We start from the raw sequence: 57,671 nt of genomic DNA, 5'->3' as shown, positions 1-57,671 counted from the left end.
TCGATATATTGCCCAATGCCTTCGTAATCTTTTTTGTTAGCCGTAGCCACACAGGCTCGTAAAGCTGCTTTTGCATCACCATCGTAATTTCCTTTAATAATGGCGTCTGCAACCACACTTACGCTGTGGTAACCGCTCATACACCAGTTGTCATTCGCGTAATGTGACCAGATTGGCAGCATTTTCATAGAAAACTGATCGTAATGTGCTATCATCGATTTCACCATATCGCCGTTTCTTTTCGGCTGAATAATATTAAAAAAGGGATGTAGCGCACGATAGGTATCCCAGAGTGAAAAAGTAGTATAATTGGTGAAATTTTCTGCCCGGTGAATGTTTTGATCCAATCCTTTGTATTCGCCATTTGCGTCCATATACGTGGTCGGATTGATAAACGTGTGATACATTGCTGTATAAAAGTTCGTCTTTTCCGTATCGGAGCCTTTAATGACAATTTTATTAAGTTCGTTATTCCAGATTTCCTGCGTTTGTGCTTTTACCTGATCAAAAGACAATTTTCCGGCTTCTTTTTCCAGATTTTCCAGCGCATTGGCCTGACTTACCGGTGAGATAGCTAATTTAATTTCAATGGCTTCATTTTCCTCGGTATCAAAATCGAAGTACATTTTCAGGTTTTTTCCTGCGATCTCGGGAAAATTTTTCGTCTGATCGAATTTTCTCCAGAATCCATTATAAACCAGCTTTCCATCATAATTCTTCTGCCCGTAAGATTTGAAAGGCTTTGAAAATTTCATTGCAAAATACACGGTTCTTGTTCTAGCCCAGCCATTGGTCTGTCGGTAGCCGGTTACTGTATTTCCGTTTTCCACACGAACATAGGTCCAGATATTTTTGCCGTCGTAATTATAGATTCCGGCCATCAGATCGAAAATAATATGCGCCTGATCCGACTTCGGGAATGTGTAGCGGTGAACACCAACTCTTGTTGTTGAGGTTAATTCCGCCAGAATGTCGTGATCATCCAGCTTTACTTGATAATATCCGGCTTCTGCTTTTTCGTTGGTATGCGAAAAACTGCTTCTGTAGCCGTTTTCAGGATGGTCTGCTGTTCCGGAATTCAGCTGTAATTTTCCAATCGTAGGCATTATAAGGAAATCACCGAGGTCAGAATGCCCCGTTCCGCTAAAATGGGTCGAACTGAAGCCTACAATGGTTTTGTCTTCGTAACGATAACCGGCGCAGTATTTATAAACTTCGCCATTATATTTTCCGTTAAGCTCATAAGCAATGGTGTCGGTTTCCGGACTAAGCTGAACAGCTCCAAAAGGAGCGGTGGCTCCGGGATAAGTATGACCCATTTTTTCTGTACCGATCAGGGGATTAACATATTGATAAAGTTTTTCGGTTTTTTGAGATTTAAAATGTAAACTAAAAAACAAAAGAAATAGAAAAACAATAGTTCCGTACCTTCTCATGAATGAATATTTTTAATGAAAAATAAATTTAGACAAAATCGAAGAATACTTGGTTAAATAAAAGTTTAGACAAAAAAAATTATTTCTCAGAAAAACGGAAGCCGATGCCATGCAGATTTTCTATGACAATATTTTCTTCTGCCGCCAATACTTTTCGTAGTCTCGAAATAAATACATCAAGGCTTCGCCCCATGAAATAATCATCTTCGCCCCAGATGGCTTTCAGGATGTCCTGTCTTTTCAGAACGGTATTTTTATTGCGGATAAAATAGAAAAGCAGATCAGATTCTCTTTGCGTAAGAGTGATGATGTTTTCTGCATTCTGCAGCGTATAATTTTTAGGATCAAAAGTATATTTCCCTACTTTAAATTTGGATGGAACAGTGTTGGTTTTCTTGGATCTTCTTAGGAAAACTTCGATCTTCAGAATCAATTCCTCAATGCTAAAAGGTTTTACGAGATAATCATCAGCCCCGATTTTTAATCCTTTAATCCGGTCTTCTTTCAATGCTTTTGCAGAGATAAAAATAATCGGGATTTCGGTATTTTTTTCACGGATTCGTTCTGCCAGTTCAAAGCCGTTGAGTTCAGGCATCATAATATCAAGAAGGCAAATGTCAAAATTTTCTTTACTAAATGCCTCAAGTGCTGATTTCCCGTCGCGATAACATGAAATATCATAATGGTTTTCCAGGCTGTCCTGAATCAGGAAGGCAATCGTTTCGTCATCTTCGGCATACAAAATTTTAGATTTTTCCATCTCGTTCAAATATTAAAAGGGCAGAGTAAGGGTAATAGTGATTCCTTTGTCGGCGTTATTTTCAACCGAAATTTTCCAGTTATGCTGCTGGACAATTTTCTTTACATAAAATAAACCTAACCCGAAACCATTCACTTCATCACTTTTCTGGGTATTCACTCTGTAAAATTTATCAAAAATATGAGGAATGTTTTTAGCAGGAATTCCTATTCCGTTATCTTTAAACTTTAAATATAATGCTTTTGAGTCTTTTAATGAAGAAATAAAAATGATGGGTTGGGTATCGCAGTATTTTATGGAGTTATCTAAAATGTTATAAACGATATTGCAAAAGTGAAACTCATCAGCGATGATGGATATATTGCTCTCAATATCTATTTCCACGGAAAGATTTTCGTTTTTTTGTTTTATATTATTAACGATTTCCTGAATAATAGGAAGTAAAACAATCTTTTGAGGCTTTAAAGACAGTCCTGATGCGTCATTTTTAGCAATATTCAGTATTTTTTCAATATGTCGGTTCAGTTTATGGCTTTGATCGGTTATAATGGAAGTATAAGTTTGCAATTTTGAGTTATCTTTTACAATATCCTGTTTGGTTAAAGCTTCCGAAGCCAGTAATATGGAAGAGAGCGGTGTTTTGAATTCATGAGTCATATTATTTATAAAATCCCGTTGAAGTTCTGCAAATTTTTTCTGCTGGATAATGGTATAAATTGAGTATACATATACCAGAAGAATAATGATTAATGCAAACGTGAGCACATACCAAAAGCGCAATGAGCTGATAAGGTATGTGGTCTTATCGGGAAAACGGATGGAAAAGTAATAAACGAGATTTTTGTGTTTGGGAAATTTGATAAACTTCTCATTCGGACTTTCCTGGTGCTTCGAGACGAATTTTCCGTAAAGCATCTGATCGCTTTGACAGTTGTACAGCGCATAGACATAATCGGTATTGATCTGGAAATGGTTAAATTCTGTTTTAAGATAATATTCCAGTAATTCTGGATGAAATTCATTATTAATGTTTACCACATAGTAATCATTGGAAATATTTTGTACCGGGCTTTCACTGAAGGAAGTTTTTCCGCCGGATAATTTCTCTACTACTTCCAGCAGGGCAATATTTACGGTCTGATTAAATTTTTTATTTTCGAGATTATAAGCCTGCCGCGTCCACATCAGCTGGGCAATTAAAATCCCGATGATTGCCACAAATCCGAGGGTGATGATAATATTGAGTTTCTTTATTTCCATTTTATCAAACAATATTATCCAAAAATATTTATTTATCTTTTCGTATTAACAACTCATTAACAAATGTTTGAAAACGGTTAACACGCAGAACTTGTTATCACCTTTACATTTGCTATATCAAAAACATAATACATTTCTTGTAACAATAATAAAATTTTATATCATGAAAAAATTAAAAATTACAGCGCTTTTAGCCGTTTTGGCATGCGCTCCGTTTTATGCAGGAATCTTCCCGGCTGAAGGTGTTCCGGTTGTAAAAGTACTTGCAGATGCCATCAAATGGAAATCAGAATCTATTGATGTAGGGAATATCCCTCAGGGAAAACCTAAAATAATCCGTTTTGAATTCACCAACACATCCAAAAAACCTATTGTTATTGAAAATGTGGCGCCGTCTTGCGGATGTACAACAGCAGACTATACCAAAACTCCTATTCTTCCGGGAAAAAAAGGATTTGTAGAAGCGAGTTATAATGCTGCAAGTGCAGGTCCTTTTATGAAAACGGTCAATGTTACCACCAGCGACAGCAAAACTCCGAAAACACTTTCTTTTAAAGGCACAGTTGTTGCATCTTAATTGGTATTAATTTAATCTTGTTCAATATAAAAAAAACAGCCTGATCATTATTGGTCGGGCTGTTTTTATTGGGAGCTTTTTGACTTCGTCGAATTACATTTTTATTTTTAAGGAGCAATTTGATTACATCGAAAGCAACGTTTATTTTTTTATTTGAAGCTTTTTCCGGCTTTCCGCACTCGCTATTTTCTTATTTTCGGTGTGGCGGCGGAGCCGCCACACCGAAAATAAAGAAAATGAGCTCAAACAAAGCTTCTATCCGGGCTAAGATAGAGGTCTTAAAAGCAATACCTTGAACTCAAACATTTTTTTTACTATTCAGAAAATAAACAACAATCTTTGCTCTGACTTTTTGTAACCTTTTGGATTCCTTTCCGCGATCAATTCTTTTGCCTCTTTTGCGGTAAATAACTATTACAGGAATTAATTTATCTATAATTTTCATTCAACAATGGAGAAATCATTCTCTCCATTTTGCAACCTTTTGAATTCCTTTTCATGATCAATTCTTTTGCAGTAACAACAAAATAACTATTTACCGCATTATTTCTTAATTCATTTTAAAGGCCCGCATTTCAATATTTACTATTTTTAAGAAAAATAAACAATATGAACCTATATACACAGCCCATGTTACGGGAAGATGCCTTAAAAGACAAAGTAGCTATCGTTACAGGAGGCGGAAGCGGTCTCGGAAAAGCAATGACAAAATACTTTCTACAGCTAGGTGCAAAAGTCGTGATCACTTCCAGAAACCTGGAAAAGTTACAGGCAACAGCCAAAGAACTCGAAGACGAAACCGGGGGAAAAGTTCTCTCTGTGGCATGCGATGTCAGAAACTGGGATGAGGTGGAAGCAATGAAAGAAGCAGCTGTAAAAGAGTTCGGGAGAATTGATATCTTATTGAATAATGCAGCCGGGAATTTTATTTCTCCTACAGAAAGACTCACACATTCAGCCTTCGATTCCATCCTGGATATTGTTTTAAAAGGCACAAAAAACTGTACCCTTTCTATCGGAAAACACTGGATTGATTCCAAAACACCCGGAACGGTTCTGAATATCGTAACCACCTATTCCTGGACAGGTTCAGCGTATGTTGTTCCTTCTGCCTGCGCGAAAGCAGGGGTGTTGGCGATGACAAGGTCTTTAGCGGTTGAGTGGGCAAAATATGGAATTCGTTTTAACGCAATTGCTCCGGGGCCATTTCCTACAAAAGGGGCATGGGACAGGTTGCTTCCGGGAGACCTGCAGGAAAAATTCGATATGAGAAAAAAAGTTCCGTTAAGAAGAGTAGGAGAGCATCAGGAATTGGCTAACCTTGCGGCGTATCTGGTATCAGACTATTCGGCTTATGTAAACGGTGAAGTCGTAACCATCGATGGTGGAGAATGGCTTCAGGGTGCAGGTGAATTTAATATGCTGGAAGATATTCCGCAGGAAATGTGGGATGCTCTTGAAGCAATGATTAAAGCTAAAAAATCAAATTAACTGTAAATTTTTAATCATTAAGAATCATTGAAGAAATTAAGTGTATTAAGTAGAAATCAAAAACTTTCTTAAAACTACGGTGTTCCTGGTTTGCAGATTCAGATTAAACCTTTAACGACTTTATAGATCAAAAGCCTTAGATAAAAGCAAAAGTAGATTCTCTATCGGGAATCTACTTTTTTTATTTGGGTAATTTTACGGTTGAAGTTTAGTTGAATCACTGATATAGTTCACTAACCGGCGACATACATTTGCAGTAGAAATTTTTACTAAACAAATTCAAAAAAACATGGAAACATTAAAGTCGGTATTGGAAGCAAACCATACCAAAAAATCAAAAAATGAATTAATTGACCTTTTAACAGGACTTGAGAAATCGTTAACGCCTGCAGTGTACGAAAAAGTTTCAGGAATCGAAACTTCTGAACTTACCGCTCTTTCAAACAAAGAATTATTAAGCATCATCGATGATTTCAAGAAAAACTATGATGAAAAATGGGAAAAATCTTTCACTGCAGTTTCTTCAGAAGTGATGAAAATGATTGCTGGAAAAATGGCAGCTGATGATCAAGTGTTCAAAACATCAGGTGCCGAAAGCGCAGATTTTGCTGCAGAACTGGGAAGTATTGATTTTGCAAAAATTATTGGCGGGCCTCTTGATGCATGCGTCAAAGCGCAGTCTAACGCAGCAATCAGCACCGTAAATTTCATCCAGCAGGTTGGTTTTGAAAAAGACGGAGAAGAAAACAAGCTTCGTATGGCAGAATTCAAATACAAAAAGCATGTGCCGAATCCTGAATATAAAAACGAAGAAGAAACCCCGAATGTGGATCCTACTATCGAACAGGATGTGGAAATCTCCGTTCCATTCATTGCTTTACTAAATGTACCAAGCTTTAGAATCGAAACCTGTGATGTGGATTTCAATGTGAAATTAAATTCAACCTACACAAAAGACGTAAGCGATGAATTTGGAATTAAAGCAGGAGCTTCAGGAGGTTTCGGTCCTGTAAAATTCAATGTGGATGTATCATATAAGAGAACGTCCAGCACAGGAATCAAAGTGGAAAAAGAGTATTCTCTGGGGGTAAAAGTAAAGGCTACCAATGATGAAATGCCTGCCGGACTGGAAAAAGTTCTTGGATTGCTTGCTCAATAAAATTTTTACGAGATCATGATTAAATTATCAGATTACCTGGATTATCTCAATAATGAGATAATTCAGGCTCGTAAAAAGGCAGACGAAAATGCAGTGGCCATTGCAAAAGAGTATGCGCAGCACGAGTATTTAAAGTATTTTAAAGTTCCGAGATATTCCCTTCCCAGCGTGAAGATGGATATTCCTATCAAGATCACTGATATTGATGCGGATGCCGACAGGGATTTCCCGGTCAATGAATTAAAATTAATCCGTGATGTCAACGAAAGAATTCTTACCATCAATAAAGAAAGACAGCTGAATATCCAGCCGATTTCCACGAAAAATATTCAGACTGACGATTTCAAAACATTATTAAACTCCATAAGAGGCGGTGGTTTGGATTATGCGAGATCATCAAAAGAAACTGAACCACAGACTGCGGTGAGCAGAACACCTGTTGCAAAATCTATTGCAGCCGTTCCGCAAAAACCAATACTAAGACCTATTGAAGGGACCTCTACAGAAGAAGAATCTATAGTGCTAAAACAAATTTATGCTGAAGTTCTGAACAGGTATAGTTTAATCAATTCAAAATTAAACAACATTTATATTGACCCGAATACCAATTCCGCCGAAGACAAAGACAAACTATTCATCAACCTTCATGTGGAAATGGAAGAAGAAGGCATCAGAATTATGTCTTACAAAGACAAAGACGGTAAAGAAATCGAACAGATAATTTTTGAATAATGCAGGAACTTGTTCATCATACGATACAGAAAATTCAGGAGCTCTTTCAGCGTTTTAATGATGTTCAGGAGTTGTATCTGTCAAAATCTTTCGATTTTGACGGAGCGTTTGATGCTTTTCTTCATGAATTTTTAGAATATTTAAAATCTAAAGGAAACACCACCTGCGAATCTGAAGTGCTGAAGGTTATGAATATGATTTCAACCGTGAAAAGAGGATTCAATCCCGTTCAGATGGAAAAAATTACCGGTGCCAAACGCGAGCTTCAGTGGGGCTTTTCATTTAGTGCGATGGAAAGTATCCACGGATTGCTAACGGAAATGTACAATAAGGAACAAAAAAAGCTGGATGAGGCGGAAGAAATCCTTTCCGGACTGATCGTTTCTTTATATCAAAACGGATTTTTAGACGAAGACAAAGTAAAAGACCTCAATACGGTTCCGAAAATTGAGATATTCTGGAATTCGCTTGTCAATCACAATACCCAGATTTTAGGAATCAACAAAAAACTGAGGCTCAGTATGATTTCGGAAGATATATTCCTGGTTATCGAAAAAGTTCTTTTAAAATTAATATAAACCAAAACACCATGGAAAAAGAAAGATATATTGTTGTACTGGAAGACCAGCAGAAAAAATCCCTGAAGAAAGTAGAAAACGAATTGGAAGTTACCATTACCTCATCAGAGTTTCTTTCATCAGAAAACCGTTCCTATGAAGTGATTGACAATGACAACGGTGTTCTTTATAAAAATTTAGGCATTCTGGTTGTCGAAAATATGGATGAAGAGCAACTGAAAAGTGCTGTAAAAAATAATTCCAATCCTATTGTTTATTTTGAAAAAGAAAGAGAATTTTTCTCCGCCAATGAACTTTCAATCATCAATGAACTTAAAAAACAGTCCGCCGAAATCACCGATAAAATAGCAGAGCTGGAAAAATATATTACGAATAAGCCGTTGCCGCAAAAATCTCTTATGGAAATGGAATGGGGATTAAAAGCGCTCAATATCGAAAATTCCCTCTACACAGGAAAAGGCATCGACATCTGTATTCTTGATACCGGAATAGAATTATCCCACCCGGATTTTTCAGGAAGAGCAATCGAAGGAAAGTCCTTCATCAGCGGAGAAAGCTGGGACCGCGATCCGAATGGCCACGGAACGCACTGTGCAGGAATCGCCGCCGGAAACATCAGACTCGACAACGGAAAACGGTACGGCATTGCCAAAGATGCCAATTTAAAAATCGCCAAAGTACTTTCCGATTCGGGAAAAGGCACCACCAGCAGCGTGATTGATGCCATAGACTGGGCCATTACAAAGAAATTCAGGATCTTATCTTTATCACTGGCTTCGGCTGTAAAATTGAATGATACACCGTCGCCGCTTTTTGAAACCGTAGGAGCAAGAGCATTGGAAAACAACTGTATCATTATTGCCGCTGCCGGAAACGACAGCAGTCGGCCATCAGTCCCGAAGCCGGTTTCTTCTCCTGCCAATACCTCGTCTATCATGGCGGTTGGTGCAATAGACGGACAAATGAAAGTGGCCAGATTCTCTAATGCTGGCTTGAATCCCGCAACAGGTGGCTGTGTCAATATCTGTGCTCCGGGAGTGGACATCATCAGCGCATATCCTAAAAATGCAAAAAACAAAAGCAACAATTACTACGCTATGAGTGGAACAAGTATGGCAACACCGCATGTTTCCGGAATGATGGCATTGTACATGGAACAATTCCCTGAAAAATCGGCAAAAGAAATCTGGGAACTGGCAGAAACGAAAGCAAAGCCAATTGAAGGACTGAAATACCGGGATATCGGCAGCGGACTAATACAGGCATAATTATGAAAACCTATATCGCAGTTCTTAAAAAAGATATCGACTTTAAAAATCTTGAGAAAGAACTAAAAAAGAACAATATAAAACCGGCGGCTCACTACAAATCCATTGAAGTAGTAAAATTAAAAAGTGAAAAGCCGGTTTACCTGAAAGACTTTGAAGCCTATTTCATCTCTTTGGAAGAAGATAAAGATCTGGGGATTTAATCCATACATTCGGTTAAGATATTTCAGAACCAAAAAGAGTTTAATTATTTATTAAAAGTATCCATTAACTATGCTTTCTATAGGATAAATCTTATTTTTGTTTGTAACTAAAATAAATGATTATGAATTACAGATTTTCAATCGTAACGATGCTGATGTTTGCCTTAGGTTTTTCGCAGGATCTTAAAGTAATGAGTTTCAACATCAGGCTGAATGTAGATTCCGACAAAGAAAACGCATGGAACTACAGAAAGCAGGATGTTGCAGATCTTTTGTCTTACTACCATCCGGACTATTTCGGGGTACAGGAAGCATTGCCGGAACAGATGAAAGACCTGAAAAACGGATTGAAAAATTATGATTACGTAGGAGTAGGAAGAGACGACGGAAAAGAAAAAGGCGAATTTTCTGCTATTTTCTATGATACAGAAAGATTACAGATAGTGAAATCAGGGACATTCTGGCTTTCCGAAACGCCTGAGAAACCGTCTAAAGGATGGGATGCCGCACTGAACAGGATCTGTACCTACGCGCTTTTCAGGGATAAAAAGTCGAAAAAAGAATTCATGGCCCTGAATCTTCATTTTGATCATATCGGGAATCTGGCAAGGGTAAAATCTTCCGAGCTCATTTTAAAGAAAATCAAAGAATTGAATCCTAAAAACTTACCGGTAACAGTGAGCGGCGATTTTAATTTAACTGAAGATTCGGAGCCGATCAAAATCATGTCACAAAACATGAAGGACAGTTTTTATCATTCCGAAACAAAGCATTACGGACCAAAAGGAACTTTTACCGGTTTCAATGTCAATGAAATTCCAAAAGACAGGATCGATTATATTTTTGTAAAAGGGTTCACCATTAAATCTCACAGGCATATTAATGACAGAAGAGAAAATCTGCTTTATCCCTCGGATCATTTTCCGGTACTGGCAGATCTGCAGTTTTAAATTATAAATGATTAAGATATTGTGATACGTGTAAGAATGTTAACTTACTCTGTTTCAGGGTTCTTCCCCAATAATCCATACAGAATCTTATCCCTGATTTCATCAGTAATTTCGGAGGTAGATTCTGTATTTCTTTTGAACCAGAAATAAGAATTATTTAAAGTGTGAAGAATAAATCTCGTCGTAAAAGCAGATGATCTTAGCTCCCACTTTTCAGCCTGGTAAATCTCGGAAATCAATTCTTCAACTTCCTGCTGATAATTTTTCCGAAGTGCAATAAATTCCGGAAGGCGCTCTTCCAGATGCTTCCATTCATTGGAGTAAATATGTGTAACATCGCGGTTTTTAAGAACTACCGACAAATGTTTGTCAATAAACAGATTGAGTTTTTCCCTTGGCGGAATATTCGTGTTCTTTACTTCCTGCAGCTCATCAAAAAATTCCTGGGCAATTCCGAAGCAGATCCATTCTAAAATCTCTTCCTTAGAACGGATGTGGGCATACAATGAAGCTGCCTTGATATTGAGCTTTGTCGCCAAATCCCTCACAGAGCTGCCCATATACCCTTTCTCCTTGAAAAGTTCTACGGCAACATCTAATATTTTCTTCTGTTTTTCTTTAAGCTCCATCTCGTAAAAGGCAAAAGTAATTATTTTGATTGTAATATTTTGATTTTGAACGGATGATTTTGACTTTAATAGGAACGGACTTTAATCTATTTAAAATATAAAAATTTCCAATGACTTTAGCCTAAATCTATTATGCTCGTTTTAAACTTGATAAAAGAATTTTAAACTTCATATTTTTTGAATTTCCCAAATCTGACTTTTCTTCCATGATTTTTTACTCTAAAACAACCTAACCGGAATTTTTGTCTGTTACAATCAGGTTTAAAATGAATTTTTCGGAAATTTTGTCTATATTTTTTGAAAAATTAATAATTGAACACTTTTTGCGATATAGCTCTTGAATTAAATGATTAAATAGGATGGAGGGCATCAGAAATTAGAAAATCAGATTTAAAAATTAACATTTATTACACTCTTATGGTCTGAAATCTGATGTCTGAAATCATACCAAGTGAGAACCGAATTAAATCAAAATAAATAGAGATATGAATTTAAACCAATATACTGTAAAATCGCAGGAAGCCATCCAGGCCGCTCAGCAGGTAGCCATGGAGTTCGGCAACCAGAGTATTGAGCCTCAACATCTTCTTGAAGGTATTTTTCAGGTGGATGAAAATATTTCGCCTTTCTTATTAAAAAAATCTGAAGCAGATGCTGCTTTGGTAAGAGAGAGAAACCGTGAAAATTTAGAAAAACTTCCGAAAGTGCAGGGTGGAAATATTTACCTTTCACAGTCGGCCAACAAAGTTTTGCTTGATGCACCCAACATCGCTAAAAAAATGGGTGACGAATATGTAACGATAGAACATCTTTGGCTTTCGCTGTTAGAAACGAATTCAGAAGTTTCAAAAATGCTGAAAGATATGGGCGTTACGAAAAGCCTTTTGGAAGGAGGAATTAAAGAATTAAGAAAAGGGAGCAAGGCTACTTCTGCAAGCTCGGAAGAAACCTATCAATCCTTAAACAAATATGCCAAAAACTTCAACGAATTAGCAGCGGAAGGCAAACTGGATCCTGTAATCGGGCGTGATGAAGAAATCAGAAGGGTCTTACAGATTCTTTCAAGAAGAACAAAAAACAATCCTATTCTGATCGGGGAGCCGGGAGTTGGTAAAACGGCCATTGCTGAAGGAATCGCGCATAGGATTATCAGTGGCGACGTACCTGAAAATCTGATGGATAAGACTTTGTATTCATTAGATATGGGTGCTCTGATCGCTGGTGCAAAATATAAAGGTGAGTTTGAAGAACGTTTAAAATCCGTTGTAAATGAAGTCATCAAATCAGATGGACAGATCATTTTGTTCATCGATGAAATTCATACGCTGGTTGGAGCCGGAGGCGGTGAAGGCGCAATGGATGCTGCTAATATCCTGAAACCGGCACTGGCAAGAGGCGAATTAAGAGCCATTGGTGCAACCACTCTTAATGAATATCAAAAATATTTTGAAAAAGATAAAGCCTTAGAAAGACGTTTCCAGAAAGTAATGGTAGAAGAACCGGATACGGAATCTGCTATTTCCATTCTTAGAGGAATTAAAGATAAATACGAAGCGCATCACAAAGTAAGAATCAAAGATGAAGCGATTATCGCAGCAGTAGAAATGTCCCAGCGGTATATTTCAGACCGTTTTTTACCGGATAAGGCCATTGACCTTATTGATGAAGCTTCCGCGAAATTGAGAATGGAAATCAATTCTAAACCTGAAGAGCTTGATGTTTTAGACAGAAAGCTAATGCAGCTGGAGATTGAATTGGCAGCGATCTCAAGAGAAGGAAACCAAACGAAAATTGACCATTTAAAAGAGGATATTGCTAAAATTTCCGAACAGAGAAATGAAATCAATGCCAAATGGCTGAAAGAAAAACAAAAATCTGAAGATTTAACCCAGATTAAAAAAGATATTGAAGCTCTCAAATTAGAGGCTGAAAGAGCTTCAAGAGCAGGAGATTATGCCAAAGTAGCGGAAATCCAGTATGGAAAGCTTCGTGAAAAAGAGGAAGAGCTTTCCAAGCTTGAGCTGGAAATGCAAAATCATCAGAATGAATTGATTAAGGAGGAGGTGACTGCTGAAAATATTTCTGAAGTCATTGCCAAATGGACCGGAATTCCGGTGACCAAGCTCCTTCAGTCTGAAAGGGAAAAATTATTAAATCTTGAAACCGAACTCCATCACAGGGTGGTAGGCCAGGATGAAGCCATCACAGCAGTTGCGGACGCCATCAGAAGAAACCGGGCGGGATTAAGCGATGATAAAAAACCAATCGGTTCATTCTTGTTCTTAGGAACCACCGGTGTCGGGAAAACCGAGCTGGCAAAAGCCCTGGCTGAGTTTTTATTCGATGATGAAAATAATATGACCAGAATTGATATGAGTGAATATCAGGAGCGTCATTCTGTATCGAGATTGGTAGGTGCTCCTCCGGGATATGTGGGATATGATGAAGGCGGACAATTAACAGAAGCAGTTCGCAGAAGACCTTATTCCGTGGTGCTTTTGGATGAAATTGAAAAAGCGCATCCTGATGTTTTCAATACCTTGCTGCAGGTTTTGGATGATGGCCGTTTAACGGATAACAAAGGAAGAGTGGTGAATTTTAAAAATTCAATCATCATCATGACTTCGAATTTAGGTTCACACTTAATTCAGGAACGCTTTGACTCCGCTCAGCGCGACAAAGATGATAATATCAGTCCTGAAACTTTAGAGGAAGCAAAAGATGAAGTTTTTGATTTACTGAAACAGACACTTCGTCCGGAATTCCTGAACAGAATTGATGAAGTAGTATTATTCCAGCCATTAAGGAAAAAAGAAATCGGGAAAATTGTTCAGTATCAGCTGAGAGGATTTAATGATATGCTTTCAAAACGAAATATTATTATGACGGCCACTCAGGATGCGGTAGATTATCTGATGAACAAAGGATATGATCCTGCATTTGGTGCAAGACCTCTGAAAAGAGTAATTCAACAGGAAGTGCTTAATAAATTGTCAATGGAAATTCTTGCCGGAAATGTAAATGATGGCGACAGAATCACTTTGGATTATTTCGAGGAAACAGGTTTGGTATTCAGGCCAACAGAGCTATAAGTAGTTTTTTTTCATATATATTATTTTTGTAAGTAAGTGCTGTAGATTATTTCTGCGGCACTTATTTTATTACAGGTCTTTTCATAAAATTTAAGCATAAATATACAATCCGTAAAATCCCTGAAAATAAACAGGAAAAAAACCATGTCGCAGCAATGTTATTTTTGCGAAATTTGCATAATTAACTAAACATTAAAATGCAAACTTATGAAAACAAAAACTACCTCCGAAACTGGAACCATGGATCTTAACCTGCCTCCTAATACAATGACGCAGAATTTTATCCAGACTCTGGTCAATAATTACAGAAATAATCAACTGAAATCTGTAAAAGACAAAATGGGGATAGACGATGCGCATTCTATCCACTTCGATCTTGTAACACTGAAAAAATTTATTGCTGATATTGAACTTTTAGCCGCCGCAAATAATCCCGAAGATCTGGGGATCCGTTTTTATTATGCTGCTTATCCGGATCTTGAAAATTGGGATGTTATGAACGGTACTCCAATAGGAAGAGAATATGCGGGAAAACATACATTGGTAATGATTCCTACCATAAAAAGGCAGGACGAAAACGGTGAAATGCTGAGCTATGATTTTAACCCGTTAACATTGAGCGGAGACGGAAATGTGCTTGCTATGGCCTCCGCAAAAAATGCAAATTCCGAAAGTGAAATAGTTTGCCAGAACCATGGAGCTTTAATACCACCAGACAGTACAAAAACTGAATTATTTTAATGTTCTTGTCAAAAAGAAAGAAATTTTTTAACAGTAAGCACGATGAGTGATTTCCAAAGAACAGCATTCGAATTTATGTATTGGGCAGAAGGGATTTCGGCTGCTGTCTCTCTCATATTTTACAGCAGAATAAAAGATAAATACTGGAAATACTTTGTGTTTTATCTAGTTTTTATTTTCTTAAGTGAAAGTATCGGAAGATGGGGCGGACTTTTTTTTGAGTATAATAAACAGGCTTTTTACAACTATTTTGTAATTCCTGTACAGTTTATTTTTTTCTATTGGCTGTATGCTGCAAGATCTTTCAGGAAGGTGAATCTTTTTTTTATTCTTTCTTCCGTTTATCTGATTTCATTCATCCCGAGCGAATTTTTGTATTCCGAAAATAAAGTCATGTTTTCTCTAAACTATACATTGGGATGCCTGATTTTAATGATCCTCGTAGTCATGGAATATTATAAACAGATTAACGATTCTGATATTTTAAATTTTGATAAAAACAGAATGTTTTATATCAATCTTGGGGTAACCTTATTTTATATCGGAACATTACCGTTCTGGACTTTCCTGGAACTTATTAAGCAGTACCGTGAAATATTCAACATTTATTTTGCGTATTTTCTCATTTCAGGAATTATGATGTACATGTTATTCTCAATTTCATTCATATGGGGAAAACAGAGCTCCTGATCACGATTATTTTATTCAACATGTTTTTTGTGTTGTTTGTTGCAGCGGTAATGATGTACATCCGCAAATACAGGCAGCGTAAAAAAGAATACCTCCATGAAATTGAAGTGAAAAATGAGATTCACAAGCGTGAGCTTCTGGCGACACAACTGGAAATCCAGCAGGCAACCATGCAGCAGATCGGGCGTGAGCTGCATGATAATATAGGGCAAAAGCTTACGCTTGTAAGTCTTTACACCCAACAGCTTCTGTATGAAAATAAAGTTCCTGAAGTCAGTGAAAGAATTGATCAGGTTTCGCAGATTATCAACCAGTCTCTGCAGGATCTCAGAAGCCTTTCAAAAACACTCACTGATGATAAAATCAATCAAAAGGAAATTGTAACTTTAATACAGGAAGAAGTAGATAATACCAATGCTTTTAAAAAATGTAAGGTATCATTCAAATGCAATTTCAGGCAGCTGGATTTAGGATTTGTTCATAAAAATGTGTTGCTGAGAATTACACAGGAATTCATTCAGAACAGTATAAAACACTCCAATTGCAAAAATATACAGATTACCCTGAACACTTCTGATGAGGTACTTTGGGAACTGAATATTCAGGATGACGGTATCGGTTTTGACCAGTCAAAAATCAAATCAAACGGTATCGGGCTCACCAATATGAAGAACAGAGCCGAAATAATCGGAGCTGATTTTTGTCTGGAAAGCCGCGAAAATTTTGGGACCGCACTCAATATTATTTTAAAGAAACAGCCATGAAAAAGACAATAGTGATCGTTGATGATCACATACTCATCGCAAAAGCATTAGAAGGAATCATCGGTAATTTTGCTGAATTTGAAGTGGTTTATGTGGCGGAGAACGGAAAAGATCTTATTCAGAAATTTGAAAACAACAGCAAAATTCCGGATATTATTTTATTGGATATCAGCATGCCGATCATGGACGGATTTGAAACAGTATTGTGGCTTAGGGAAAATCATCCGGCTATTAAGGTAATGGCATTAAGCATGCAGGGCGACGACAAAAGCGTTATTAAAATGATAAAAAACGGGGCAAAAGGCTATTTGCTGAAAAATACACATCCAAAAGAGCTTGAAAATGCACTCGTGAGACTCAGCACCGATGGATTCTTCTATCCCGACTGGGCTTCAAAAATTATTTTCTCCAATATGAATAACGACGATCCGGCAAATCACATTAAGATTTCCGAACGCGAAAAAGAGTTTCTCAAATACACTGTTACTGAGCTTAGCTATAAAGAAATTGCAGATAAAATGTGCTGCAGCCCGAGAACGGTTGAAAGTTACAGGGATCAGCTTTGTGATAAACTTGATCTCAAAACCCGCGTAGGACTGGCTGTTTTTGCTATTAAAAACGGGTTTGCAGGTTAAAATAAAGATGTAATAAAATTTGAATTAATGTAATTTTTAAACAATGAAAAATTGTTTAGATTGATATTTTTTCATATAAATATTAAAATTGTTATTGATTGAATAATAAAATTAAGTAACATTTTGGTGAAATACTTGTGTAGTAATTCTGAATTTTTTAATTTCATTTTCTGTAACAGAAAATATATGTATATGAAAAAACTACTATTCGGAGTTCTTATGCTGAGCTTCTTGTCGTGTAACAGTGACAACATTAACAATCAGACTGAAGAGTCATCAAACAACACAGAAAGTTTAGGGGGATCAGCCTTTAAAAGGGGATGTCCGTCTGAAGACATTAGAAAAACGGCTCTTCAGAACAGTGCCGAACTCAGACAAAAATATTCTGAGCTTGAAGCCAATACAGAAAAATTTACCAATGATCTTAAATTAGGGAAAGTACTTTCAGACGGTACCGTTGAAATTCCCGTGGTGGTAAATGTTTTATACAGAACCTCAACAGAAAATATTTCCGCTGCCCGCATTGCAGAGCAGATTGCTGTTCTGAATGCAGATTACGGAGGGACAAACACGGATGTCTCCAAAATTCCGACTGCTTTTCAGGGTGTGAAAGCCGGAGATGTTAAAGTAAGATTCAGGCTGGCAAACACGGTAAGAAAATCTACTACCAAAACAAGCTGGAGCACCAATGACGCCATGAAAAGATCTTCCAGCGGCGGAATTGACGCTACAAGTCCTGCTAATTATCTTAATATCTGGGTGGTAGGAAATATGGGACAAATCCTCGGATATGCAACATTTCCAGAATCTTCCGGTTTATGGAATGACGGAGTGGTAATTGCTGCTTCTTATTTTGGAAAAACGGGTGCATCAGCGCCATTCAATCAAGGAAGAACTGCTACGCATGAGGTGGGACATTATCTTAACCTGAGACACATCTGGGGAGATGCCAACTGTGGAAATGATCTTGTTACTGATACTCCTACGCAAACAGGTCCAAACTATGGAAAACCAAGCTATCCGTTATATAATACCTGCGGAGGTGTACAAAGATCTGTCATGTTCATGAATTATATGGACTATGTGGATGATGCGGCCATGTTTATGTTCTCAGCAGGACAAAAAACAAGAATGCAGTCTGTGGTAGCATCATCAGGAGCAAGATCGGGATTAAGACTGTACTAATTAATAACCCTTTTCATAAATACGAGAGTCCGGCTGTTTCAAAATGAAACAGCCGGACTTGTTTTATAACTTTTTATAAAGTTTTCTTATTGTCATCCGGCGTATAATCCATGAAAATTCCGCCGTTCAGATTTATCGATTTTACCTTTTTGGTAATCGGGATAGTAAGCATTGCCTTTCTTTGATCTTTTTCCCAGACTGAAGGCGAGAAGTGAAGTTTTTCCGCTGTTCCGTCTTCATAGCTGATTTCGGCTTCAAAAGGAATGACAAAACCGCCCACATTATCTATGTTTACCGTTAAAAGATCATTCATCTGGCTGGCTCCGGCAACCTTAAGATCAATATAATTATTCGTGTAAAACCAATTATTGAAGAACCAGTTGAGGTTTTTCCCGGAACCGGTATTCATAGAATAGAAATAATCCCATGGAATAGGATGTTTCCCGTTCCAGTTATTCATATAATGATGAAGTGCTTTTTTAAAAAGGTCATCTCCAAGATAATCCTTTAAGGCAAGATAAGATAATGAAGCCTTTACATAGGAATTGTTTCCGTATCCTGCACCGCTTACTTGTGTACTCATCGTAATTATGGGTTGATCCTGTTCCGCAGAAGGATCATTAATCCATCTTTTCACCCTGAAATTTTTATAAAATTCTTTGGCTTTAGCCTCCCCGTTTTCGTCAATCCCGATAAGATATTCCAGTGTGGTGGCCCAGCCTTCATCCATGAAAGCATATCTTGTTTCATTGATTCCCATATAAAAAGGAAAATAGGTATGTGCAATTTCATGGTCAGCTGTTAACCGTGCATCCTGAAAGTCATCAGGAATGCTGGTATCATTAATCATCATCGGATATTCCATATCGGCATATCCTTGCACCGCAGTCATTACATTGTAAGGGTATTCTACGCCGGGCCAGTTTTTGGAAAACCACTCCAGATTATAACGCATCCATTCCACATAATGTTCAAAATCTTTGGCTTCGGGTCCATAAGATGCCTGTACGCTGGCCCTCTTCGTTTTCAGCTGTACGCTTGAAGCGTCCCATGCATAATGATTGCTTAATGCAAAACAGAAATCTGTGATATTGCTGGCTTTAAATTTCCACACATTCCATTTGTTCTGCTTTGTAACCTTGCCGGATTTCATTTCATGCCCGGTAGCTACATGAATCACCTTATCACTTTTCAAAGAAGTTTTGTATCTTTTTAAATATTCGGACTGAAGAACAGCTTCCGGATTCAGGAAATCCCCGGTTGCCCAGACTACATAATTTTTTGGGGCGGTGATGGCAAAACTGTAATCATTAAAGTCATTGTAAAACTCCTGCCTGTCAGAATGCGGAAGCATATCCCAACCGTTATAATCATCATACACGGATATTCTTGGGAAAGAGTAGGCTACATAGAATGTTTCAGGATCAATTTGTCCTTCTCTTCCGCTCTGTACCGATAACGGATATTCCCATTCAATTTTTATTTCAGCCTTGGCTTTAGATTTTAGAACAGAATTAAGCTTTACTTTTTCAACAGTTCCCCAATTCTCACTGTTGATCGCATACTTTTCACCATTTACAATAAATGATTTAATATGCAGTCCCGATGTTAAAAAATCTTTGGAAACCATTCCCGATCTCGGAGCCTGTGGTTTATGCAGATTATTTACAAATCGTATCGCAAGTTCAGAAAGATTGTCGGGGCTGTTGTTGCTGTAAAGGATTGTTTCTTTTCCGGAAACCATTTTAGAATTGGCATCCACTTTTACCTCTACATTATAAATCCCTTTATTTTGCCAGTAGTTTTTTCCCGGTGCACCCGATAAATCACGCGTACCATTTTCGTATGCTTTCTTAATATTTCTCGGCATATACAATTCCTGCGCGGAAAATTGCCATGAAGCAAAAAGAAATAATCCTAAAACTAATCTTTTCATACAATATTTTATAATCAGTTTAATTTACTATTAAAACCGTTCTTGATATACAAAATATACAAATCGGTATAAGATGCAAAGATACGGTAATTTACCGGTGATAAATAACGTGATAGGTTCTGGTAGGCAAATTTTACCCTAAATATCAGATCAATTTTTAGATCAAATAATACCCGTATGATGAAAATCATAAAAATTTGGCAGAAACAAAAAATCTTTTTACATTTACACCTAACAAGTGTTAGTTAGTTAATATGGATTTTTCAGTTGAATATTTAAAGCTCGACCAGTTGAGACAGCTTCAATCTGAGCGGTTGATAAAGCTGGTAGACTATCTTGGAGAGAGGTCGGAATTTTACAGAAGAAGGTTTAATGAAAAAGGAATCGCTCCAAAAGATATAAGGTCGATTGAAGATATCACGAAACTTCCGATTACTTACAAACAGGATTTGAGAGATCACTATCCGTTTGGATTGTTTACTGTTCCTAAAAATGAACTGCAGAGAATACACTGTTCAAGCGGAACAACAGGAAAGCCAACGGTGGTTGGATATACCAAAGAAGATATTGATGTATTCAGCGAAGTCGTAGCGAGATCTTTGAACGCGGCGGGAGCAAAACCCGGAATGCAGTTGCACAATGCTTACGGTTACGGAATTTTTACAGGAGGGCTTGGCCTTCATTACGGTGCTGAAAAACTGGGCATGAGTGTTCTTCCGATTTCCGGAGGGATGACGGCAAGACAGGTAGATTTGATTGTCGATTTCCAACCTGAAGTTCTTTGCTGTTCACCATCTTACGCTTTAACATTAGCTGATGAATTTGCAAAAAGAGGAATTTCTGCAGATGAAATAAGTTTAAAATATGCCGTTTTAGGTTCAGAACCGTGGACGGAACTCATAAGACATCATATTGAAGAAAGATTAGGCGTTCACGCTACCAATATTTACGGATTAAGTGAAATTATCGGACCGGGAGTTTCGATGGAAGATTTTGAAGAAAAAGGGGGTTCCTATATTTGGGAAGATCATTTTTATCCCGAAATTTTAGATCCGGTTACTAAACAGCCGGTTCCGTTTGGAGAAGAAGGCGTTTTGGTGATTACCACTTTAACAAAGAAAGCAATGCCGCTTCTTCGCTATTGGACGAATGATATTACCAGTCTTTATTATGATGAAAGCGGTAAAAGAACCATGGTGAAAATGAGGCCTATTCTCGGAAGGGCTGATGATATGTTGATTGTAAGAGGAGTAAATGTCTATCCCAGCCAGATTGAAGAAGCATTCTCCCACGTAAAAGGAGTGGTTCCGAATTATTATTTAACCCCGGTAGAAAAAGAACAGATGTGTATCGCACTGGATATCGATGTGGAAATTGATGATGAACTTGTAGCAACGGAAAACTTAATTCAAAATACCGATGATTATGCTATTTTTGTCGGAAACTTTGCAAAAAATATAGAAAACGAAATAAAAAAAAGGGTAGGAATTACCACAAAAGTGAAAATTCATGCCCAGGACAGTTTACCTAAATGTGAAGGTGGAAAAATTAATAGAATATTAAAAACAAAATGAATTCATTTTATAAATTAAAAACGGTAAAGGTTCAGAAAGATACGAACGATGCGGTAAACGTAGCCGTTGAAATTCCCGAAGAGCTGAAGGATAAATTCAGGTTCAAGCAGGGACAGTATCTTAATTTCCGGATGATGATTAACGGAAACGAAGAAAGACGTTCTTATTCTATCTGTAACGCACCAAGCGAAAAAAGCAATACGCTTGAAGTGTTGGTTAAACTTTTAGAAGGAGGAAAAGTTTCCGGCTATTTCAACGAGCATCTTCACATGGATGAGGTATTGGAAGTAATGCCTCCGATGGGCGGTTTCAATACAACTTATCATCCTACCAATGTAAAAACTTACGTCGGACTGGCTGCAGGAAGCGGCATTTCTCCGGTATTGTCCAATATTAAAGAGAGTCTTTACCAGGAACCTCTTTCCAAGGCTTATCTGTTTTACAGCAACAGAAGTATGAATCATGTGATGAAAAAAGCTGAGATCGATAAGCTGGTTGAACAGTTCAGCGGAAGACTGAAAGTAATTTATATGGTTAGCCGTGAAAAACATGAAGACCAATTGTTTGAAGGTAGAATTTGTCCGGACAAACTTGAACAGCTTTTTGAAAGACACCCGGAAATCGATGTCAAAGAATCAACCTATTTTATCTGCGGTCCAGCCGAAATGATAAAAAGCGTCGCCGATTATTTAAAGAAAGATAAAAAAGTACCGGCAATTCAGGTTTTATTTGAATATTTCACCGCTCCGGATGAAGAAAATACGGAAGAGATGAGTGATGAATTCAAAGCCATTGCCAATATCGAAAGTATGGTAACGGTAATCATCGATGATGATGAATACTCATTCCATCTGAACTCAAAAAAAGAGAGTATCTTAGATAAAGCATTGAAAGACAATCTTCCTGTACCCTTTGCATGTAAAGGTGGAGTTTGTTGTACGTGTAAAGCCGAAGTTTTGGAAGGGGAAGTTTTTATGGAAAAAAACTACGCGCTTACCGAAGAAGAAGTAGCCAGAGGTTATGTTCTTACCTGCCAGTGTCATCCTACAACGAATGTGGTGATGCTTAATTATGATGTTTAAAATTAATGTAACAATCTAACAATTTACCAGTGTAACAATCACTGTCATGCTGAGCTTGTCGAAGCATCTCTTATTGGTACATTGCTAAACTGATACATTGCTAAATTGAAAGTTATGGATTTAGAAAAATTTGTACAATACGTACACGACGAAAATAAAGTGGAACCCAAAGATGTAATGCCTGATGATTACAGGAAATTACTGGTTCGTCAGATCTCCCAGCACGCCCATTCCGAAATCGTTGGAATGCTGCCGGAAGCCAACTGGATTTCCAGAGCGCCTTCGTTGAGAAGGAAAATGGCACTTTTGGCTAAAGTTCAGGATGAGGCAGGTCATGGTTTATACCTGTATTCCGCTACCGAAACATTAGGTGACGGAACGGTAAGAGCCGACAGAGATGCTACTTATGACGATATGCTTTCAGGGAAAGCAAAATATTCAAGTATCTTCAATTATCCTACGCTGAGCTGGGCAGATATCGGCGCCATCGGTTGGCTGGTTGATGGTGCTGCCATTATGAACCAGGTAATGTTGATGGGGAATTCATACGGTCCTTACTCAAGAGCGATGGTAAAAATCTGTAAAGAAGAATCGTTCCACCAAAGACAGGGCTACGAAATTTTAATGGCGCTTTGCCGTGGTACAAAACAGCAGAAAGAAATGGCTCAGGCTTCACTAAACCGCTTCTGGTGGCCGGCTTTAATGATGTTCGGCCCGAATGATGACAGCTCACCAAACTCAAAAATCTCTATGAATTACAGGGTGAAAAGAGAAAGCAATGACAGCCTTCGTCAGAGATTTGTTGACGTTACTGTTGCTCAGGCTGAATTTTTAGGATTAACCATTCCGGATAAAGATTTAAAATGGAATGAAGAAAGACAGCACTATGATTTCGGGGAGCTTCCGTGGGATGAATTCATGGAAATTCTAAAAGGAAACGGGCCTTGTAACAAGAAGCGTATCGAAACCAAGAGAAAAGCGCAAAGAGAAAATGCCTGGGTAAAAGAAGCAGCAGTGGCTTTTGCGGAAAAACAGGAAAAAATTTCAATATAACAATATACCAATGTAAAAATGTAACAATCCTATTGTCATTCTGAGTAAAGCGAAGAATCTCATTATTGTTAAACTGTTACATTGATACATTGTTAAATTAATTTTAATTATGGCAAATTTAGATATGTGGGAAGTGTTTATTCAGACTAAACCGGGATTATCCCACAAACACGTAGGAGTAGTACAGGCACCAACAGCAGAAATGGCTTTGCAGAACGCAAGAGACGTTTATACCAGAAGAAAAGAAGGAACTTCGGTTTGGGTAGTTCCAAGTAAATATATTGTGACTTCGGAAGGAGTGGATAAAGAAGCATTCTTCGATCCGGCAGATGACAAATTATACCGTCATCCAACCTTCTACGAAATCCCGAATGATGTAAAAAATATGTAAAACAGCGATTGGCTGTTAGCTGCTTGCAATTTGAATTTGCCAAAAGCTAGACGCCAAAAGCCCAAAGCTAAAATAATGAACCCATTATACAATTATTTATTAAAACTCGCAGACGATAGCTTCATTATGGGGCAGCGCTTGTCTGCATGGTGCGGTGAAGGCCCTTATTTAGAGGAAGATATTGCATTAACGAACATCGCATTGGATGAACTTGGACAAGCCAATAACTTTTATGTGTACGCTTCAAGAGTGATCGACAACGGGAAAAGTGAAGATGATCTGGCATTTTTAAGATATGAACACGAATATGTAAACGCCCACTGGACAGAACTTCCGAACGAAGATTATGCGCAGACAATCTTAAAAGTATATGTTTTCGCAGTGTATCAGAAATTAATGTATGAAGCATTGTCAAACTCTGCCAATGAAGAACTTTCGGCAATTGCCCAAAAATCTTTGAAAGAAGTAAAATACCATTATACCCATGCGGCTTCATGGATGAAAATTTTCGCTCAGGGAACTGAGGAAAGCAGAGCACGTCTGGTAAAAGCCATCGAAAATATCTGGGAATATACAAAAGGCTTATTCGCAAAAACAGAAGGTGAAGATGATTTGGTGGCTTTAAATATTGCTCCGAATGCTGAGGTCCTTTACGAAGAATTCTTAGTGATTACAAAAAAAGATTTTGAAGAGTTTGGTTTGGAGTATCCTACGGATCCTTTTATGCAGCCAAAATCAAGAACGGGTTATCACACGGAATATTTTGGATATATTCTTTGTGAATTGCAGTATATGCAGAGAGCGTATCCGGGTTGTACATGGTAGGTTAATAAATTAGCATTACTACTAAATAAAACTTTTAATACACATCTAACATGAAATTCTTTTATTATCTAATACTGAATTTTCCAGTATTACTTAGTGCACAAATTCAACCGATAACACAAACACCCTATAACCAAAATATTGTTGCGGATAATGCGGCAATACAAAATGTCATTACACTTAATAAGACATTTATGGGTCAATCGAAATTGACGGGGATATTTGCTGCAAATAATTATCAACCGATATTTAGTAATACGGAAAAATGGCAAGAAGGTTCTTGGTTTAGAGGGTATTTTACGGGAAATGAAGGAAATTATGGTGCATTTTATAATGCTAATCCAGATGTTGCAAATACGGGTCGTTGGAGTTGTCATCCCCAACCTAGGCATACCAGCAAACAGATTAGGGCAATGATTCATTTTGATAATTACTACTCAAATTCTGCTAATTCTCCTGAAATTATCAAAGGGTTGGAATATTTAATTTCGCAACAAGTGAATTCCCCAGGAAACAACTTAACAGATGGAGGATATATTTATTGGTTAGGAAGAGAAGGACAGGATATCTTTGAGCAAAATGACATTCCAGGTAACTTATCTCAAAATAAGGTACATGTTTACGAGACAAGCAGTGCATTGGCGGGGCTTTGTGAAGGGTATTTGTATTTAAAAAAGAATAATATTCAGCTGCCTAATAATCTTTATGAATCAATAGTTAAGGCTGCAAATAACTTATATGCTGTGGATTTAACAGGATATAATTCTGATAATTATGTGGCTTTTGGCTTATGGGGTCTTTCAAAAGCTTATAAAATTACACAAGACTGTAGATATTTGAGTAAGATTATAGACTTGGGCGAATGGCTTATAGGGAGGCAATCAAACGCAACAGGTATATGCAACGGAACATGGCCTCATGGTGATGAAATTTTTATGAACGAGCCAGTATATCATGAAGCGAGAATTAATTATCATGTTATTATTTTAAGAGGTTTAACAGAATCTTTTGACTGTATTCCAAAATCAAATATTCTTTTTAGGCAGGAATTATTAGATGCTATTAAAAAAGCCACAAATCATCTTATAAAATATAGAGTAAATTATGAAGATCCTTATCTGCCGGGAAGCTTTTTTGGAACAGTAAGTACTTATTACAGTAATAGGGATTGTGAAAAATTAGACAATTTATCTTTCTCTTTTATTTATGAAGATGATATTGTAGAAACTTTAGCAATTTTAGCATATTATGCAAACTTCAATACAAATAATTTTAACCAGGCGGAGATTGCAACTTTACGTAAACTTTTAAATATTGTAAGTGTACATGCACAAACTAGAATAGATCCGGCTAGTAATGTCGGGGTTTCTCCTAATCAAGACCCTTTTGGTGAAAATCAGAGAGCTAAAGAAAGACGTGCAGTACAACAAATGTCTTCCTTAGCATATTATTTAGACTATACAAAAGCAATAGATAATAATACCAAAGTTTTTGTTGTTGACAATACAAATTTCTTTGATTCAAACAGAACATCCAATGTAGTGTCATTAGATGTTAATAATGATGGAATTAAAAATGATATTGCCTATTTTGAAACGAATGGAGACAAAACTTTTTTGTACGTAGCTAATGTTGCAAATACTAATATAATATCTTCTGTGAAAAAAACATGGGAATCTACCGGATATCCATTAGATTTATTTTCTGATAGAGTTGTAGCAGGCGATTTTGATAATGATGGCAAGTATGATGATATAGCTGCTGTTTTTGATTATGGAAATAATGTAACCAAAATTCACGTATTTCGAGGCACGGGCTCTGGCTTTGAATATTTGGGCGCCGGTGGTTTTTGGTCGGCTTCAGGATATGATGCGAAATTGCTAGGCGATAGAGTCATTTCAGGAGATTTTGATAATGATGGGAAAATAGATGACATTGCAGCTTTTTATGATTATGGGAATAATGAGACAAGAATACATGTATTTCGTGGAACAGGTACAAGCTTTGAATACCTGGGCGCAGACGGCTTTTGGAAAAATATAAATTACCCTTCTAATAGAATAATTAGTAAAGTTATTTCTGGAGATTTTGATAATGATGGTAAAAATGATGATATCGCTACATTTTATGATCATCCTAGTAGCAATGAAGTCAGTATAGACGTATTTGTAGGTTCAGGTACAAATTTTCAATTTCAAGAACGATGGCGGTCAACAGGATATCCTTTTAGCCAATTTAATAATAGAATAGTCTCTGGAAATTTTGATAATGATGGATTTAATGATATTATCACATTTTATGATTTTGGTAATAATGAAACAAGGATGCATTTATTCAAAGGAACAGCATCGGGGAATTTTAGCTATCAAGGGCCAAATGCATATTGGAGTTCTGTAAATTTTGATTCAAATAAAATAAAAGGAAAATTGGCCGCTTTTGATTCTAATGGAGATGGGAAATCAGAAATATTTGCGATGTATAATATGCCAAATATAGATTCAAAGTTACAGACATTTAAAAACTTTTCCTCAGGTTTTGAATTGAATGAGCTTAGCGACTGGTGGAATAATCTATGTAATGGTTATTTAAATACACAAGCAGGTAACTTAACAACAAGATTATTTTCGAATAAACTTTTAATAAAAGAACATACTAAAAATAGCGATGAAACTAAAATTTATAAAAATGAAGATTTTTTCGAGGTTTCATCAAAATCAAAAATCAAAAATATTCAGTTATTTGATTTTTCCGGAAAAATGGTAAAAGAATTTGACAATATACTTTCTGAGAAATTCAGATTTAACATTCCGAATAATGGAAGCTACATTGTGAAAATAACTGATGTAAATAATAAAAATTCAGTTAATAAAATAATTAATTGAACCACAATAATTAATAATTAAGTGGAAGGAAATATTCTAAAAATATTATCTCACGTCCCCGATCCGGAAATTCCGGTCATCAATATCGTGGAATTAGGCATTGTAAGAGAAGCGAAAGTTATTGGAGAAAACTCCTGTGAAGTAACCATTACGCCTACTTATTCTGCCTGTCCCGCTATGTTTACGATAGAGGAGGACATCATCAAGATCATGAAAGAAAACGGTTGGGAAGCAAAGGTAGTGACCAAAATGTTTCCGATATGGACAACAGACTGGCTCACGGATGAAGCAAGAGAAAAACTCCGTGCTTACGGAATCACTCCCCCCGAAAAAGGAGCAGACGAACACCACATCGGAAAACCGAAAAAATGCCCTCGGTGTGGTTCGATGAATTCAAAACAGATCAGCAGATTCGGTTCTACTTTGTGTAAGGCTTCGTATCAGTGTTTAGACTGTCTGGAACCTTTTGATTATTTTAAATGCCATTAATCAATTTGAAAATGTGTAAATTTGAGAATGAGTTAATTAACAAAAATTGCTTAAAAACATCTTCAAATTATATAATTTTCAAATTAAAAAATTAATACTATGTATACGCAACTCAATATTGAGACCCATTTTGAAGGAAAGTTAAAAATTGCTTACCTGAATCAACCTGACACCATGAACGCGCTTACAAAGCCATCTTTATCAGATTTGAAAGATTTTATAAATGAATGCAGCAACGATCCTGCGGTAAGATGTGTTGCTATTTCAGGAAGAGGAAGAGCTTTTTGTTCGGGCCAGAATTTAGATGACGCCTTTGTACAAGGAAACGATCATCATGATAATGATATCATCAGAAAAATTGTAACAGATTATTACAATCCTTTGGTGATGGAAATTACACACTGCAAAAAACCGGTTGTAGCTTTGGTAAATGGTCCTGCAGTTGGAGCAGGAGCGATGCTGGCACTGATTTGCGATTTTGTTCTGGCAAATGAAAAAGCCTATTTTGCACAGGCATTTTCCAATATCGGTTTGATTCCTGATACAGGCGGAACCTACTTTTTACCAAAATTATTGGGAAGACAATTAGCCAATTATTTAGCATTTACCGGAAAAAAATTATCGGCTGAAGAATCAAAATCATACGGTTTGGTTGCTGAAGTTTTCACTGAGGAAGAATTTGTTTCAAAATCACTGGAAATTTTAGAAAGAGTATCCAATATGCCGACAGTTGGTTTAAAATTAACCAAAAAGGCATTCGCACATTCTTACGACAATACGCTGAAGCAGCAGTTGGAACTAGAAGGCGATCTCCAACAGAAAGCCGCAGAAACAGAAGATTTTAAAGAAGGAGTAACTGCCTTTTTACAGAAAAGAAAACCTGAATATAAAGGGAAATAGAAATGATGTAACAATGTAGTAATATAACAATGTAACAATAACCAAAAGTTTTTACATTGGTAAACTGCTACATTGTTAAATTGTTACATTATTAATTATGAAAAATGTAGGAATTATCGGTGCCGGAACAATGGGAATCGGCATTGCACAGGTAGCCGCAACGAACGGATGCAAAGTCTGGATTTACGACGCCAACGCCAAACAAGTAGAAACGGCAACCGTAGGATTGGAAAAAACATTGACCAAGCTGGTTGGCAAACAAAAGATTTCAGCAGAGAAAATGACTGAGATCTTAAACAATATTTCCATCGCTACTGAACTGAAAGACTTCAAAGATTGCGAATTGATCATTGAAGCCATCATCGAAAACAAAGAAATCAAAACCAAAGTTTTCACAGAATTGGAGCAACACGTTTCAGAAAACTGTGTGATCGGTTCCAATACATCATCCATTTCCATCACCTCTCTCGGTGCCGAATTACAAAAGCCGGAGCGTTTTATTGGAATCCACTTCTTTAACCCGGCTCCTTTGATGCCTTTGGTAGAGGTCATTCCATCTCTTCTTACGGATACATCTTTACCCGGGAAAATCTATAACTTAATGAAAGAATGGGGCAAAACACCTGTCATTACCAAAGATATTCCTGGGTTCATCGTAAACAGAATTGCACGCCCTTATTATGGAGAAGCATTACGAATAGTGGAAGAGAATATCGCAACGGTAGAGCAGGTGGATGATGCCATGAAAACATTAGGAAACTTTAAAATGGGACCTTTTGAATTAATGGATCTTATTGGTGTTGACGTTAATTTTTCCGTCACAAAAACTGTGTACAAAGAATATTTTTACGATCCTAAATACAAGCCATCTCTTCTCCAGCAAAGAATGTCTGAAGCCAAACTTCATGGCAGAAAAACCGGAAAAGGTTTCTATGATTATGCTGAGGGTGCACAAAATCCTGTTCCTCAAAAGGATGAAGTATTGTACGATGATATTTTTCACAGAATTCTTTCCATGCTTATCAATGAAGCTGTTGAAGCAAAAAGATTGGGAATTGCCACTGATGAAGATCTTGAATTAGCCATGCAGAAAGGTGTAAATTATCCAAAAGGTCTTTTGCAATGGGGAAAAGAAATTGGATACGATCTGGTAAGTGAAGTCCTTGAAAATCTTTATGATGAGTATCAGGAGGATAGATACAGACAAAGTCCGTTACTTCGTAAATTATAAAGTGTATCAATGTACCAGCCGTACTGTTATGCTGAGCTTGTTAAAGCATCTCAATTGATAAACTAAACTGTTACATTGTTAAATTTTTACTTTAAACTATGAATATAGATGGATTCAGAGCCGAATTGGAAACAAGACTGAACATTGAAAAACAATATATTGTTCAAGAGCTTTCTTCGATAAATGATTACCAGGAAAAACTTGAATTATTAGGAAAATTCAATGAAAAATACCGTGAAATAATTAAAAGGTTATCCAATGAGTTTGGAATTGATTTAAATGAATCTTTTCAAACAGAAAATCCATCAAAATCGGAAAGTCTTACTTATGAACAGATCATTTTAGGTAGAACTATGAGTATTTATGACAAATTGGTTGATGAATTATATGAAGAAATAACAAATACAAATTAAGATGAATCCGAGACAGGTTGCAGAATATATGTTCGATCAGGATTATTTTTCCCAATGGATGAATATCAAACTGATCGAAGTCAAAGAAAATTATTGTTTAATAGAAATGCCTATTAAAAAGGAAATGATTAATGGGCTAAAAACGGTTCACGGAGGTGTTACGTTCGCTTTTGCAGATTCTGCATTGGCATTTTCATCCAACAACTCCGGAGATGCTGCCGTAGCGCTGAACTGCATTATCAACTTTACCAAAGCAGGAAAAGAGGGCGATATTTTCAGGGCAGAAAGCATTTTGGTTAACGAAACCAGAAAAACCGCTGTTTACGACATTAAAATTACCAATCAGCACGAAGAATTGGTTGCAAAATTTGTCGGAACAGTATATAAAATTGGAAAAAAAGTAACAGAATTATAAAATTTGGAAATTTGAGAATGAAGCAATTTTAAAATTATTTTTACTGCTTTTTTTCATTTTCAAATTAACACATTTTCAAATTAAATCATGAACAACGTATACATCATAGATTACATAAGAACTCCCATTTCAAAATTGAGCGGAGGTCTTTCAGAAGTAAGAGCCGATGATTTGGCAGCTATTGTTATTAAAGAAATCGTAGCAAGAAATCCTGAAGTTCCGGTGGAAGAAATTGAGGACGTTATTTTCGGATGTGCCAATCAGGCAGGTGAAGATAACAGAAACGTAGCCAGGATGGGACTTTTACTGGCAGGACTTCCATATAAAATTGGAGGTGAAACGGTAAACAGGCTGTGCGCTTCAGGAATGTCTGCGGTGGCCAATGCATTTCGTTCGATCGCTGCTGGAGAAGGTGAAATTTATATCGCAGGTGGAGTAGAGCATATGACACGTTCGCCTTATGTAATGTCAAAACCAAGCACAGCCTTCGGAAGAGACAGCCAGATGTTTGATACCACCTTCGGATGGAGATTCATCAACCCGAAAATGAAAGAAATGTACGGGGTAGACGGAATGGGCGAAACCGCAGAGAATTTAGCGGATATTCACAGTATCAGCCGTGAAGATCAGGATAAATTTGCCCTTTGGTCACAACAAAAAGCAACAAAAGCTCAGGAAAACGGTAGGCTTGCTGAAGAAATTGTAAAAGTTGAGATTCCACAGAAAAAAGGCGAGCCGAAGATCTTCGATAAAGATGAATTCATCAAGCCGACTTCATCCATGGAAGGCTTAGGAAAACTACGTCCGGCTTTCAGAAAAGAAGGAACAGTAACCGCAGGAAATGCTTCCGGGATGAATGACGGTGCAGCAGCATTGATCTTAGCCAGTGAAGAAGCCGTACAAAAATACGGACTTCAGCCAATCGCTAAAATTTTAGGTTCAGCAGTGGCGGGTGTTGAACCAAGAATTATGGGAATAGGACCTGTTGAAGCCACTCAGAAAGTACTAAAAAGACTCAGTCTGTCATTAGAAGATATGGATGTCATCGAACTGAATGAAGCATTTGCAGCGCAGGCTCTGGCAGTAACCAGAACATTGGGCTTACAAGATGACGATTCAAGAGTGAATCCAAACGGAGGCGCAATAGCAATCGGTCATCCACTTGGTGTTTCCGGAGCTAGAATCGTAGGTTCTGCGGCAATGGAACTTCAAAAACAAAATAAAAAATATGCATTGTGTACCCTTTGTATCGGTGTCGGACAAGGATATGCGATGGTGATTGAAAAAGTATAACTTTTTTAATAATGTAATGATATACCAATTAACAATGTATCAATGTAACAGTTTAACAATGTAATATTCTTGAAATTAGTTATTACTGAATTATAGAATTAATTTCAATTGTAAATTGGTAAACTGATTCATTGTTACATTAAATTTTTTAACAAAAAATTTATGAATATCTACTCATATCACGGAATTCGTCCCATTATTAAACCGTCCGCTTACGTGCATCCACAGGCGGTAATCATTGGAAATGTGGAAATCGGTGAAGAAGTTTACGTCGGTCCTAATGCAGTGATCCGTGGGGACTGGGGTAAAATTATTGTCAAAGACGGAGCTAATGTTCAGGAAAATTGTACCCTTCACGTTTTTCCCGGGATTGAAACCATTTTAGAAGAATCTGCACACATCGGTCACGGTGCGATTATTCATTCCGGACATATCGGAAAGAATTGTCTCGTTGGGATGAATGCTGTTGTGATGGATAAAGCCATTATTGGAGATGAATGCATTATCGGAGCTTTGGCTTTTGTGCCTGCTAATTTTATATGTGAACCGAGAAAACTGATCGTGGGAAGTCCGGCAAAAATTATCCGTGATGTTTCCGATGAAATGATCAAATGGAAAACGGAAGGCACAAAGCTGTATCAGGAATTGGCAAGAGAAGGAAAAGATGCTATTTTACCTTGTGAACCTTTCACACAATATGTTCAGCAGATTCCTACGAAAGTGGTGGATTACGGAATCTGGGATGATGTGAAATAGTTGTCTTTTGTTAAGCCTAATTAAACCTCATAGGTTTTTAAAACCTATGAGGTTTAGAATAAATAAAAAACACAAATACTGAAAAAAAGTTGAATACAGAAAACTTTGAATGTGAATATATTTATCATGTCTACACCCATGCAAATGGAAAAGATTTGATTTTCAGAGAACAGGAAAATTATAGGTATTTTTTAGATAAGCTTACCAAATATATTGTTCCGATAGCGGAAATATATGCGTATTGTTTAATGCCCAATCACTTTCATTTATTATTAAGATTTAAGGAGCTAAGTGAGATTTTGAATGTAAATGAGCATAAATATTTAATGAAGCAGTTCAGTAATTTACTGAATGGTTATGCAAAAGCATATAATAAAAGATATCATAGAAAAGGTTCTCTCTTTCTTGATTATTTAAAAAGGAAAAAGGTAAATGATGAAAAATATTTGATTAAATTAATTCATTATATTCATAATAATCCTGTTAATCATGGATTTATTGAAAATATTGATGATTGGAAATATTCATCATATCAATCTTATATTAATTTGGGCAAAGAGACTAAGATTGTAAGAGCAGAAATTATGCAATATTTTGATACAGTAGATAATTTTATAGAATATCATCAATCAAATGTTGAGTATGATTTTATGATCATTGATTAAATTTAAGTAAAATTAAACCTCATAGGTTTTAAAAACCTATGAGGTTTTTGAAGAAATAGAAATTAACTATATGGAAAAATTAAAAAACTATATCTACGGTGAATGGATCGAAGGTTCCGGAAACGGAATTCCTTTGTACAATGCTGTCAATGGAGAGCAGGTAGCCATTTCCGATACGGAAGGTCTGAATTTTGAACAAGCTCTAGACTACGGAAAAACAGTAGGCTACAAAAACCTTTCATCCATGACATTCTACGATCGTGGGGAAATGTTGAAAAAAGTGGCGCTTTATCTTTTGGAAAGAAAGAAAAAATATTATGAATTATCATACAAAACAGGAGCCACGCACGTAGATTCCTGGGTGGATATTGAAGGAGGTTTTGGGACTTTTTTCACCTATTCCGGACTGGCTAAAAGAATGCTTCCGAATACCCCGTTTTGGGTGGATGGTGATACGCAGAGAATTTCGGCAAACGGAACTTTTTTAGGAACGCATATTTTAACGCCTAGTGAAGGCGTTTCCATTCAGATTAATGCGTATAACTTTCCGGTTTGGGGAATGTTGGAGAAACTTTCGACATCATTATTGGCAGGTGTTCCGTCAATTGTAAAACCGTCTCCGTTTGGTTCTTATTTAACCAATGCCGTTTTTCAGGATATGATTGAAAGCGGATTGCTTCCGGAAGGTGCGGTTCAGTTAGTTTGCGGTGAGCCGGGAAATATTCTGGATTATGTTCAGGATGGAGATTCTGTGTTGTTTACGGGCTCTGCGACGACAGGAAGGAAATTAAAATCTTTACCTTCAGTTGCAGGAAATGCGGTTCGTTTTAATATGGAAGCAGATTCTCTGAACTGTTCGATCCTGGGTTTGGATGCAAAGCCGGGAACTCCGGAATTTGATCTGTTCATCAAAGAAGTTCGTAACGAAATGACCACAAAAGCCGGGCAAAAATGTACGGCGATCCGAAGAATTGTCGTGCCTGAGAATTTGATAGGCGACGTTCAGCATGCCTTGTCTAAAGCTTTAGACCAAACAAAAATCGGGAATCCGTTAAGCAGGGAAACAAGAATGGGATCTTTGGTTGGAAAGCAGCAGTATGACGAGGTGGTTAGAAAAATCAATTTGCTGAAAGCAGAAACTGAGCTAATTTACGACGGTAAACATGATTTGGTAGATGCCGATTACGAAAACGGAGCTTTCATGAGCCCGAAACTCTTCCTGAATGACAAACCATTTGAAAAAAATATCTCTCACGATGTGGAAGCTTTCGGTCCGGTGTCTACGTTAATGCCCTACAAAGATGCCGAAGAAGCTGCGGCGTTGGCAAAAAGAGGAAAAGGAAGTCTGGTGGGTTCCATCGTTTCTTACGATAATAATTTCGTTGCTGAAACTTCATGGAAAATGGCTTCTCAGCACGGAAGAATTTTTGTGTTGAACAGAGATAGTGCGAAAGAAAGTACAGGTCACGGTTCGCCGCTTCCTACTTTAATGCACGGAGGTCCCGGAAGAGCAGGAGGTGGCGAAGAAATGGGCGGACTAAACGGTCTTCATTTCTTTCTTCAGAAAACGGCAATTCAGGGTTCCCCGGATATTTTAACGGCAATTACAAAAGTTTATCAGCAGGGCGCTGAGAAAAAATATTCAGACAAACATCCTTTCCAGAAATATTTTGAAGAAGTTGAGGTAGGAGATTCTTTGGAAACAGCAGGAAGAACGGTAACCGATGCGGACATTGTAAATTTCTCCAATGTATCGTGGGATCATTTTTATGCGCACACCGATGCAACAAGCTTAACGGGAACTATTTTTGATAAAACCGTTGCGCACGGATATTTTATCCTTTCTGCAGCGGCAGGATTGTTTGTTTCCGGGAAAAAAGGTCCGGTTATTGCCAATTATGGATTAGAAAATTGTTCGTTCTTCAAGCCGGTTTATGCGGGAGACACGATTACGGTCTATTTAACGGCAAAAGAAAAAATCAACCGAGGTGTAAAAGGAAGAAATATTCCTTCGGGAGTGGTGAAATGGCTGGTTGAGGTTGTTAATCAAAGAGATGAGATCGTTTGTGTAGCAACAATTTTAACGTTGGTGGCCAAACAGTCTCCTTTTATTGATTTAAATCTGAAAAATATTCAGAAAACTTTAAATGGTTTAACGGAATCCACTCAGCCTGGTTGGGGTAAAATGTCTCCTCAGCAGATGATCGAACATTTGGAACACGGTGTTTTGGTAAGTCTTGGCGAACCGGAAGCGGATAAATGTTTCACGCCCGAAGAGCAATTGGAAAAATGGCAGGATTCTCTGTACAACCACAGAAAGATGCCGAAAGATTTCCCGGCGCCGTTTTTAGCGGAAGATGAAAAGCTTTTGGAATTAAAGCATAAAAACCTGGAAGCAGCCAAACAGTCTTTCATGGATAACCTGAAAAGATTTATCATTTATTATAAAGAAAATCCGCAGGCTGAACATATGAATTTCGTGTTCGGGAAACTCAATAAAGAAATGTGGGAATTGATGCACCGAAAACATTTCACGCATCATTTTGAGCAGTTTGGATTGATTTAATTGAATAAATTAATAAATTTATAATCCCTTTCAGTCAATGTTCTGGAAGGGATTTTTACTATGAATTATATAAAGATTTTTTTTGCGGCTTTATTTATTACAATCATTTTTAATTCTTGCCGAAAAAATGAAAATGATGATTCATATATTTTAGATGAAAAATTTGTTGATAGTGTACATATCGGCAGACAATCAAAATCAAAAGTTGAAGTTAAAAAATTTACCAATCTAAAAACAAAAGATACATTTGTATTAGTAGTCTTTTATAATTTGAAAAAAATCTGGGTTGAATCAAAAGATGGTTATTTTCATCATTGGGAACAAACCCATTGTTACTACTTTGATAAAGATGGAATTACAGGAATTAATGCTGAAATTTCAGATTTCAATAGCGATGGTTTTAAAGATTTTACCTATCAAAGCGGAATAGCAGGAAGAGGTGGAAATACGATCCGAAAACTATTTATTTATGATCCTAAAAGCAAAGAATTCATTTATATTAGAAATTCAGATTATTATCCGAATCTTAGCTATAATTCAGACCTAAAATGTATAAATTCTTTAATTCTTACAGGGTCTACTACTACAAGTTTTCTTAGAATTAAAGGAGATTCTTTAGATGAGTTTGCGAGAGTTGATGTATCAGATACAATTGTAGTAGAAGAAAAAGATTCTTTAGGAAAATTCAGAATGATTGAAAAAAGGAAATTTACCGGAGACGATTATGATTTTTACAAAATTTTCAGAAGATATAAACCTTTAGAGTATTAAAAATAATGAAAACCTTCGCCGAACAAGTTGTTAATTTTAATCTGAAACTGAAATATAACGGAAATCTTCCCGATGACTTTAAGGTGTTGAATCCCTATCTCAATAATCCTGAAACACTTCAGGTAATGGAGAAATTTTATCAAAAATATTACAATGACAATCATCAAAGGAAATTTTTAGTTGGAATCAACCCCAGCCGTCACGGAGCCGGAGTTACCGGTGTGCCTTTCACGGATACCAAGCGTCTGGAAGGTGTTTGCGGCATAAAAATGATTTCGGCTTACACACATGAAGTTTCATCCGTATTTGTTTATGATATGATTTCAGAATATGGCGGAGCGGAAGAATTTTACAGGAATATTTACATTAATTCACCTTTTCCGCTGGCGATTGTAAGGAAATCAAAAGGAAGCTGGATTAATGCCAATTACTACGATGATAAAGCTTTGTTTAATGATGTGAAAGATTTTATGATTCATTCTTTGAAAAAACATATCAGCCTCAATCTTGATACTTCTGAAGTTTTTATCATGGGTAAGAAAAATGCCGGTTTCATTTCAAAGCTCAATCAGGAGGCTCATCTTTTTGAGAAAATGACTGTGCTGGAGCATCCACGGTATATTCAGCAATACAAATCAAAAGAAAAACAGCTGTATATTGATAAGTATATTTTAGCTTTAAAAAATACCCTATGAATTCATTTCCCAGCGGGATACAATTTAAATATAAGTGGAGAGAGTATCAGCAAAATATATTAGATCATCTTGATGAACATCTTTCCGGCAAGCATCTTCATATCGTTGCTCCGCCAGGTTCCGGTAAAACAGTTTTAGGATTGGAAATAATGTTGAGACTGAATGAGCCTGCTCTAATTATTACACCTACTTTGGCCATAAGAAGTCAATGGATACAAAGGTTTTGTGAATTATTTGTTGATGAAGGTATTATACCGGAATGGGTTTCAACGGATATCAAAAATCCCGGACTCATAACTGTAACAACATATCAGGCTATTCATACGGCATGTCATAGTAAAGTGGAAGATCTTGATAAGAAATACACATATTCAGAACCTGACATCTCGTTAATTATTGAAAAATTAAAAAAGAAAAATGTTACAACTTTTATTTTAGATGAAGCTCATCACCTGAAAAGTGCCTGGTGGAAAAGTATTACAGCTATTAAAGAAAAAATTTCACCAACTATTGTGGCATTAACGGCAACACCGCCTTTTGATGTTTCCGGACTGGAATGGGAACGATATATTCAGCTAAATGGTCCGGTGGATATTGAGATATCGGTTCCTGAGCTCATGCTGGAAGGAGATCTGTGCCCGCATCAGGATCTGGTGTATTTTGCAACTCCTGCTAAGAAAGAGAAACATACTATTGAAAGCTATTATGATGCTGCAAGAAATCTTTTTGAGGAATTAAAAACGGATAAGATTTTACTGTATGCTCTTGAAAATCATCCGGTATATGAGAATCCCGAAATGCATCTTGAATGGATTTATGATAATATTTCATCCTACACTTCAGGTTTGGTCTATCTTAGTTTCAGAGGAAAAGAAATTGCAGATATTCATTTTGAAATAGTGGGTGCCCCACGAAAAATTGTTCCGGCTTTTAATTTTTTCTGGTTGGAAAAATTATTGTGTTTTTACCTTTTTACTTTTGATGATTATTTTAACAGTTTTAAGGAGCACCGTACCCATCTTGAAAGCAGGTTGAAAAGAAACGGATTTCTTGAAAATAAAACCATAAGTTTTTTCAATAATAAAAATCTGAACAAGCTTTTTAATTTGAGTACGGGAAAGCTTCAGGGAATAAAAAATATTGTCGATTTTGAATATTCTGTACTGAAAGATGATCTGAAAATGGTTATCCTTACCGACTTTATCAAAAAAGAATTTTTAACAGATGAAAACCAAAATAACTTTGAACCCGATAAAATAGGAGCAGTTCCTATTTTTGAAATGCTCCGAAGAGAAAAATCAGATCATAGAAAAGTAGGAGTTCTTACCGGAAGTATTGTTATTATCCCTAAAAGCTCAGAAGAAATATTCAAAACTTTATGTCTTAAAAAAAACCTGACATCTGTTTCAGCTACAGAACTTTCTTATGATCATGAATATCTTTTAATCACAATTTCAGAGGCAGTTAGACATGCTGTTGTTGAAATTGTAACAGAAATATTCCAGTCCGGAGAAATCCATGTACTTATAGGTACAAAATCGCTTTTGGGAGAAGGATGGGATGCTCCGAAAATGAATACTCTTATTCTCGCAAGTTTTGTAAGTTCATTTGTGCTTTCCAACCAGATGAGAGGCAGAGTGATCAGAACGGATAAAGATACACCTCATAAAACAGGAAACATCTGGCATTTGGTCTGTTTTGATGATAAAAGCGAAAATGGCGGATATGATTTTGATATTCTGAAAAAGAGATTTAAAACGTTTACCGGAATTTCCAACATTCAGGATCCTACAATTGAGAACAATTTTGAGCGGTTAAACATAAAAATTCATGAACAAAAAAGAGATTTTGATATAATGAATCTCCAGACTTTTATAACTGCCAAAGACCGTGAAAGGCTTTCCAAACAATGGAGTATTGCTTTAGACAAAGGAAGTTTTCTTATAGAGGAAATAAAAATTCCTGAAAACAAAGTGCGGAAAAGCAAAGAGATGAAACTGGGGTATCTGAAAAAGATGATTGGCTATTTTTCTGGGATTATGTTTTCTGTTTTTTTTACCTTTCTTTATGAAGTGGTTTCGGAAGTCGTAAAATCATATGATGATATCCATTCTTTGCAGGGGCTTTTCAAAGCTTTCCTTGTTGCCGGTATTTTGGGGATTTTTACTTTTGGAAGTAAATTCATAAAAGCAGCAAGACAGTATTTTAAATATAAGAATATTGCAAAACATCTGGAATTAATTGGAAACGTAGTTTTAAAAGCCCTTATCCATGAAAATATTATTAAAACTCCTGCCGGGAAACTAAAAATTGTAAGTTCAGCTGATATTTATAAAAATCCTGGTTGCTATTTACAGGGGGGAAGCGCACATGAAAAATCAATATTTATATCGGTATTGCAGGAACTCATTTCGCAGAATGATAATCCCAGATATTTATTAAAACAGGAAAACAGTTTTTTATTCATCAAACAGGATCTGTATTTTGCTGTTCCGGAAGTTTTTGGAAAGAATAAAAAGAGCGCAGAATTTTTTCGGAAAATATGGAATGAAACTTTTGATAAAACGGATCTTATCTTTACCAGAACAACAGCAGGAAGAAAAATATTACTAAGGCTCAGGTTTCAAAATTTAATAGATGGCAATGCCAGAATAGAGCATGTTTATAAATGGACAAAGTAAGATTTATTGTAAACCTTAAAAAGAAATCCCCCGAATTTTCGGGGGATTAATCACACTTATGCATTAGAACCGTCACACAAACAATAAGTTATTTACCAGTAGTTATGGTTATTAGTTTGATGATAAATATCTTATTGTTTAATAATTTTGTAAGCTTCTGAAGCAGATTTTACCATATAAACTCCTCTTGGAAGTTCTGTAATATCTGTCTGGTTTACTCCTTTTTTAGCTTCAATCGTTTTAACCAGCTGTCCTGCTTCGCTGTAGATGTCAAATTTTGTATTCTCCGCAGCTTTTATTGTAAGAGGCCCGTTTGTTGGATTTGGATAGATGTTTGTTTCTTTTTTAGAAGATTTTACTTCATTAGCTGCCAATACAATTCCGCTGTCTTTCACCCATGTAAAAGCATCAAATTTAAGATACTGGAAGTTCCCTCCGGCAGTAATCTGCAGCTGATCGATTACCAGGTTGCTGTAATTCTGGCCGTTCAGGTTGGTCATGTCTATTAAAGTGAAACCATTAGTAACAGCGGTCGTTGAATTAAACCCTACGGTTTTGGTTTGTGTAAATTTCGTTACTCCGGACAGTTTTCCTGTGATGGTAATCGTACCCGCAACGCCCAATGTACCATTAGCAGCAGCCGCAGTTATCCAGAATCTGTTTACCTTAAACAGGTTCGAAGTTGTTTTAATGCTGAATGATGTTCCCGCAGATTGGTTTCCTGTCCCGGAATTATCAATAAACCTGTTGTCGATAGAAGTTCCGTTCCATCCCGCAGTAGGATTAGCTCCTGATACTTTATAAGTATTTACGACAGACAGAATATTGAAGATTACTCCATTATCCGTGAAGCTTGAACTCCCGTTGGATTCTGTTTCAAATTGTTCTGTACTGGTTTGCCCGAATGTAAGCATTGAAACAAATAGACCGCAAAGGGTAGAAAGTAAAGTACTTTTCATAATTTTAAATTTAAGGTTGATATGTATTTTAGTTGGTAAATATTATTTATTATTGGAGCTGACCATAAAGGTATATTGTGTATATATCACATTGTCGGGAAGTTGAATTCGTGTGGTTTTGAAATTCCCATGAATTTTTGTTTATGGTTATTATTTTTTCAATTTAATTTCCTACTCTCTCCAGGCTTTTCGGTTTCCGCCTTTTATTTCAATAAATACTCTGTTGAGAGTTCAAATTAACAACAATAGGGTGTTTTTCTATAGAGTAAAAAATACCAAATTGTACATTACGTATTTCTACGGTTAATGTAGAAGTGTTCAATTTTCGGCAAAAATAAATAATTTATTGATTACTTTTTATAATGTGGTACCTGTATAATCTCATCTTTATTTTATCAATTATATATTAATTAATAGTATAGGATAACAATTAGCTATAATCAATTCACTTAGAAAATATGCTTAGATTTTATAAAGTTATTTTCCCCAAACACTTTGTATTTAGTATTTTTGCTTTTATCCAATACATTTAAAAAATGAGCGAATTTGTAGTATCTGAACTTAAAAACAATATTGCCGAAATTACCTTCGGAACCCCGAAAAGCAATTCTCTTCCCGGAGCAATCCTTGAAAAACTGGCACAGACCATTCTTGAAGAAGGAGCAAAAGATGAAGTAAAAGCCATTCTTATTAAAAGTGAAGGCAGTAAAGCGTTCTGTGCAGGAGCAAGCTTTGACGAATTGCTTGAAATTGAAGAACTGGAAAAATCCACAAAGTTTTTTGGAGGTTTTGCCAAAGTTCTCAATGCGATGCGGAACTGCGGAAAAATTGTAGTGGTAAGAGTGCAGGGAAAAACAACCGGTGGCGGAGTAGGTATTGCCTGCGGAGCAGATTATTGTTTTGCGGTAAAAGATGCTGCCTTAGCTTTAACGGAAATCAATTTAGGAATCGGACCTTTTGTAATCGGACCTTATGTAGAAAGAAAAATAGGGAAGTCACAATTTTCAGCGATGGCTATTGATGCAGATTTCAGATCGGCAGAATGGGCAGAACAGCATAATATTTACCATTCCGTTTCGGAAAGTATCGAAGAAATGGATGCAAAGCTGGAGAAATTCCTTCAGACATTAGCGTCAAGAAGCAGCGATGCTTTGGCATTGATCAAAAAAGTTTCGTGGGAAGGAACCGATCATTTTAATGAGCTGATGCCGGCAAGAATTCATATGAGTGCCAGTCTGATCCTGGAAGATTCTGCAAAGAAAAATATTGAAGCTATTAAAGAAAGACTGAGAGCGAAATAGCTGTATTTTATAAAAAAGAATATGCCGCCGGACAGTCCGGCGGTTTTTTTACGCCTGAATTTCTGATGACAAATAATTGTAAAAAAGTTTTGCAGAATAAAAATAAATTTTAACTTTGTAATTCAAAGTTCTTTTTATGGAATCAAAAAACTATCACGAAGACTTATCTCACATTCGCTCTATGATGGAGCGTTCTTCACGGTTTATTTCTTTAAGCGGTTTATCCGGAGTTGTGGCAGGATTGGCTGCCCTTGCCGGTGCGGTATATGTTTACTTTGTATTTCAGAGAGAAGGAATTGATTATTTTGATGGAAAAAGAAATGTTTTCGGGCCTGCTCTGGTGAAAGAACTGGTGACAATTGGCATTGTAATTCTGGTAGTTGCGCTTCTCAGCGGATATATTTTTACCGCGAATAAAAGCAAAAGAAAAGGATTAAAGATCTGGGATGCCACTACAAAAAGACTTTTAATTACCTTTGCAATTCCTTTGGTAACGGGAGGCTTCTTTTGTCTTGCATTACTTTATCATCATCTTTTTGTATTCATTGCTCCGGCAACATTGCTTTTCTACGGACTGGCTCTGGTAAGTGCGGAAAGATATACGTTAACGGATATAAAATATTTAGGATATTGCCACATTATTTTGGGATTGATTTCTTTGTTCTTTTTAGGATGGGGACTGCTGTTCTGGGCGATTGGATTTGGTGCTCTGCATATTGTGTATGGATTGATTATGCATAAGAAGTATAAATAATGGGTATAGGTGTTTCTATAATTTTATTCATTATAGCAATTGGTGTTTTAAGCTTTATTCTTGGGATTATAGGAAGTTTAATTACATGCTTTTTAGTAAAAAAGAAAAGAAGGAGGAAAATATTGTTTGCATTCATTGTCCCATTTTTAGGACTTTATACTATATATTTTTGTGGAATTATCGGATCAGTAATTGTTTCGGAAATTAAAAAGGTAGATGCCGGAATAGGCGATGCATGGTATGTACCTTTAAAAAATAGTCGCCAGCTATTGTTTATTGATTTTCCAAAAGAAGGATATATAAGCAATGAAGAAACCGGACAATTATTAGTTTCAGATATTATTGAAATTGAGGAAAAAGGTGATGCCATTTTTGGAAAGATTTCTGATAACGAATATTTTTACTACAACATCCAAACAGATGAGATTAAAAAGTTTGATAATGAAAGTGAACTTATTGAAATAAATTTTGGCGAAAAATTGAGATTAACTAATGCATACGAATTTTATTTAACAAAGTATAAAGATATCGCGGGAAACTGGTTTGTAATGGTTGGATTTATCTCCCTTACTATTAGTCTACTCGTACTGTATACAACAAAAAAAATAATGGGTATTTAAACTCCGGAAATTAATATATGATAAATATAAATCAACTCAATAAGGAATTTGAAAGCCGGGTAAGATTGGGCATCATGTCTGTTCTTATGGTCAACGACTGGGTTGATTTCTCTGAAATGAAAAGCCTGCTTGAAATAACCGACGGAAACCTGGCAAGCCACAGCAACGCCTTAGAAAAATCCGGTTATATTGAAGTGAAAAAAGAATTCGTCGGAAAGAAACCGAAAACATCATACCGCGTAACACAGAGTGGAAGGGAAGCTTTTACCGAACATATTAATGCGTTGGAAAAATTATTAGGGAAATAAGAATAAATTTTTTTGAATTTTAACTTTGAAATACAAAGTACTTTTAATAATTAAAAATAAAAATTATGACTTTAGAAAAACAAAAAACAGCCATCATCTTCGCAGTGCCTGCTTTACTGATGATCACAGCTTTTCTCGGAAATCTTTTTGTAGAAGGCTGGAACTGGTCGCCTTTCGATTTTGCGATTGCTGCAGTTTTACTGTTCGGGACTGCTTTCTTTATTAATCTGGTTATCCGGTCAAAAAAGCCATTGCTTACGAAGCTGATGATCTGCTTCATTATTTTATTGCTTCTGGCTTTGGTGTGGATCGAGCTGGCTGTGGGAATTTTCGGAACTCCGTTCGCGGGAAGTTAATTTTTCAAACCTGAAATACAGATGAACCGGAAAACATTTTTGAAAAAACTTTTTCAGCTCTCCATCGCCGGAACTGTGCCTTTTCTTTATTCATGGCAGATTGAACCATTTTGGCTGGAATTTGTAGAACGTAAACTTCCGATTAAAAATTTACCACAACATCTTGAAGGAAAAATTCTGATGCAGATTTCCGATCTTCATGTTGGAACCCGCTTCGACTGGAATTTCATTATTGATTCTTTTCAGAAAGCTAAAAAATACAATCCGGATTTTGTAGTCTACACGGGAGATTTTGTCAATCACGGAGGAAGTGCAGAAACGGAAGACCTTAAAAAAGTAATGAAGCATGCTGTGTTGGGAAATCTGGCAACATTCGGGATTCTGGGAAATCATGATTATGGAAAAGACTGGCAGGATCTTCGGTCGTCCGACAATATCTGCAATATTCTGGAAGGTTCCGGAATCACAATGCTGAATAATGCGCAACAGGAAAGCAACGGCTTGAATTTTATCGGTTTCGAAGATTTATGGTCGCCCAATTTTGCACCGCAGAAAGTGATGAAAGATTATGATCCTTCTAAGGCGAATATTATTCTCTGTCATAATCCCGATGCCTGTGATAAAGACATCTGGAATGGTTATCAGGGTTGGATTCTTAGCGGGCATACTCATGGAGGACAATGCAGAATTCCCGGAGTCATTACGCCTCTGCTTCCTGTGAAAAACAGAAAATATATTTGCGGAGAAATTGATCTTGAAGATGGAAGAATGCTTTACATCAACCGCGCTTTAGGACATTCTTTTCAGGTTCGTTTTATGGTGCGCCCGGAAATTACGGTTTTTACTTTAATACAAGCTTAAATTTAATGATGAAAAATAAAGATATTATTACAGTGGGGAAGATTACCTTTTGGCTCTTCTTTATATTGGGGAACATTTGTCTTTTAGGATATATGATTACTAAAATTGAAGCTTTTGCTTCCTATGGATTTATTCTCTTATTGTTTGCGACTCCGGTTAATTTAGTAGTAATTACGATCCTAATTATTTATGGATTTATTTACAAGTTATATCTAAAAGAATGTATGAAGGCATCATTAATCATTTGCATCAACATTCCCGTTGCTATTCTGTATTTCTATGTAGGAATTTTCCTAATGGATTTTAATTCTTAAAAATTACAATATGAGTTCATCAAACCTTACAAAATCTCAAATCAGAGAATGGTGGAGTGATAAGAGATATCTTTATAATCTAGGATTAATCTTATGCGGAATTATTGCATTTATTTTTTACGTTATTGTGGGCGTAAATTTTATAATGCCTTATGATGAAGAGTTTGAAATTACATTATTTACTATTGCTTTTCAAGGAATAGGATATTTAATAATGATTGTTATTGCAAATTTATTTTATTCTTTAGGTGTTACGGAAGATCTTAATAACAATAAAGAAAACACCGATAACTTTCGAAAAAATCTATTTAATCTTGGCTTTTGGTTTTCCGTTTCATTGCCATTTCTATCCCCACTTTGGCTTCTTATATCCTACTTTTTAGAATTTTATTAAATACATCTACTATGAAAAAAATACGCGTCAAATTTCTTCTATTCGTCTATAATAAAACCCAGAAACTCTACAGGAAATATTTTAAGAAAAAGAAAAGGCAATGGCAGTTTACTGAAAAGCAGCTGCTGGAATTTCAGGAAGATTCTTTAGGTAGGAAACTGGGAGAATTTTATAAAAAACACGGATTTACAATGATTCCTAAAATGGAAAATCACGATGTTCATCATCTCATTACAGGCTGCGGAACCAATTTCGAGGATGAAATTGCCATGCAGTTCCTGTTGTTGGGAAACGGAAAACTAAATGCCCATCTTTTGGCAGCTATTGTTTTGGGAAGCATCATCTTACCGGAATATTATAAAATCTATATAAAAGCGTATAAAAAAGGACAAAACATGCGGCCGTTTCACCAATGGGATTTCGAAGCCCTTCTTTGGCAGAATTTTGAACATCTGAAAGATTTTATTCAGCAAAAAAACATAACCGTTCTATACTAACTAACTATGAAAACACATCACTATATATTTCTTACGACACTGCTTTTTGTCATTGTATTTTATGACCAGAATGTAGGTCTTAACCTCGGAATTATCGGAATTATTTATGCCGTGCTTACACTTTTCAGAACACCCGAAAAGAACAAAACCAAAACGTTTATTTTTCTTTTCATAACAAGTGTTCTTTCAAGTATTGCCTTCGCCTGGTACGGAGATTTTCCTTCATTTTTAGCCGTGGCGACTTCGCTTTTATTATTAGGCTATCGCTCAAGAAACCGGAGAATGAAGATTGTTATGTTAGTCCCCGTGTTCGTGACCAATTGCTTTACGGCAATTTTCAGGATCCTGAATTTCGATACATGGCTCCCGAAAAGGGATGTCTCCGGATTGTGGCAGAAGACACTGGCATTTGTAATAATTCCTTTAATTCTGATCTCTGTCTTCTTCGGAATTTACTCCGCAGGAAGCGATCATTTTGCCAATTTATTTACGAATATTGAGCTTGATCTCAATTTCTGGCAGCTTTTGGCGATGGTTGTTTTAGGATTTTTCATTGCATTCAATTACTGGAATTTTGCGGTTGAACGGTTTATCTATAAAAGCAACCGATTGTTGGATAACAATTTTGGAGAAAAAGATAGAATCCATAAAGCGACGTATTCCTTTCTTGATCTGGATGCCGAAAGAATGAGCGGTGTTATTTCTTTATTTGCACTAAATATTTTATTGGTATTCTTTATCATTACCTACAATTATGAACAGTTTTACGAATCGGTGAAAAATCCGGTGAAACTTTCCGAAGAAACACATGAAAGAGTGAATGCCGTAATCATGTCGATTATTATGTCGATTGTGGTGATTATGTTTTACTTTAAATCAAGCTTCAATTTTGATCCGAAAGCCGGTCCATTGAAAATGTTAGCCAAAATCTGGATTGTCCTGAATGCCATTCTTATTATTTCTACAATGATTAAGAACTCGGAATACATTATCAATTATGGGTTTACCTACAAAAGGCTGGGTGTGTATGCATTTTTAATTTTAGCGTTGATCGGGTTATTGACCACATTTATCAAAATTCAGAAACAAAAAAGAAACATTTTTCTTTTCAACACGATGGCCTGGTATATTTACGGAGTAATTCTGGTTTGCAGTTACATCAACTGGGGCGGAATCATTACTTCCGAAAATATGAAGCGTAAAGATTTTGCTCTAAACTACCATAAAACTCAAATTAATTTCAGCGAAAAACAATTATTAAAATTTGCGGAAGAGAGAAATGATAATGCGTTGAAATCTGAAATTTTAAATTTAGAACGGGTGAAATTTCAGCAGAATGAAACATTTCTTTCTAAAGTTCTCTATTACCAAAGTTTAAAATAAGGCAATCTACGGCTAAACCTCACAGGTTGTCGAAAACCTGTGAGGTTTGCATTTAAAGAAATAGAAAATAAAATGCAATGGAACAATTTTCGCTTCCCAATAAACTTTAAAAAAGGCCGCAGGCTTTTACAATTCAAAAATAGATATTATGAAAAAATTATTTTTGCTGATTCCTCTTGTTATATTTTCATGCAAAAAAGAGTCATCTGTCACCGAAACACAAAATACAGATTCATTGCCTTCCGTTCAGCAGCCGGCTACAACTGTAAAAACTGATTCTGCCGAATTAAAAATGAAAGATTCTGTCATCAATAATGCTCCGAAAACGAAGGAAGTTTTGCGTACCGGCGTTATGAGGGATGTGAAGGACGGACAGATTATCAGAACTGTTGATGCTGAACAGTTTCCGCTCACTCTGGGAGAGGAATTTACAAAAGACGGGCAGGAATTTATTCTTAAAATTATCAATTTCGATCAGCCGAAAATCAATGCAAAGATTTCTACGAAAGAAAAGGATTTTAATATCAGATTTAACCAGATAAAATTGCCGAATGGCGATTACGATGGCCCTTTCGGGCGTGACCTTACATACGATATTAAAGAGAAAGGTGAAGTCTGGCTCATTATCGGAAAAAGCAATATGGCTTCAGGAAATACAAAAGGTAGTTTCACGGTGAGCTTAGAGTGATTTAATAATTTGGTATAGTTTCTGCTTCCAACACTTTAAAATTTATCATTATGAAAAATATCATTTTGACAGCGGCAGTAGCCTCAATAGCTTTGGTAAGCTGCGGCACCGTGCAGTCGTTGGTTCAGAATACATTTCCTTATACAGCTAATGTTTTGATTTCAACCGGCGTTCCTGCAAATAAAGAAGTTTCTTCTACTGCCACGGCATCTAATGTTCAGACCTGGTTCGGGGGGAATAACAATGCCAAAATAAAAGATGTAAGAATTTCCGATGCGAAGGTTTCTGTTGTAACACCTTCAGGAGGAAACTTGAGTGCATTTAAATCAATTAAAGTCTATATCTCATCCAGCGGAACGGGTGAAAGACTGGTTGCTTCAAGAACAAATATTTCCACAGATGCATCAAGTCTTACGCTGGATCTGGAAAACTCAGGCTTTTTGGATGAAGTTGTAAAGAGCACCGGGGTTACCGTAAGAACCGTATATGAGCTGAAAAATCAGACAAGTTCAGATATGAACCTAAGGATAGCACTTAATTTCAGCAGTATTCCTGCGAATTAATTTTATAAAAGTTTATTTAGAAAAAACGTCTTTCAGCGTTGAAAGACGTTTTTATATGGTAAAAGATTTATTTAAAATCCACCAGATCAACATCAAAAATAAGTGTTGCTCCCGGAGGGATCACACCACCAGCTCCGTTATCTCCATAAGCAAGATCAGATGGAATATAAAACCTGTATTTTGCTCCCTTCGACATCAGCTGAATTCCTTCTGTCCATCCTTTGATCACTCCGGAAAGGTTCAGCTCAATGGGTTGTCCGCCGTTTTTATCCGTAGAATCGAATACGGTTCCATCCATCAATTTGCCGGTGTAGGTTACGGTCGCTGTACTGGTTGCTGTTGGTTTTGTTTTTCCGTCACCTTCTTTCAGAACTTCGTATTGCAGGCCACTTGCCGTGGTTTTAATATTCTTGTTCAGCTTGTTTTTAGCTAAAAAATCAGCGCCTTTCTTCTTGTTCTCTTCCGCTTTTAATTTAGCTTCAGCCTGTTTTTTTTCATTTTGCTTCTGCATAAAATTTTGCATGAAAGTCGCCATTTCTTCTTTAGGAAATAAGCTTGCCTTGTCTCCGAAAGCATCTTTGAATCCCTGCGCCAATAACTCAGGATCTGCCGGAAAGCCCTGTTTTTTCATATTTTCGGCAATGTCTCTTCCAATGTAATAAGAAGCTTTTTGCTCATCAGTATACGATTTCTGAGCAAGTGCAAGATGTGTTCCTGCTAAAAGAACTAACGTAAATAATGTTTTTTTCATTGATTTTAAAAATATTTTCTGCGAATTTAAGCTTTTGTAACGGAATCCATAACAATTGTTACAGGTCCGTCATTAATTAATGAAACTTTCATGTCGGCACCGAAGATTCCACTTTCGGTTTTCAGTCCGGATTTTGAGATTTCCTGTTTAAAATAATCGAAAAGCGGAATCGCTTTATCCGGCTTCGCCGCTTTAATGAAAGATGGACGGTTTCCTTTCTTGTAATCGGCAATCAGGGTAAACTGACTGATACACAGTATTTCACCGCTAACGTCCTGTACGGAAAGATTGAGTTTTCCATCTTCATCCCCGAAAATCCTTAAATTGAGTATTTTCTGAACGAGCCAGTCTGCATCGGTTTCCGTATCGTTTTCATCAATGCCTACTAAAAGCATTAACCCATTTCCGATTTCACCTACAATTTTTCCGTCTACTTTTACATGAGATTCTGATACTCTTTGAATAACTGCTTTCATTAGTAAGTAATACTTAAAATTTTCCCCGAAGGATCATAATTATAAAGATAGGTTTTAGGCTGTACATTGGAGACGGCAGTAGGCTGGCCTGTTAATAAAATCCATTGCGCATTGTCTTTCGGGCAGACGATTCTGATATTATCCTGAACTTCCAGAGTGGTATTGCTGTCGGGGCAGATGTGCGGAGCATTACGGTCATATACTTTAAAGGTGGTATCAGAAGCTCTTACAATGATCAGTCCTCTTGTTCCGGATTGCTGCTCATTGATGTAAACCCATCCGCCAACCTGGTTCAGCGGGTAATAGGCAGGAAGATTAAGATTAAGCGTTACATTAATCGGGTTATTCGGAAAGCAACTTACAGTGTCTTCCGTGCTGCCACAGGATTTTATTGCTAAATTACTGAAAATCAATAATGTGATTAAAGATAATATTGAAAAAGTTTTTTTCATTTCAATTTAAATTTTTATATATTTGTAGAAATTAAACGATTACAACTCGAAAACATTGTCCGGCAAATGTCGGATTATTTTTTTATACTAAAACTAAATTTTGAAAATTATGGCAAGCTATGTTACAAAGGAGGGATTAGACAAAATGAAAGCTGAGCTGGAACAGTTGGAAACTGTGGAAAGGCCTAAAATCACCCAACAGATTGCAGAAGCAAGAGACAAGGGAGATCTGTCTGAAAATGCAGAGTATGATGCCGCGAAAGAAGCCCAGGGAATGCTTGAAATGAGAATTTCTAAGCTGAAAGATGTTATTGCTACTTCCAAGATCATAGACGAAAGTCAGCTGGACACTTCAAAAGTTTCTATTCTTACCACAGTAAGATTGATGAATAATGCCACTAAAAAAGAGCAGGTATTTACTTTGGTTCCTGATAATGAAAGTGATCTTAAAGCCGGAAAAATTTCTGTAAATACCCCAATTGCAAAAGGACTTTTAGGGAAAGCTGTTGGAGAAACTGCGGACATTACGCTTCCTAACGGAAACAAACTTTCTTTTGAGGTATTAGAAATTACCCTTTAATCAGTACAGAAAAAAAACAATCTCAAACACTAAGAAATGAGTACAATATTCACAAAGATCATCAATGGCGAAATTCCCTCTTACAAAATTGCCGAAAATGAAAACTATATTGCTTTTCTGGATGCAATGCCTTTGGTAAAAGGACATACTTTAGTAGTTCCCAAAAAAGAAGTGGACCTTATCTTTGATCTGGAAAGTGAAGAATATAAAAACCTTTGGGGTTTTGCTCAGGAAGTTGCCAAAAAAATTAAAACGGCAATACCTTGTGTACGGGTAGGAGTGGCAGTGGTGGGACTTGAAGTTCCGCATGCCCATATTCATCTTATTCCTCTGAATAAGGTGGAAGATATGAATTTCAGAAATGAAAGGCTTAAATTAACAAACGAAGAGTACACTGAGATTCAGGACTCGATCATTAATTCCTAAAAAAAGAATAAACTCGTAACTTTTTACGGGTTTATTTAATCTATACATATATTTATATATACTAATGAATTCAAACCAGTGTTCTTTCTGCGGAAGAAAGAGAAATGAAGTGCAGATGCTGATTTCCGGTCAGAATGGTTTTATTTGTGAAAACTGTATCGAGCAGGCACATGCAATTGTGAAAGACAGTTCGGTAAAAACAGGATTTTCCCCGGCTGAAAATATAGAAGAATTAAAAAAGCCTAAAGAAATCAAGGAATTTCTCGATCAATACGTGATAGGGCAGGACCAGGCAAAAAAGCAATTGTCGATCGCTGTTTACAACCATTATAAAAGATTACTTCACGCTCAGGATGAAAACCGCGAAGTTGAGCTTGAAAAATCCAACATCATCATGATTGGTGAAACCGGAACCGGAAAAACTTTATTGGCTAAAACCATAGCGCGGGAACTGAATGTTCCGTTCTGTATCGTAGATGCTACCATCTTAACAGAAGCAGGATATGTGGGCGAGGACGTTGAAAGTATTCTTTCAAGATTGCTGATGGTAGCAGATTATGATGTAGAAAAAGCGGAAAGAGGCATCGTTTTTATTGATGAAATAGATAAGATCGCAAGAAAATCTGATAATCCGAGCATTACAAGAGATGTTTCCGGAGAAGGGGTACAGCAGGGATTGCTTAAGCTTTTGGAAGGAAGCATTGTAAACGTACCGCCACAGGGAGGAAGAAAACACCCGGATCAGAAATATATTCAGGTAAATACACAGAATATTTTGTTCATTGCAGGAGGCGCATTTGACGGGATTAAAGAAATTATCGAGCGCAGAATGAATAAACAGGCTATTGGTTTCAGTGCTGAAAAAATCAATAATACGAATGAAGATGAATACATTTTAACAAACATCAATGCTATTGATCTCCGTTCTTTCGGATTAATTCCTGAACTTCTGGGAAGATTCCCTATTATTACCTACCTGGATAAATTGACAAAAGAAACAATGGTAAGGATTATGAAGGAACCTAAAAACTCAATCGTTAACCAGTTTGTAGAGCTTTTCAAAATGGATGGTACCAAGCTTGTGTTTACAGATAGTGCCATTGAAAAAATCGTAGAGGAAACTATTGAGAAAGGTTTAGGAGCAAGAGGATTGAGAGGAACTACTGAAAAAGTTCTTGAAGATCATATGTTTTCTATTGGTGAAGAAAAAGAAATAACCTTAACTGAGGACAATATTTTTGTAAAAAATTAAAATATTTTTGTTTTTAATTAAAAAAAATATACCTTTGTAGGTATATTAACACACAAATAACTACATACAGTGAGAAAAAATTTATTTGCTATTGGTCTATTAGCAGCTGCTTATTCTGTTCAGGCGCAGAATATTCTGGTACACATAGATGATACAGCTATTACCTATGTTAGTGATGGTACTTTATTATATTCCGGAGGCGGGTTCCAAACAAGAGGCTCCGGTATAATTGATGTTCATGGCAACATCATGATTGACGGCGTATCCGGTGATGGTCTCAAAACTATTACTACCGGAGGAGCCAATAAAACAAACGGCGGAAATATTGTATTAAGACTGAATGATCCTAATACATACGCATCTTCTACTTATGGTCAGCTTTACATTAACGGACTATCTCAATCTGATATTACAGGTATTGTTACCAAAGAGTTTCGCACAGATAGGCATGGAAACAGCAATAATTATTTCCAGCAAATTGCCATGCCGTTTTTCGGTAAGGCTTTAAGTAGTCTATCGACGGAATTTGGTAAAACATTTAATACCAGCAGGTATGATAATCCTATTTTGAAGCATGATAATACCAATGTAGTGTCGGTTCACTATACCAATTTATCATCCACAACAAGTGATCCTACCGGGTATTATATGTTGAAATCAAAGAATAACGATTTAAATGCCAGTACACCACCCGTTTCACTTCCCACGATTGCACCAACTCCTACTGGATCTGTTTTTACGATTCATGGACAGCCTTATTCTAATCTTGCTGCTCCATTAACATTACAAAACGGAGGTAATGTAAACTTTGGTACTAACGGTACGAATAAAAACATGTACAATGAGCAGTATAATAGCTACCTTGCAGATTCTTTTGAAGGTACGACAACGCCTTGGGCCGGAACTTTTGGTAAGAATTTCTACCAGTTTGGTAATCCGTTTCTTACAAATATAGACTTATCCAGAATAGGCTATAATGAAAGTGCAAGTGTAACAGACGGAAATGCTGTGTCCAATATATGGGGTATTGAATATAATCCGGGCACAGTTGTTACGCTGCCTTCCGGTTCTACTTATTCCACAGGCTTTCTTGTGCAGACATTTCATCCTACAGGAATTCCGGTAGGGGATACAGGTCTTATTATTAAGCCTATGCAGACTTTCAAAATGAAACTCAGAGACAATTCTCCGCAGACCCTAAACTTTAATACATTAAGAAGATTTAGCGGTACTGTAAGAGCGGCATCAACCGATTATAGTGTGGTAGCAGCCAAAACAAACTCCAATGGAACTGTAAAGCAGCTTGGTGTTATCGGGCTGGATGCAAATGGCAAAGAAGTAGCAAGAACCTATTATGTGGTATCTGCTTCTTCACTTACAGGCCATCAGTCATCAATAGCCACAACGGTTCAGGCTTCCGCAGGTAAAAATATGATCGGAACTTTTGAAGAAGCTATAAATGGCGGATATGATAATAATTATTTAAACTACTGGTTATACATTAATGAAGCGAATGAAAGTAATTTCAAAGGTAAAAATGTAAAGCTTGTTAATTATTATACAGATATTGTAAAATCTTACAAATTTGAAATTAAAGAAAATGCCGAACCGGTATCGGGTGGTGTTCATGCACTGTCTTCGGGTATAGGATTCTACTACAAGGCACCAAACGGAACTGTACAACAGGCAAAACAGGGTGATGTCATTCCTGTAACGGGAGCTGAATATGATCTGTACTATGGTGAGCCAAGTAATATTGTTTTAGCAGTAAATGAAACAGCAACATCTCCAAAAACACTGGTAATCTATGATCCGGCAATAGCAAATTACTTTGTAAGATTTGATCCGAATTGGAAAAAAGCGGATATAGAAGTTTATGATATGAGCGGTAAATTAGTTATCTCTAGAAAGGCAGTAGATGCATCACGCGATTTTGTAATAGAATTAGATGGGAAAATTAAAAACTCATATGTTGTTAAAGTGGTGTCTGAAAAAGGAGAGGTTGTTAACACAAAAATATTAAAATAGAAAATATGAAAACTATAAATAAACTGACCCTAGCTTTTTTTCTGTTAACCGCTTTCCTTGTGAGTGCTCAGCCACCCAGCCCAGGATCAGGTAATGGGTCAAATGGAACTGGTGCTCCGGCTTCACCGGTTGATATGTATCTGTATATACTGGCTGTTGTTGCTATCATCTTAATAGTACGTTTCAGCAAAAAATATATACCTAAGAAAATATAATTTTTATTAAAATAATATTAAACTCCCTGATTACTCGGAGAGTTTTTTTATTTTTACTTTATGAAAAAGATTTTTACAATAGCAGCTATTTTAGCTGCATTTTCATTACAGGCTCAGTTTACCGTTACCATTCAGGCTCCCGCCGACTTCAAAGATCAGGATGCCATCTTATATACCCTAAACGGATCCAAAGACATCATTTTTTCTAAAGAAAAAAGTAAAAATCATACCTGGACTTTTCAATATCCTAAAAATTATATGGGAATGATGAAGGTTTATTTTCCGGGATCAAATAATACATTCAATTTTATTTCTGAAAATAAAAATGTAAAGGTAAAATTGGAGACCCAAGCTAATAAAATTAAAGATATTATTTATCTTGATGAAGCGAACGATCTTATGAGCAAACAGCAGGAAGGTTCTCAGAAAAAAGAACTAATACTTCCGGCATTGACGCAGATTAAAGAATATTATAAAGACAATACAGAATTCGGAAAGGCACTTAAAACCGAAATCAGCAGACTTAGCGGAGGCTCGGAAGGTATTGATCAGGCTCAGCATCCTTTCATTTATTATTACAATACCAATTACAACAAATTTCTTTCTAATGATGCTTCTAAAAAAGTGAGTCAGGATGATATCATTAATTTCATCGATAAATCAAATGATATGCTTGAAACCTCGTCTTTACTGAGACCGGTTTTGGTTTCGTATCTCAATACAGGTGGAAATACTAATGTAAGCACATCTGTAGATAAACTTCTTGACAGGCTAAAAGTAGAAACTCCCAGAGGACAAACTGTTCTTTCTGAGTTGATTGACATTTTTGATGTTTATGACATGCAGGATTTTAAAACCAAATATCTTGGACTTGCTAAGAATCTTAAGTGTACAATTACAGACCGATTGGCATCTACCATAAAATCTAATGCCAACGTCGAAATTGGAGCAGTTTTTCCTAATTACACTTTTCAGGCACCGTTTAATACTAATGCCAAAACACTTCATGATATAAAAGCGGATAATAAAGTAGTGATATTCTGGTCATCAACATGTTCTCATTGTGAAAGTGAGCTGCCGCAACTATTGGCAAAATATAATGAGTTGAAAGCAAGAAATATTCAGATTGTCGGCTTATCATTGGACGTAGATAAAGATTCATATACTAAAAAAATCAGCGCATTTCCGTGGGTGAATGACTCTGAATTAAGAGGATGGAACAGCAGTTATGCAGATACCTATAATGTTCATGCTACACCAACATATTTTATTTTGGATGCTAACAATAAGATAATCAATAAACCAGAGCATGTAGGCGATGTTTTGGAATATTTTAAATTAAAATAATTTTGGTTAGTTGTAAATATTTTCTATATTTGCACCACCAAAACGGCGAGGTAGCTCAGTTGGTTAGAGCGCAGGATTCATAACCCTGAGGTCACGGGTTCAATTCCCGTCTTCGCTACAAAAAACCGAAACAGCAATGTTTCGGTTTTTATTTTTTTAATACTTTTTCAATCCTTAACTCTGATACCCCAATAATTTCCTGATTTGGTAGAAAAACCTTTCAATAAGTCTGAGGTCTTGTGTTACGATTTCGGCATTTCCTTTTAGTTCTTTATCGAAGGTAAGGGTTTTATTATAGGAAGTTTTCAGGCCTTTAGGGAGTGCTACATCAACGTAGTAGTTTCCTTCTTTGTCTGGAGAGAGGGAGATGTTCTGGAC

General features: G+C 36.5%; 58 protein-coding genes, 1 tRNA gene and 1 pseudogene (1 of these 60 running past the window's edge). 50 read left to right on the top strand and 10 right to left on the bottom strand.

All coding sequences use genetic code 11. The features are described 5' to 3' along the window. From BUA76_RS17990 to BUA76_RS17980, 3 genes are all read right to left on the bottom strand, one after another. Positions 1-1,436: the 5' portion of a GH92 family glycosyl hydrolase gene (locus tag BUA76_RS17990; protein ID WP_072886192.1), read on the bottom strand. 862 nt of this gene lie to the left of the window's left edge; the window shows 1,436 of its 2,298 coding nt (coding positions 1-1,436); it begins with the start codon at positions 1,434-1,436; its stop codon lies off the left edge, out of view. Between the two features lie 79 nt (positions 1,437-1,515). Then, positions 1,516-2,196, bottom strand: a complete 681-nt coding sequence (locus BUA76_RS17985; protein ID WP_072886191.1) for a response regulator transcription factor — start codon at positions 2,194-2,196, stop codon at positions 1,516-1,518. A gap of 12 nt (positions 2,197-2,208) precedes the next feature. After that, positions 2,209-3,456 carry a sensor histidine kinase gene (locus BUA76_RS17980; protein WP_072886190.1) on the bottom strand — a complete coding sequence of 416 codons (1,248 nt, stop codon included), beginning with the start codon at positions 3,454-3,456 and terminating at the stop codon, positions 2,209-2,211. Between the two features lie 163 nt (positions 3,457-3,619). Between BUA76_RS17980 and BUA76_RS17975 the strand changes: the two genes are divergently transcribed. The 8 genes from BUA76_RS17975 (at position 3,620) to BUA76_RS17940 (ending at position 10,414) form a co-directional block, all read left to right on the top strand. Then, complete coding sequence (locus BUA76_RS17975; protein WP_072886189.1) at positions 3,620-4,033, top strand: DUF1573 domain-containing protein; 414 nt, start codon at positions 3,620-3,622, stop codon at positions 4,031-4,033. 609 nt (positions 4,034-4,642) lie between these two features. After that, positions 4,643-5,524 carry an SDR family oxidoreductase gene (locus tag BUA76_RS17970; protein WP_072886188.1) on the top strand — a complete coding sequence of 294 codons (882 nt, stop codon included), beginning with the start codon at positions 4,643-4,645 and terminating at the stop codon, positions 5,522-5,524. A gap of 289 nt (positions 5,525-5,813) precedes the next feature. Then, the gene (locus BUA76_RS17965; protein WP_083573260.1) at positions 5,814-6,683 is read left to right on the top strand and encodes a DUF2589 domain-containing protein; all 870 of its coding nucleotides are present in this window, start codon (positions 5,814-5,816) and stop codon (positions 6,681-6,683) included. 15 nt (positions 6,684-6,698) lie between these two features. Further along, complete coding sequence (locus BUA76_RS17960) at positions 6,699-7,415, top strand: hypothetical protein (RefSeq protein ID WP_072886187.1); 717 nt, start codon at positions 6,699-6,701, stop codon at positions 7,413-7,415. Next, a complete protein-coding gene (locus BUA76_RS17955; RefSeq protein WP_072886186.1) occupies positions 7,415-7,993 on the top strand; it encodes a hypothetical protein in 579 nt (192 codons plus the stop codon). The genes BUA76_RS17960 and BUA76_RS17955 overlap by 1 nt, the downstream gene beginning before the upstream one ends. An 11-nt stretch (positions 7,994-8,004) precedes the next feature. After that, positions 8,005-9,261 carry a S8 family peptidase gene (locus tag BUA76_RS17950; protein ID WP_072886185.1) on the top strand — a complete coding sequence of 419 codons (1,257 nt, stop codon included), beginning with the start codon at positions 8,005-8,007 and terminating at the stop codon, positions 9,259-9,261. 2 nt (positions 9,262-9,263) lie between these two features. Beyond that, the gene (locus BUA76_RS17945) at positions 9,264-9,464 is read left to right on the top strand and encodes a hypothetical protein (RefSeq protein ID WP_072886184.1); all 201 of its coding nucleotides are present in this window, start codon (positions 9,264-9,266) and stop codon (positions 9,462-9,464) included. Between the two features lie 122 nt (positions 9,465-9,586). Beyond that, the gene (locus BUA76_RS17940) at positions 9,587-10,414 is read left to right on the top strand and encodes an endonuclease/exonuclease/phosphatase family protein (protein ID WP_072886183.1); all 828 of its coding nucleotides are present in this window, start codon (positions 9,587-9,589) and stop codon (positions 10,412-10,414) included. Positions 10,415-10,458: 44 nt separating this feature from the next. Here BUA76_RS17940 and BUA76_RS17935 read toward each other — a convergent pair whose 3' ends face one another. Then, positions 10,459-11,043 (bottom strand): TetR/AcrR family transcriptional regulator, encoded by a 585-nt coding sequence (locus tag BUA76_RS17935; protein WP_072886182.1) that lies wholly within the window; start codon positions 11,041-11,043, stop codon positions 10,459-10,461. 485 nt (positions 11,044-11,528) lie between these two features. On the opposite strand from BUA76_RS17935, the gene clpB reads away from it, so the two are divergent. The 6 genes from clpB to BUA76_RS17905 all read left to right on the top strand — a co-directional run bounded on the left by clpB (position 11,529) and on the right by BUA76_RS17905 (position 18,150). Beyond that, complete coding sequence (clpB, locus tag BUA76_RS17930) at positions 11,529-14,135, top strand: ATP-dependent chaperone ClpB (RefSeq protein WP_072886181.1); 2,607 nt, start codon at positions 11,529-11,531, stop codon at positions 14,133-14,135. A gap of 207 nt (positions 14,136-14,342) precedes the next feature. Further along, a complete protein-coding gene (locus BUA76_RS17925) occupies positions 14,343-14,876 on the top strand; it encodes a hypothetical protein (RefSeq protein ID WP_072886180.1) in 534 nt (177 codons plus the stop codon). 42 nt (positions 14,877-14,918) lie between these two features. Next, positions 14,919-15,566 carry a hypothetical protein gene (locus tag BUA76_RS17920; protein WP_072886179.1) on the top strand — a complete coding sequence of 216 codons (648 nt, stop codon included), beginning with the start codon at positions 14,919-14,921 and terminating at the stop codon, positions 15,564-15,566. Then, the gene (locus tag BUA76_RS17915) at positions 15,545-16,330 is read left to right on the top strand and encodes a sensor histidine kinase (RefSeq protein ID WP_072886178.1); all 786 of its coding nucleotides are present in this window, start codon (positions 15,545-15,547) and stop codon (positions 16,328-16,330) included. Before BUA76_RS17920 ends, BUA76_RS17915 begins: the two co-directional genes overlap by 22 nt. Beyond that, positions 16,327-16,965, top strand: coding sequence for a response regulator transcription factor (locus BUA76_RS17910; RefSeq protein WP_072886177.1), 639 nt, complete (start codon positions 16,327-16,329; stop codon positions 16,963-16,965). Before BUA76_RS17915 ends, BUA76_RS17910 begins: the two co-directional genes overlap by 4 nt. A 192-nt stretch (positions 16,966-17,157) precedes the next feature. Beyond that, positions 17,158-18,150, top strand: coding sequence for a zinc metalloprotease (locus BUA76_RS17905; protein WP_072886196.1), 993 nt, complete (start codon positions 17,158-17,160; stop codon positions 18,148-18,150). Positions 18,151-18,223: 73 nt separating this feature from the next. On the opposite strand, the gene BUA76_RS17900 is transcribed toward BUA76_RS17905, so the two are convergent. Next, positions 18,224-20,086, bottom strand: coding sequence for a M1 family metallopeptidase (locus tag BUA76_RS17900; protein WP_072886176.1), 1,863 nt, complete (start codon positions 20,084-20,086; stop codon positions 18,224-18,226). Positions 20,087-20,340: 254 nt separating this feature from the next. On the opposite strand from BUA76_RS17900, the gene BUA76_RS17895 reads away from it, so the two are divergent. The 18 genes from BUA76_RS17895 (at position 20,341) to BUA76_RS17810 (ending at position 40,768) form a co-directional block, all read left to right on the top strand. Continuing rightward, a complete protein-coding gene (locus tag BUA76_RS17895; protein ID WP_072886175.1) occupies positions 20,341-21,660 on the top strand; it encodes a phenylacetate--CoA ligase family protein in 1,320 nt (439 codons plus the stop codon). Continuing rightward, the gene (locus BUA76_RS17890; RefSeq protein WP_072886174.1) at positions 21,657-22,742 is read left to right on the top strand and encodes a 2Fe-2S iron-sulfur cluster-binding protein; all 1,086 of its coding nucleotides are present in this window, start codon (positions 21,657-21,659) and stop codon (positions 22,740-22,742) included. Before BUA76_RS17895 ends, BUA76_RS17890 begins: the two co-directional genes overlap by 4 nt. 114 nt (positions 22,743-22,856) lie before the next feature. After that, complete coding sequence (gene paaA / locus BUA76_RS17885; RefSeq protein WP_072886173.1) at positions 22,857-23,795, top strand: 1,2-phenylacetyl-CoA epoxidase subunit PaaA; 939 nt, start codon at positions 22,857-22,859, stop codon at positions 23,793-23,795. 109 nt (positions 23,796-23,904) lie between these two features. Beyond that, complete coding sequence (gene paaB / locus BUA76_RS17880; protein WP_027373980.1) at positions 23,905-24,186, top strand: 1,2-phenylacetyl-CoA epoxidase subunit PaaB; 282 nt, start codon at positions 23,905-23,907, stop codon at positions 24,184-24,186. A 36-nt stretch (positions 24,187-24,222) separates the two neighbouring features. Further along, the gene (gene paaC, locus BUA76_RS17875; RefSeq protein ID WP_072886172.1) at positions 24,223-25,011 is read left to right on the top strand and encodes a 1,2-phenylacetyl-CoA epoxidase subunit PaaC; all 789 of its coding nucleotides are present in this window, start codon (positions 24,223-24,225) and stop codon (positions 25,009-25,011) included. 50 nt (positions 25,012-25,061) lie between these two features. Beyond that, positions 25,062-27,893 (top strand): T9SS type A sorting domain-containing protein, encoded by a 2,832-nt coding sequence (locus BUA76_RS17870; protein WP_072886169.1) that lies wholly within the window; start codon positions 25,062-25,064, stop codon positions 27,891-27,893. Positions 27,894-27,914: 21 nt separating this feature from the next. Next, positions 27,915-28,382, top strand: coding sequence for a 1,2-phenylacetyl-CoA epoxidase subunit PaaD (gene paaD, locus BUA76_RS17865; RefSeq protein ID WP_072886168.1), 468 nt, complete (start codon positions 27,915-27,917; stop codon positions 28,380-28,382). A 99-nt stretch (positions 28,383-28,481) separates the two neighbouring features. Next, on the top strand, positions 28,482-29,282 hold the full coding sequence (locus tag BUA76_RS17860; protein ID WP_072886167.1) for an enoyl-CoA hydratase/isomerase family protein: 801 nt from the start codon (positions 28,482-28,484) through the stop codon (positions 29,280-29,282). Positions 29,283-29,379: 97 nt separating this feature from the next. Further along, positions 29,380-30,513, top strand: coding sequence for a 3-hydroxyacyl-CoA dehydrogenase NAD-binding domain-containing protein (locus BUA76_RS17855; protein WP_072886165.1), 1,134 nt, complete (start codon positions 29,380-29,382; stop codon positions 30,511-30,513). Between the two features lie 98 nt (positions 30,514-30,611). Then, positions 30,612-30,926, top strand: coding sequence for a hypothetical protein (locus BUA76_RS17850; RefSeq protein ID WP_072886164.1), 315 nt, complete (start codon positions 30,612-30,614; stop codon positions 30,924-30,926). Position 30,927: 1 nt separating this feature from the next. Beyond that, a complete protein-coding gene (locus BUA76_RS17845) occupies positions 30,928-31,341 on the top strand; it encodes a PaaI family thioesterase (protein ID WP_072886162.1) in 414 nt (137 codons plus the stop codon). Positions 31,342-31,428: 87 nt separating this feature from the next. Continuing rightward, entirely contained in the window at positions 31,429-32,634 is a 1,206-nt protein-coding gene (gene pcaF / locus BUA76_RS17840; protein ID WP_072886161.1) for a 3-oxoadipyl-CoA thiolase, read from the top strand. A 162-nt stretch (positions 32,635-32,796) separates the two neighbouring features. After that, a complete protein-coding gene (locus BUA76_RS17835) occupies positions 32,797-33,390 on the top strand; it encodes an acyltransferase (protein WP_072886159.1) in 594 nt (197 codons plus the stop codon). Positions 33,391-33,479: 89 nt separating this feature from the next. Continuing rightward, on the top strand, positions 33,480-34,055 hold the full coding sequence (locus BUA76_RS17830; RefSeq protein ID WP_072886158.1) for a transposase: 576 nt from the start codon (positions 33,480-33,482) through the stop codon (positions 34,053-34,055). A gap of 70 nt (positions 34,056-34,125) precedes the next feature. After that, entirely contained in the window at positions 34,126-36,621 is a 2,496-nt protein-coding gene (gene paaZ, locus BUA76_RS17825; protein ID WP_072886157.1) for a phenylacetic acid degradation bifunctional protein PaaZ, read from the top strand. 270 nt (positions 36,622-36,891) lie between these two features. After that, positions 36,892-37,392, top strand: a complete 501-nt coding sequence (locus tag BUA76_RS17820; RefSeq protein ID WP_143149941.1) for an XAC2610-related protein — start codon at positions 36,892-36,894, stop codon at positions 37,390-37,392. A 5-nt stretch (positions 37,393-37,397) separates the two neighbouring features. Then, positions 37,398-38,087: an SMUG2 DNA glycosylase family protein gene (locus tag BUA76_RS17815; protein ID WP_072886153.1), complete on the top strand. Its 690-nt coding sequence runs from the start codon at positions 37,398-37,400 to the stop codon at positions 38,085-38,087. After that, on the top strand, positions 38,084-40,768 hold the full coding sequence (locus BUA76_RS17810) for a DEAD/DEAH box helicase family protein (RefSeq protein WP_072886152.1): 2,685 nt from the start codon (positions 38,084-38,086) through the stop codon (positions 40,766-40,768). Before BUA76_RS17815 ends, BUA76_RS17810 begins: the two co-directional genes overlap by 4 nt. A 131-nt stretch (positions 40,769-40,899) precedes the next feature. Here BUA76_RS17810 and BUA76_RS17805 read toward each other — a convergent pair whose 3' ends face one another. Beyond that, complete coding sequence (locus BUA76_RS17805; RefSeq protein ID WP_072886149.1) at positions 40,900-41,727, bottom strand: T9SS type A sorting domain-containing protein; 828 nt, start codon at positions 41,725-41,727, stop codon at positions 40,900-40,902. A gap of 536 nt (positions 41,728-42,263) precedes the next feature. Between BUA76_RS17805 and BUA76_RS17800 the strand changes: the two genes are divergently transcribed. From BUA76_RS17800 to BUA76_RS17745, 11 genes are all read left to right on the top strand, one after another. Then, positions 42,264-43,028, top strand: coding sequence for an enoyl-CoA hydratase/isomerase family protein (locus BUA76_RS17800; RefSeq protein WP_072886147.1), 765 nt, complete (start codon positions 42,264-42,266; stop codon positions 43,026-43,028). A gap of 136 nt (positions 43,029-43,164) precedes the next feature. Then, positions 43,165-43,782, top strand: a complete 618-nt coding sequence (locus BUA76_RS17795; RefSeq protein WP_072886145.1) for a hypothetical protein — start codon at positions 43,165-43,167, stop codon at positions 43,780-43,782. Continuing rightward, positions 43,782-44,402, top strand: a complete 621-nt coding sequence (locus BUA76_RS17790) for a hypothetical protein (protein WP_072886143.1) — start codon at positions 43,782-43,784, stop codon at positions 44,400-44,402. Before BUA76_RS17795 ends, BUA76_RS17790 begins: the two co-directional genes overlap by 1 nt. A 17-nt stretch (positions 44,403-44,419) precedes the next feature. After that, positions 44,420-44,710, top strand: a complete 291-nt coding sequence (locus tag BUA76_RS17785) for a winged helix-turn-helix domain-containing protein (RefSeq protein ID WP_072886141.1) — start codon at positions 44,420-44,422, stop codon at positions 44,708-44,710. Between the two features lie 65 nt (positions 44,711-44,775). Continuing rightward, on the top strand, positions 44,776-45,066 hold the full coding sequence (locus BUA76_RS17780; protein WP_072886140.1) for a hypothetical protein: 291 nt from the start codon (positions 44,776-44,778) through the stop codon (positions 45,064-45,066). A gap of 21 nt (positions 45,067-45,087) precedes the next feature. Then, positions 45,088-45,927, top strand: coding sequence for a metallophosphoesterase (locus tag BUA76_RS17775; protein WP_072886138.1), 840 nt, complete (start codon positions 45,088-45,090; stop codon positions 45,925-45,927). 324 nt (positions 45,928-46,251) lie between these two features. Then, a complete protein-coding gene (locus BUA76_RS17765) occupies positions 46,252-46,635 on the top strand; it encodes a hypothetical protein (RefSeq protein ID WP_072886136.1) in 384 nt (127 codons plus the stop codon). A gap of 11 nt (positions 46,636-46,646) precedes the next feature. Next, positions 46,647-47,132: a Coq4 family protein gene (locus tag BUA76_RS17760; protein WP_072886134.1), complete on the top strand. Its 486-nt coding sequence runs from the start codon at positions 46,647-46,649 to the stop codon at positions 47,130-47,132. Positions 47,133-47,138: 6 nt separating this feature from the next. After that, positions 47,139-48,515 (top strand): DUF4153 domain-containing protein, encoded by a 1,377-nt coding sequence (locus tag BUA76_RS17755; protein ID WP_072886132.1) that lies wholly within the window; start codon positions 47,139-47,141, stop codon positions 48,513-48,515. Between the two features lie 148 nt (positions 48,516-48,663). Next, positions 48,664-49,203, top strand: coding sequence for a hypothetical protein (locus BUA76_RS17750; RefSeq protein WP_072886131.1), 540 nt, complete (start codon positions 48,664-48,666; stop codon positions 49,201-49,203). Positions 49,204-49,253: 50 nt separating this feature from the next. After that, a complete protein-coding gene (locus BUA76_RS17745) occupies positions 49,254-49,766 on the top strand; it encodes a hypothetical protein (protein ID WP_072886129.1) in 513 nt (170 codons plus the stop codon). A 67-nt stretch (positions 49,767-49,833) separates the two neighbouring features. Here BUA76_RS17745 and BUA76_RS17740 read toward each other — a convergent pair whose 3' ends face one another. From BUA76_RS17740 to BUA76_RS17730, 3 genes are read right to left on the bottom strand one after another with little or no spacing between them, the layout of a single operon-like run. Next, the gene (locus BUA76_RS17740; protein WP_072886128.1) at positions 49,834-50,517 is read right to left on the bottom strand and encodes an FKBP-type peptidyl-prolyl cis-trans isomerase; all 684 of its coding nucleotides are present in this window, start codon (positions 50,515-50,517) and stop codon (positions 49,834-49,836) included. 26 nt (positions 50,518-50,543) lie between these two features. Continuing rightward, positions 50,544-50,993: a D-aminoacyl-tRNA deacylase gene (gene dtd / locus BUA76_RS17735; protein ID WP_072886127.1), complete on the bottom strand. Its 450-nt coding sequence runs from the start codon at positions 50,991-50,993 to the stop codon at positions 50,544-50,546. Beyond that, positions 50,993-51,445: a hypothetical protein gene (locus BUA76_RS17730; protein ID WP_072886126.1), complete on the bottom strand. Its 453-nt coding sequence runs from the start codon at positions 51,443-51,445 to the stop codon at positions 50,993-50,995. The genes dtd and BUA76_RS17730 overlap by 1 nt, the downstream gene beginning before the upstream one ends. Before the next feature lie 109 nt (positions 51,446-51,554). Here BUA76_RS17730 and greA point away from each other — a divergent pair, with 109 nt between their 5' ends. From greA to BUA76_RS17695, 7 genes are all read left to right on the top strand, one after another. After that, positions 51,555-52,025, top strand: a complete 471-nt coding sequence (gene greA, locus BUA76_RS17725) for a transcription elongation factor GreA (RefSeq protein ID WP_072886125.1) — start codon at positions 51,555-51,557, stop codon at positions 52,023-52,025. A 36-nt stretch (positions 52,026-52,061) separates the two neighbouring features. Next, the gene (locus BUA76_RS17720; protein WP_072886123.1) at positions 52,062-52,451 is read left to right on the top strand and encodes an HIT family protein; all 390 of its coding nucleotides are present in this window, start codon (positions 52,062-52,064) and stop codon (positions 52,449-52,451) included. A gap of 64 nt (positions 52,452-52,515) precedes the next feature. Then, positions 52,516-53,703: an ATP-dependent Clp protease ATP-binding subunit ClpX gene (gene clpX / locus BUA76_RS17715; protein ID WP_072886121.1), complete on the top strand. Its 1,188-nt coding sequence runs from the start codon at positions 52,516-52,518 to the stop codon at positions 53,701-53,703. Between the two features lie 69 nt (positions 53,704-53,772). Continuing rightward, complete coding sequence (locus BUA76_RS17710) at positions 53,773-55,731, top strand: T9SS type A sorting domain-containing protein (protein ID WP_083573258.1); 1,959 nt, start codon at positions 53,773-53,775, stop codon at positions 55,729-55,731. A gap of 5 nt (positions 55,732-55,736) precedes the next feature. Continuing rightward, positions 55,737-55,946 carry a signal peptidase gene (locus BUA76_RS17705; protein ID WP_072886119.1) on the top strand — a complete coding sequence of 70 codons (210 nt, stop codon included), beginning with the start codon at positions 55,737-55,739 and terminating at the stop codon, positions 55,944-55,946. A 60-nt stretch (positions 55,947-56,006) separates the two neighbouring features. After that, entirely contained in the window at positions 56,007-57,293 is a 1,287-nt protein-coding gene (locus BUA76_RS17700) for a TlpA family protein disulfide reductase (RefSeq protein WP_072886117.1), read from the top strand. A gap of 44 nt (positions 57,294-57,337) precedes the next feature. Further along, positions 57,338-57,411: transfer RNA gene (locus BUA76_RS17695), tRNA-Met, on the top strand. Between the two features lie 56 nt (positions 57,412-57,467). Here the strand turns inward: BUA76_RS17695 and BUA76_RS17690 are convergent. Then, positions 57,468-57,671, bottom strand: a pseudogene (locus BUA76_RS17690) (HlyD family secretion protein); the annotation flags it as partial.

Origin of the sequence: Chryseobacterium takakiae (genome assembly GCF_900129385.1) — a bacterium.
GTDB lineage: Bacteria > Bacteroidota > Bacteroidia > Flavobacteriales > Weeksellaceae > Chryseobacterium > Chryseobacterium takakiae.
This window is presented reverse-complemented; position numbering and strand designations above follow the sequence as displayed.

Bases quoted from the DNA above. Each gene is read 5' to 3' on its own strand.
- BUA76_RS17985 (WP_072886191.1), bottom strand. From the start codon at position 2,196: ATGGAAAAATCTAAAATTTTGTATGCCGAAGATGACGAAACGATTGCC.
- BUA76_RS17980 (WP_072886190.1), bottom strand. From the start codon at position 3,456: ATGGAAATAAAGAAACTCAATATTATCATCACCCTCGGATTTGTGGCA.
- BUA76_RS17975 (WP_072886189.1), top strand. From the start codon at position 3,620: ATGAAAAAATTAAAAATTACAGCGCTTTTAGCCGTTTTGGCATGCGCT.
- BUA76_RS17970 (WP_072886188.1), top strand. From the start codon at position 4,643: ATGAACCTATATACACAGCCCATGTTACGGGAAGATGCCTTAAAAGAC.
- BUA76_RS17965 (WP_083573260.1), top strand. From the start codon at position 5,814: ATGGAAACATTAAAGTCGGTATTGGAAGCAAACCATACCAAAAAATCA.
- BUA76_RS17960 (WP_072886187.1), top strand. From the start codon at position 6,699: ATGATTAAATTATCAGATTACCTGGATTATCTCAATAATGAGATAATT.
- BUA76_RS17955 (WP_072886186.1), top strand. From the start codon at position 7,415: ATGCAGGAACTTGTTCATCATACGATACAGAAAATTCAGGAGCTCTTT.
- BUA76_RS17950 (WP_072886185.1), top strand. From the start codon at position 8,005: ATGGAAAAAGAAAGATATATTGTTGTACTGGAAGACCAGCAGAAAAAA.
- BUA76_RS17945 (WP_072886184.1), top strand. From the start codon at position 9,264: ATGAAAACCTATATCGCAGTTCTTAAAAAAGATATCGACTTTAAAAAT.
- BUA76_RS17940 (WP_072886183.1), top strand. From the start codon at position 9,587: ATGAATTACAGATTTTCAATCGTAACGATGCTGATGTTTGCCTTAGGT.
- BUA76_RS17935 (WP_072886182.1), bottom strand. From the start codon at position 11,043: ATGGAGCTTAAAGAAAAACAGAAGAAAATATTAGATGTTGCCGTAGAA.
- clpB (WP_072886181.1), top strand. From the start codon at position 11,529: ATGAATTTAAACCAATATACTGTAAAATCGCAGGAAGCCATCCAGGCC.
- BUA76_RS17925 (WP_072886180.1), top strand. From the start codon at position 14,343: ATGAAAACAAAAACTACCTCCGAAACTGGAACCATGGATCTTAACCTG.
- BUA76_RS17920 (WP_072886179.1), top strand. From the start codon at position 14,919: ATGAGTGATTTCCAAAGAACAGCATTCGAATTTATGTATTGGGCAGAA.
- BUA76_RS17915 (WP_072886178.1), top strand. From the start codon at position 15,545: ATGGGGAAAACAGAGCTCCTGATCACGATTATTTTATTCAACATGTTT.
- BUA76_RS17910 (WP_072886177.1), top strand. From the start codon at position 16,327: ATGAAAAAGACAATAGTGATCGTTGATGATCACATACTCATCGCAAAA.
- BUA76_RS17905 (WP_072886196.1), top strand. From the start codon at position 17,158: ATGAAAAAACTACTATTCGGAGTTCTTATGCTGAGCTTCTTGTCGTGT.
- BUA76_RS17900 (WP_072886176.1), bottom strand. From the start codon at position 20,086: ATGAAAAGATTAGTTTTAGGATTATTTCTTTTTGCTTCATGGCAATTT.
- BUA76_RS17895 (WP_072886175.1), top strand. From the start codon at position 20,341: ATGGATTTTTCAGTTGAATATTTAAAGCTCGACCAGTTGAGACAGCTT.
- BUA76_RS17890 (WP_072886174.1), top strand. From the start codon at position 21,657: ATGAATTCATTTTATAAATTAAAAACGGTAAAGGTTCAGAAAGATACG.
- paaA (WP_072886173.1), top strand. From the start codon at position 22,857: ATGGATTTAGAAAAATTTGTACAATACGTACACGACGAAAATAAAGTG.
- paaB (WP_027373980.1), top strand. From the start codon at position 23,905: ATGGCAAATTTAGATATGTGGGAAGTGTTTATTCAGACTAAACCGGGA.
- BUA76_RS17870 (WP_072886169.1), top strand. From the start codon at position 25,062: ATGAAATTCTTTTATTATCTAATACTGAATTTTCCAGTATTACTTAGT.
- BUA76_RS17860 (WP_072886167.1), top strand. From the start codon at position 28,482: ATGTATACGCAACTCAATATTGAGACCCATTTTGAAGGAAAGTTAAAA.
- BUA76_RS17855 (WP_072886165.1), top strand. From the start codon at position 29,380: ATGAAAAATGTAGGAATTATCGGTGCCGGAACAATGGGAATCGGCATT.
- BUA76_RS17850 (WP_072886164.1), top strand. From the start codon at position 30,612: ATGAATATAGATGGATTCAGAGCCGAATTGGAAACAAGACTGAACATT.
- BUA76_RS17845 (WP_072886162.1), top strand. From the start codon at position 30,928: ATGAATCCGAGACAGGTTGCAGAATATATGTTCGATCAGGATTATTTT.
- pcaF (WP_072886161.1), top strand. From the start codon at position 31,429: ATGAACAACGTATACATCATAGATTACATAAGAACTCCCATTTCAAAA.
- BUA76_RS17835 (WP_072886159.1), top strand. From the start codon at position 32,797: ATGAATATCTACTCATATCACGGAATTCGTCCCATTATTAAACCGTCC.
- paaZ (WP_072886157.1), top strand. From the start codon at position 34,126: ATGGAAAAATTAAAAAACTATATCTACGGTGAATGGATCGAAGGTTCC.
- BUA76_RS17815 (WP_072886153.1), top strand. From the start codon at position 37,398: ATGAAAACCTTCGCCGAACAAGTTGTTAATTTTAATCTGAAACTGAAA.
- BUA76_RS17810 (WP_072886152.1), top strand. From the start codon at position 38,084: ATGAATTCATTTCCCAGCGGGATACAATTTAAATATAAGTGGAGAGAG.
- BUA76_RS17805 (WP_072886149.1), bottom strand. From the start codon at position 41,727: ATGAAAAGTACTTTACTTTCTACCCTTTGCGGTCTATTTGTTTCAATG.
- BUA76_RS17800 (WP_072886147.1), top strand. From the start codon at position 42,264: ATGAGCGAATTTGTAGTATCTGAACTTAAAAACAATATTGCCGAAATT.
- BUA76_RS17795 (WP_072886145.1), top strand. From the start codon at position 43,165: ATGGAATCAAAAAACTATCACGAAGACTTATCTCACATTCGCTCTATG.
- BUA76_RS17790 (WP_072886143.1), top strand. From the start codon at position 43,782: ATGGGTATAGGTGTTTCTATAATTTTATTCATTATAGCAATTGGTGTT.
- BUA76_RS17785 (WP_072886141.1), top strand. From the start codon at position 44,420: ATGATAAATATAAATCAACTCAATAAGGAATTTGAAAGCCGGGTAAGA.
- BUA76_RS17780 (WP_072886140.1), top strand. From the start codon at position 44,776: ATGACTTTAGAAAAACAAAAAACAGCCATCATCTTCGCAGTGCCTGCT.
- BUA76_RS17775 (WP_072886138.1), top strand. From the start codon at position 45,088: ATGAACCGGAAAACATTTTTGAAAAAACTTTTTCAGCTCTCCATCGCC.
- BUA76_RS17765 (WP_072886136.1), top strand. From the start codon at position 46,252: ATGAGTTCATCAAACCTTACAAAATCTCAAATCAGAGAATGGTGGAGT.
- BUA76_RS17760 (WP_072886134.1), top strand. From the start codon at position 46,647: ATGAAAAAAATACGCGTCAAATTTCTTCTATTCGTCTATAATAAAACC.
- BUA76_RS17755 (WP_072886132.1), top strand. From the start codon at position 47,139: ATGAAAACACATCACTATATATTTCTTACGACACTGCTTTTTGTCATT.
- BUA76_RS17750 (WP_072886131.1), top strand. From the start codon at position 48,664: ATGAAAAAATTATTTTTGCTGATTCCTCTTGTTATATTTTCATGCAAA.
- BUA76_RS17745 (WP_072886129.1), top strand. From the start codon at position 49,254: ATGAAAAATATCATTTTGACAGCGGCAGTAGCCTCAATAGCTTTGGTA.
- BUA76_RS17740 (WP_072886128.1), bottom strand. From the start codon at position 50,517: ATGAAAAAAACATTATTTACGTTAGTTCTTTTAGCAGGAACACATCTT.
- dtd (WP_072886127.1), bottom strand. From the start codon at position 50,993: ATGAAAGCAGTTATTCAAAGAGTATCAGAATCTCATGTAAAAGTAGAC.
- BUA76_RS17730 (WP_072886126.1), bottom strand. From the start codon at position 51,445: ATGAAAAAAACTTTTTCAATATTATCTTTAATCACATTATTGATTTTC.
- greA (WP_072886125.1), top strand. From the start codon at position 51,555: ATGGCAAGCTATGTTACAAAGGAGGGATTAGACAAAATGAAAGCTGAG.
- BUA76_RS17720 (WP_072886123.1), top strand. From the start codon at position 52,062: ATGAGTACAATATTCACAAAGATCATCAATGGCGAAATTCCCTCTTAC.
- clpX (WP_072886121.1), top strand. From the start codon at position 52,516: ATGAATTCAAACCAGTGTTCTTTCTGCGGAAGAAAGAGAAATGAAGTG.
- BUA76_RS17705 (WP_072886119.1), top strand. From the start codon at position 55,737: ATGAAAACTATAAATAAACTGACCCTAGCTTTTTTTCTGTTAACCGCT.
- BUA76_RS17700 (WP_072886117.1), top strand. From the start codon at position 56,007: ATGAAAAAGATTTTTACAATAGCAGCTATTTTAGCTGCATTTTCATTA.